The sequence below is a fragment of the Paraliobacillus sediminis genome (assembly GCF_003426055.1).
Genome location: NZ_QJSI01000001.1, coordinates 346,027 through 403,697 on the forward strand (window position 1 = coordinate 346,027; position 57,671 = coordinate 403,697).

Annotated in this window: 49 protein-coding genes, 2 pseudogenes and 1 riboswitch (2 of these 52 only partly in view); of the genes and pseudogenes, 46 read left to right on the top strand and 5 right to left on the bottom strand. The window is 36.2% G+C overall.

Annotation, left to right across the window (positions count from 1 at the left end; genetic code table 11):
- From D2K60_RS01535 to D2K60_RS01555, 5 genes are all read left to right on the top strand, one after another.
- Positions 1–246 carry the 3' end of an Lrp/AsnC family transcriptional regulator gene (locus D2K60_RS01535; RefSeq protein ID WP_117168234.1) on the top strand. Its footprint begins 255 nt before the window's first position, so only the last 246 of its 501 coding nucleotides appear in the window; its start codon lies off the left edge, out of view; it ends in the stop codon at positions 244–246.
- Positions 243–1,421, top strand: coding sequence for an aminotransferase (locus D2K60_RS01540; protein ID WP_117168235.1), 1,179 nt, complete (start codon positions 243–245; stop codon positions 1,419–1,421). Before D2K60_RS01535 ends, D2K60_RS01540 begins: the two co-directional genes overlap by 4 nt.
- Before the next feature lie 150 nt (positions 1,422–1,571).
- Positions 1,572–3,260 (top strand): formate--tetrahydrofolate ligase, encoded by a 1,689-nt coding sequence (locus tag D2K60_RS01545; protein WP_117168236.1) that lies wholly within the window; start codon positions 1,572–1,574, stop codon positions 3,258–3,260.
- 180 nt (positions 3,261–3,440) lie between these two features.
- Complete coding sequence (locus D2K60_RS01550) at positions 3,441–4,598, top strand: family 43 glycosylhydrolase (protein ID WP_117168237.1); 1,158 nt, start codon at positions 3,441–3,443, stop codon at positions 4,596–4,598.
- A gap of 112 nt (positions 4,599–4,710) precedes the next feature.
- Complete coding sequence (locus D2K60_RS01555; RefSeq protein ID WP_117168238.1) at positions 4,711–6,201, top strand: amidase; 1,491 nt, start codon at positions 4,711–4,713, stop codon at positions 6,199–6,201.
- A gap of 44 nt (positions 6,202–6,245) precedes the next feature.
- Here the strand turns inward: D2K60_RS01555 and D2K60_RS01560 are convergent, their stop codons facing one another.
- Together D2K60_RS01560 and D2K60_RS01565 are read right to left on the bottom strand one after the other, a co-directional pair.
- Positions 6,246–6,536: a HesB/YadR/YfhF family protein gene (locus D2K60_RS01560; protein ID WP_117168239.1), complete on the bottom strand. Its 291-nt coding sequence runs from the start codon at positions 6,534–6,536 to the stop codon at positions 6,246–6,248.
- A gap of 68 nt (positions 6,537–6,604) precedes the next feature.
- Complete coding sequence (locus D2K60_RS01565; RefSeq protein WP_117168240.1) at positions 6,605–7,324, bottom strand: DUF421 domain-containing protein; 720 nt, start codon at positions 7,322–7,324, stop codon at positions 6,605–6,607.
- Between the two features lie 192 nt (positions 7,325–7,516).
- Here D2K60_RS01565 and D2K60_RS01570 point away from each other — a divergent pair, with 192 nt between their 5' ends.
- Positions 7,517–7,840: a MerR family transcriptional regulator gene (locus D2K60_RS01570; protein WP_117168241.1), complete on the top strand. Its 324-nt coding sequence runs from the start codon at positions 7,517–7,519 to the stop codon at positions 7,838–7,840.
- 147 nt (positions 7,841–7,987) lie between these two features.
- Complete coding sequence (locus D2K60_RS01575) at positions 7,988–9,670, top strand: PucR family transcriptional regulator (RefSeq protein ID WP_117168242.1); 1,683 nt, start codon at positions 7,988–7,990, stop codon at positions 9,668–9,670.
- 19 nt (positions 9,671–9,689) lie between these two features.
- Here the strand turns inward: D2K60_RS01575 and D2K60_RS21070 are convergent, their stop codons facing one another.
- A complete protein-coding gene (locus D2K60_RS21070; RefSeq protein ID WP_275896229.1) occupies positions 9,690–9,812 on the bottom strand; it encodes a hypothetical protein in 123 nt (40 codons plus the stop codon).
- A gap of 934 nt (positions 9,813–10,746) precedes the next feature.
- Here D2K60_RS21070 and D2K60_RS01580 point away from each other — a divergent pair.
- From D2K60_RS01580 to D2K60_RS01595, 4 genes and pseudogenes are all read left to right on the top strand, one after another.
- Positions 10,747–11,955 (top strand): M24 family metallopeptidase, encoded by a 1,209-nt coding sequence (locus D2K60_RS01580; protein ID WP_117168243.1) that lies wholly within the window; start codon positions 10,747–10,749, stop codon positions 11,953–11,955.
- A 25-nt stretch (positions 11,956–11,980) separates the two neighbouring features.
- Complete coding sequence (locus D2K60_RS01585) at positions 11,981–13,180, top strand: cystathionine gamma-synthase family protein (RefSeq protein ID WP_205418567.1); 1,200 nt, start codon at positions 11,981–11,983, stop codon at positions 13,178–13,180.
- Positions 13,181–13,195: 15 nt separating this feature from the next.
- Positions 13,196–14,416, top strand: coding sequence for a M20 metallopeptidase family protein (locus D2K60_RS01590; protein WP_240335211.1), 1,221 nt, complete (start codon positions 13,196–13,198; stop codon positions 14,414–14,416).
- A gap of 49 nt (positions 14,417–14,465) precedes the next feature.
- Positions 14,466–15,029 (top strand): annotated as a pseudogene (locus tag D2K60_RS01595) (MATE family efflux transporter); the annotation flags it as partial.
- A gap of 316 nt (positions 15,030–15,345) precedes the next feature.
- Here D2K60_RS01595 and D2K60_RS01600 read toward each other — a convergent pair.
- Positions 15,346–16,104, bottom strand: a complete 759-nt coding sequence (locus D2K60_RS01600; protein WP_117168246.1) for a helix-turn-helix domain-containing protein — start codon at positions 16,102–16,104, stop codon at positions 15,346–15,348.
- Positions 16,105–16,542: 438 nt separating this feature from the next.
- On the opposite strand from D2K60_RS01600, the gene D2K60_RS01605 reads away from it, so the two are divergent.
- On the top strand, positions 16,543–17,175 hold the full coding sequence (locus D2K60_RS01605; RefSeq protein WP_117168247.1) for a response regulator transcription factor: 633 nt from the start codon (positions 16,543–16,545) through the stop codon (positions 17,173–17,175).
- 32 nt (positions 17,176–17,207) lie between these two features.
- Here D2K60_RS01605 and D2K60_RS01610 read toward each other — a convergent pair whose 3' ends face one another.
- Positions 17,208–17,807 carry a hypothetical protein gene (locus D2K60_RS01610; RefSeq protein WP_117168248.1) on the bottom strand — a complete coding sequence of 200 codons (600 nt, stop codon included), beginning with the start codon at positions 17,805–17,807 and terminating at the stop codon, positions 17,208–17,210.
- A 446-nt stretch (positions 17,808–18,253) separates the two neighbouring features.
- Between D2K60_RS01610 and D2K60_RS01615 the strand changes: the two genes are divergently transcribed.
- The 34 genes and pseudogenes from D2K60_RS01615 to D2K60_RS01790 all read left to right on the top strand — a co-directional run.
- Entirely contained in the window at positions 18,254–19,003 is a 750-nt protein-coding gene (locus D2K60_RS01615) for a ZIP family metal transporter (RefSeq protein ID WP_117168249.1), read from the top strand.
- 61 nt (positions 19,004–19,064) lie between these two features.
- Positions 19,065–19,772 carry a CAP domain-containing protein gene (locus D2K60_RS01620; RefSeq protein ID WP_240335212.1) on the top strand — a complete coding sequence of 236 codons (708 nt, stop codon included), beginning with the start codon at positions 19,065–19,067 and terminating at the stop codon, positions 19,770–19,772.
- A gap of 207 nt (positions 19,773–19,979) precedes the next feature.
- Positions 19,980–21,131 carry an MFS transporter gene (locus D2K60_RS01625; RefSeq protein ID WP_117168251.1) on the top strand — a complete coding sequence of 384 codons (1,152 nt, stop codon included), beginning with the start codon at positions 19,980–19,982 and terminating at the stop codon, positions 21,129–21,131.
- A gap of 6 nt (positions 21,132–21,137) precedes the next feature.
- The gene (locus D2K60_RS01630; protein WP_240335213.1) at positions 21,138–21,905 is read left to right on the top strand and encodes a threonine/serine exporter family protein; all 768 of its coding nucleotides are present in this window, start codon (positions 21,138–21,140) and stop codon (positions 21,903–21,905) included.
- Positions 21,906–21,930: 25 nt separating this feature from the next.
- Positions 21,931–22,371: a threonine/serine exporter family protein gene (locus tag D2K60_RS01635; RefSeq protein ID WP_117168253.1), complete on the top strand. Its 441-nt coding sequence runs from the start codon at positions 21,931–21,933 to the stop codon at positions 22,369–22,371.
- A 15-nt stretch (positions 22,372–22,386) separates the two neighbouring features.
- On the top strand, positions 22,387–23,286 hold the full coding sequence (locus D2K60_RS01640; RefSeq protein WP_117168254.1) for an AEC family transporter: 900 nt from the start codon (positions 22,387–22,389) through the stop codon (positions 23,284–23,286).
- A 485-nt stretch (positions 23,287–23,771) separates the two neighbouring features.
- Positions 23,772–24,080, top strand: a complete 309-nt coding sequence (locus D2K60_RS01645; RefSeq protein ID WP_112182359.1) for a PTS sugar transporter subunit IIB — start codon at positions 23,772–23,774, stop codon at positions 24,078–24,080.
- Between the two features lie 89 nt (positions 24,081–24,169).
- A complete protein-coding gene (gene celB / locus D2K60_RS01650; protein WP_117168255.1) occupies positions 24,170–25,450 on the top strand; it encodes a PTS cellobiose transporter subunit IIC in 1,281 nt (426 codons plus the stop codon).
- A 105-nt stretch (positions 25,451–25,555) separates the two neighbouring features.
- Positions 25,556–25,870: a PTS sugar transporter subunit IIA gene (locus tag D2K60_RS01655; RefSeq protein WP_117168256.1), complete on the top strand. Its 315-nt coding sequence runs from the start codon at positions 25,556–25,558 to the stop codon at positions 25,868–25,870.
- Between the two features lie 17 nt (positions 25,871–25,887).
- Positions 25,888–27,276: a glycoside hydrolase family 1 protein gene (locus D2K60_RS01660; RefSeq protein ID WP_117168257.1), complete on the top strand. Its 1,389-nt coding sequence runs from the start codon at positions 25,888–25,890 to the stop codon at positions 27,274–27,276.
- Between the two features lie 104 nt (positions 27,277–27,380).
- Complete coding sequence (locus tag D2K60_RS01665) at positions 27,381–29,315, top strand: BglG family transcription antiterminator (protein ID WP_117168258.1); 1,935 nt, start codon at positions 27,381–27,383, stop codon at positions 29,313–29,315.
- A gap of 122 nt (positions 29,316–29,437) precedes the next feature.
- The gene (locus D2K60_RS01670) at positions 29,438–30,427 is read left to right on the top strand and encodes a LacI family DNA-binding transcriptional regulator (RefSeq protein ID WP_117168259.1); all 990 of its coding nucleotides are present in this window, start codon (positions 29,438–29,440) and stop codon (positions 30,425–30,427) included.
- A 134-nt stretch (positions 30,428–30,561) separates the two neighbouring features.
- Positions 30,562–31,959: a sucrose-specific PTS transporter subunit IIBC gene (locus D2K60_RS01675; protein WP_117168260.1), complete on the top strand. Its 1,398-nt coding sequence runs from the start codon at positions 30,562–30,564 to the stop codon at positions 31,957–31,959.
- A 38-nt stretch (positions 31,960–31,997) separates the two neighbouring features.
- Positions 31,998–33,467 (top strand): glycoside hydrolase family 32 protein, encoded by a 1,470-nt coding sequence (locus D2K60_RS01680; RefSeq protein WP_117168261.1) that lies wholly within the window; start codon positions 31,998–32,000, stop codon positions 33,465–33,467.
- A gap of 25 nt (positions 33,468–33,492) precedes the next feature.
- A complete protein-coding gene (locus tag D2K60_RS01685; protein ID WP_117168262.1) occupies positions 33,493–34,428 on the top strand; it encodes a fumarylacetoacetate hydrolase family protein in 936 nt (311 codons plus the stop codon).
- Positions 34,429–35,259: 831 nt separating this feature from the next.
- Positions 35,260–36,297: an N-acetyl-gamma-glutamyl-phosphate reductase gene (argC, locus tag D2K60_RS01700; protein WP_117168265.1), complete on the top strand. Its 1,038-nt coding sequence runs from the start codon at positions 35,260–35,262 to the stop codon at positions 36,295–36,297.
- A gap of 15 nt (positions 36,298–36,312) precedes the next feature.
- On the top strand, positions 36,313–37,542 hold the full coding sequence (gene argJ, locus D2K60_RS01705; RefSeq protein WP_117168266.1) for a bifunctional ornithine acetyltransferase/N-acetylglutamate synthase: 1,230 nt from the start codon (positions 36,313–36,315) through the stop codon (positions 37,540–37,542).
- Positions 37,543–37,554: 12 nt separating this feature from the next.
- Complete coding sequence (argB, locus tag D2K60_RS01710; RefSeq protein ID WP_117168267.1) at positions 37,555–38,355, top strand: acetylglutamate kinase; 801 nt, start codon at positions 37,555–37,557, stop codon at positions 38,353–38,355.
- On the top strand, positions 38,348–39,541 hold the full coding sequence (locus tag D2K60_RS01715; RefSeq protein WP_117168268.1) for an acetylornithine transaminase: 1,194 nt from the start codon (positions 38,348–38,350) through the stop codon (positions 39,539–39,541). The genes argB and D2K60_RS01715 overlap by 8 nt, the downstream gene beginning before the upstream one ends.
- Positions 39,542–39,997: 456 nt before the next feature.
- Positions 39,998–40,045, top strand: a riboswitch (PreQ1 riboswitch).
- A gap of 70 nt (positions 40,046–40,115) precedes the next feature.
- Entirely contained in the window at positions 40,116–40,613 is a 498-nt protein-coding gene (queF, locus tag D2K60_RS01720) for a preQ(1) synthase (protein WP_117168269.1), read from the top strand.
- A 48-nt stretch (positions 40,614–40,661) separates the two neighbouring features.
- Positions 40,662–41,300: a queuosine precursor transporter gene (locus tag D2K60_RS01725; protein ID WP_117168270.1), complete on the top strand. Its 639-nt coding sequence runs from the start codon at positions 40,662–40,664 to the stop codon at positions 41,298–41,300.
- A 178-nt stretch (positions 41,301–41,478) separates the two neighbouring features.
- A complete protein-coding gene (locus tag D2K60_RS01730; protein ID WP_117168271.1) occupies positions 41,479–42,111 on the top strand; it encodes a hypothetical protein in 633 nt (210 codons plus the stop codon).
- A 24-nt stretch (positions 42,112–42,135) separates the two neighbouring features.
- Positions 42,136–43,143, top strand: a complete 1,008-nt coding sequence (locus tag D2K60_RS01735) for an acrylyl-CoA reductase family protein (RefSeq protein ID WP_117168272.1) — start codon at positions 42,136–42,138, stop codon at positions 43,141–43,143.
- 100 nt (positions 43,144–43,243) lie between these two features.
- On the top strand, positions 43,244–43,570 hold the full coding sequence (locus D2K60_RS01740; protein WP_240335254.1) for a DUF2680 domain-containing protein: 327 nt from the start codon (positions 43,244–43,246) through the stop codon (positions 43,568–43,570).
- A 334-nt stretch (positions 43,571–43,904) separates the two neighbouring features.
- Entirely contained in the window at positions 43,905–44,591 is a 687-nt protein-coding gene (gene araD / locus D2K60_RS01745) for an L-ribulose-5-phosphate 4-epimerase (protein ID WP_117168274.1), read from the top strand.
- A gap of 22 nt (positions 44,592–44,613) precedes the next feature.
- Positions 44,614–45,413: pseudogene (locus tag D2K60_RS01750) on the top strand (FGGY family carbohydrate kinase); the annotation flags it as partial.
- A 126-nt stretch (positions 45,414–45,539) separates the two neighbouring features.
- Positions 45,540–47,027, top strand: coding sequence for an L-arabinose isomerase (gene araA, locus D2K60_RS01755; RefSeq protein WP_117168275.1), 1,488 nt, complete (start codon positions 45,540–45,542; stop codon positions 47,025–47,027).
- Positions 47,028–47,247: 220 nt separating this feature from the next.
- Positions 47,248–48,363 carry a GntR family transcriptional regulator gene (locus D2K60_RS01760; protein ID WP_117168276.1) on the top strand — a complete coding sequence of 372 codons (1,116 nt, stop codon included), beginning with the start codon at positions 47,248–47,250 and terminating at the stop codon, positions 48,361–48,363.
- A 583-nt stretch (positions 48,364–48,946) separates the two neighbouring features.
- The gene (gene arfA / locus D2K60_RS01765) at positions 48,947–50,461 is read left to right on the top strand and encodes an arabinosylfuranosidase ArfA (RefSeq protein WP_117168277.1); all 1,515 of its coding nucleotides are present in this window, start codon (positions 48,947–48,949) and stop codon (positions 50,459–50,461) included.
- Between the two features lie 15 nt (positions 50,462–50,476).
- Complete coding sequence (locus D2K60_RS01770) at positions 50,477–51,769, top strand: glycoside hydrolase family 27 protein (RefSeq protein WP_117168278.1); 1,293 nt, start codon at positions 50,477–50,479, stop codon at positions 51,767–51,769.
- A 32-nt stretch (positions 51,770–51,801) separates the two neighbouring features.
- On the top strand, positions 51,802–53,277 hold the full coding sequence (locus D2K60_RS01775; RefSeq protein WP_117168279.1) for an alpha-N-arabinofuranosidase: 1,476 nt from the start codon (positions 51,802–51,804) through the stop codon (positions 53,275–53,277).
- 60 nt (positions 53,278–53,337) lie between these two features.
- Complete coding sequence (locus D2K60_RS01780; RefSeq protein WP_240335214.1) at positions 53,338–54,552, top strand: sn-glycerol-1-phosphate dehydrogenase; 1,215 nt, start codon at positions 53,338–53,340, stop codon at positions 54,550–54,552.
- A 313-nt stretch (positions 54,553–54,865) separates the two neighbouring features.
- Entirely contained in the window at positions 54,866–56,614 is a 1,749-nt protein-coding gene (locus D2K60_RS01785) for a methyl-accepting chemotaxis protein (RefSeq protein WP_117168280.1), read from the top strand.
- Between the two features lie 256 nt (positions 56,615–56,870).
- Positions 56,871–57,671 carry the 5' portion of an ABC transporter substrate-binding protein gene (locus D2K60_RS01790; RefSeq protein ID WP_117168281.1) on the top strand. Its footprint extends 561 nt past the window's final position, so 801 of the gene's 1,362 nt are visible here — the first part of the coding sequence; it begins with the start codon at positions 56,871–56,873; its stop codon lies beyond the right edge, outside the window.

The following is a 57,671-nucleotide window of genomic DNA, read 5'->3' on the forward strand; positions in this document are numbered from 1 at the left end:
GCGCGTATTTACCGATTTCCTGAAGTGAAAGCACTCTATTTAATGTCTGGTTCATACGACTTGTCAATTTCAGTCGAAGGAAAAACAATGTTGGAAATTAGTCGCTTTGTATCGGATAAGTTATCAACATTAGATAGCGTTATTTCAACAACTACGCATTTTGTATTGAAAAAGTATAAGCATGATGGCATTATTTTTAAAGAAGAAGATGATGATCAAGATAAAAGGATGATGGTGTCGCCATGAAAACACAAGAAAAGTCATATATTGCGCACCATGTAGATCAACTAAAACCTTCTGGAATCCGTCGCTTTTTTGATTTAGCTTCGAAAATGGAGAATGTTATTTCGTTAGGTGTTGGAGAACCTGATTTTGTGACACCTTGGAATGTAATTGAAGCTAGTTACCACTCACTTGAACGCGGATTTACGTCCTATACAGCAAATGCGGGTCTCTTTGAGTTAAGACAGGAGATTAGCAAATTTTTAAAAACAGAATATGAATTGGAATACAACCCAGAAAATCAAGTCCTTGTTACGGTTGGTGCTAGTCAAGCAATTGATGTAGCACTGCGAACGATATTAAATCCTGGTGATGAAGTTATTGTTGTCGAACCTAGTTTTGTTTCTTATGTACCTGCTGTTCGTTTAGCTGGTGGCGTTCCAATAACAGTAAGTGCGACAGAGGAACATGCATTCAAAATCCAAGCGAACCAAATGGAAGCTGCAATTACGCCACGTACAAAGGCTTTAATGATTTGTAGCCCGAATAACCCAACTGGCGCTGTTTTAAGTAAACAAGAGATGGAAGAAATAGCAAAGCTTGCAAAGAAGCATGATTTTCTTGTTATTTCGGATGAAATTTATGCAGATTTAACATATGATGAAACATTTACAAGTTTTGCTTCAATATCGGAAATGGCAGAGCGAACAATTTTGATATCTGGCTTTTCAAAAGCATTTGCAATGACTGGTTGGCGTTTAGGTTATGCAACAGGACCAAAACAAATTATAGAAGCAATGACAAAGATTCACCAATATACGATTATGTGTGCACCTACTATGGCACAGCACGGTGCATTAGAAGCCTTACGAAATGGTAGAAGTAGTGTATTAGAAATGAAAACAAGTTACAGGCAACGTCGGAATTTCGTGGTAAAAGCTTTAAAAGACATGGGACTATCTTGTCATTTACCTGGTGGAGCTTTTTATGTATTTCCATCTGTGACGTCAACAGGGATGAGTTCAGAGGATTTTGCAGAAGAACTTTTGCAGGAACAACAAGTGGCCGTTGTTCCGGGTGGAGTCTTTGGCGAAAGCGGTGAAGGATATGTGCGCTGTTCATACGCAACATCGATGAAGCAGTTGGATACAGCAATGAAGCGGATGCGTAAATTTGTAGAAGAGAAGCAAATACAATAAAAGCATAGTAAGTCCTCTAATTTACTTTTCAAAGTAGTTAGAGGCTATTTTTTGTTAAAGTATATGCACCTATACTGTCAGATTTGGTATAATTAAAATTACTCGTTCAGCATTTCACATAATAACCACGAAACAATGGGGGTTGAGTTGATGAAGAAGAATGTAGACGTGCCAACAGATATTGAGATAGCTAGCCAAGCAAAAATTAAATCAATTACAGAGATTGCAACAAATCTTGGTTTACAGAGTGAGGAGTGGGAGCCTTATGGTAAATATAAAGCAAAACTTTCGCTGTCCGTCTTGGATCGACTAAAGGATACAAAAGACGGTAAATTGATTTTAGTAACTTCTATTAATCCAACACCGGCTGGTGAAGGGAAGTCAACTGTTACCGTTGGGTTAGGTCAAGCGCTTAACCGGGCAGGACATAAAACTGTAGTTGCTTTACGTGAACCGTCATTAGGGCCGACAATGGGTCTTAAAGGTGGTGCAAGTGGTGGTGGATATTCTCAAGTGATTCCGATGGAGGATATTAACTTGCACTTTACAGGAGATATTCATGCTATTACTGCAACCAATAATGCTTTATCTGCTTTCATTGATAATCATATTTTTCAAGGAAATACATGTGAAATAGACGCACGTCGAATTGTCTGGAAGCGTGTTGTAGATTTAAATGATCGCGCATTACGTAATGTTATCGTTGGTTTAGGTGGACCGAAACAAGGTATACCAAGGGAAGATGGATTTAATATTACAGTAGCATCAGAGATAATGGCGATTTTTTGTCTAGCAAAAGATAGAGCAGATATGCGACGCCGATTAGCTAGAATTGTTGTAGGTTACCGCTCAGATAACACGCCTGTAACCGTTGAGGACTTAGGAATGGAAGGTGCCTTAACGCTGTTATTAAAAGAGGCTATTATGCCGAATCTCGTACAAACACTTGAGAATACGCCTGCGATTATTCATGGTGGTCCTTTTGCTAATATTGCACATGGTTGTAATAGTTTGCTTGCAACAAAGATGGCGAGTAAATTAGGTGACTTTGTTGTAACAGAGGCTGGTTTCGGTGCGGACCTTGGCGCGGAGAAGTTTTTAAATATTAAAACACGGATTGGGGAGCTTAATCCTAATGCTGTGGTAATTGTTGCGACTATTCGGGCACTAAAAATGCATGGTGGCGTTAATAAAGAGGAGTTAAAGAAAGAAAATCTAGCAGGATTACGGGATGGGATGAAGAATCTAAAAAAACATATGGAAACGATCGAAGCGTTTGGTCTACCGTTTGTCGTGGCAATTAATCGTTTTGTTACGGATACAGTGGCGGAAGTTGCCTATGTAAAGGAATGGTGTGAGGAGCAAGGTGTTGCTGTTGCGTTAACCGAGGTTTGGGAACATGGCGGAGCAGGTGGTATAGAACTTGCTGAAAAGGTAGTTGAAATTATTGAACAAAAACAGAGCAACTTTCGTTATCTTTATAAATTAGAAGATTCAATTGAGAGTAAAGTTGAGAAGGTAGCAAAAACAGTTTACGGTGCTGCTGGTGTGCAATTTACTGGACAAGCAAAGCAACAAATTTCAGAAATGATTGCTAATAAATGGGATAATCTACCGATTTGTATGGCGAAAACACAGTATTCTTTATCAGATGATCCAAGCTTACTTGGTCGACCAGAGGGTTTTATGATAACAGTAAGAGAAGTTCGTCCTTCTATCGGAGCGGGTTTTCTTGTTGCGCTAACTGGCGATGTTCTAACAATGCCTGGCTTGCCTAAGGAACCAGCGGCATTAAAAATGGATGTAGATGAAAACGGAAATGCGGTCGGTTTATTCTAAGTCTAAGGTCTCAAAAAGAGGCCTTTTTCAATTTCACGCTACGAAAGTCATTTTAGCATAAGGTTTATAACGCATTTCAATATACATACGTACATGTAAAAAATATTTAGATGATTTTAGTTACTTATAAGTACGTTTTTTGTTATAATAGAATTAGATTATGTGAGAGGATGATAATAAATGCAAATAAAAAAAATACCTACTAGTAAAGAAACGATTGCATTAGGGCAATCACCGACATTACCTGAGCTTGTTGAAGTGGAATTAGAAAATGGAATTAAGGCGGATTTTCCGGTTGAGTGGGAAAATGTAAACGCTGTCGATTTAAAAAGTCCCGGTGTATTTACTGTTGAGGGAAGTCTTAAAGTAAAAACATTTCCTAAACCACTGATTGAAAAACGTGCTGATCCATATTTATATAAACATACGGATGGATATTATTATTTTACAGGATCTTATCCATTATATGATCGAATTGTCTTACGCCGGGCTAAAACAATTGAGGAGTTGCCAGAAGCAGAAGAGGTAACTGTATGGGAACGACATGAAAGTGGAATAATGTCGGAACATATCTGGGCACCAGAGTTACATTTTATTAATGAAAAATGGTATCTTCATTTCGCGGCTGGCGAAAAAGATGACGTTTGGGAAATTCGACCTTATGTCTTAGAAGCAGATGGTGCTAATCCACTAGAGGCTAATTGGGTAGAGAAAGGGCAAGTAAATACAGAATTTCAAAGTTTTTCATTAGATGCAACTACTTTTGAACACAATAATAAACGGTACTTAGTTTGGGCACAAAAAGTTGATAAGGACACAATCTCTAATTTGTACATTGCAGAAATGGAAAACCCTTGGACAATTAAAGAACAAGTATTGTTATCCACTCCAGAATATGACTGGGAACAAGCAGGCTTTTATGTGAATGAGGGACCAGCAATGATTCATCGGAATGGAAGAGTCTTTATTGCGTATTCTGGTGCTGCGACGGATGACCGCTATTCAATGGGGTTATTAACAGCAGATGAGAATAGTAATCTATTAGATCCTGCATCGTGGACGAAAACACCAGAGCCTGTTTTTGTATCAAGTGATAACACAAGTGAGTATGGACCTGGTCATAACAGTTTTAGTGTGGATGAAGATGGATTTGATCTATTAGTTTACCACGCTCGTCCATATAAAGAAGTAGAAGGGAATCCATTGTATGACCATAATCGTCATGGCAGAATTCAACGTCTGTTCTGGAATCAAGACGGCACACCATACTTTGGCATACCAGGCGATACAGTTGAACCGACTGATCAAAAAGCAAAAGCGAAGATAACAGTAAAATGATGAAATGAATCTTTAAAAAAGTACATGTCCCTTCATAAGAGGCATGTGCTTTTTCTTTTAACCGGAATTTGGCTATACTAGAAAAGGATAAGAATTATACGGAGGTGCAGCTGTGGATATAAAAACATATCAAGATAATGATGCCATTGGTTTAGCGGAATTAGTGAAAAGTAAACAAGTCTCTCAAAAAGAATTACTAGATGCGGCATTCCTTCGATTAGAAGAAGTTAATCCGGACATAAATGCCGTAATTCGGACGCGAAAAGAAAAAGTTTATCAAGAGGCGCGTAATGAAAAAGGACAAGACCAGCCGTTTTTCGGTGTACCTATGGTGTTAAAGGATATTTCCCAAGCGATAAAAGGGGAAGTACTGAGCTCTGGTTCAAAATTATTGCAAAACAATATAGCGAAAACTGATTCAAATCTAGTGGCAAAATTACGAGAAGCTGGTTTTTTATTTTTGGGACACACAAATACACCTGAATTCGGTTTAAAAAACATAACGGAGCCTGAAACATATGGTGTGACGCGTAATCCTTGGAAACTTGGCCATTCTTCAGGTGGTTCTAGTGGTGGCTCCGCAGCAGCAGTTGCGTCAGGTATCGTACCTGTGGCTGGTGCAAGTGATGGTGGCGGTTCGATTCGTATCCCAGCTTCGTTTACGGGGCTGTTTGGACTCAAACCTACGAGAGGAAGAACGCCAGTCGGACCAGGCGTAGGAAGACAATGGCAAGGTGCATCGATCGATTTTGCATTAACACGATCTGTTCGTGATAGTGCTGCACTCCTGGATCTCTTGCAAACGATCCAGCCAGAAGCAGCTTTTCAAACACCTTTATATGAAGGGAGTTATTTGGACCTTGTTCATAAATCAACTGATCAAAAGTACCGAATTGCTTTTACGACTGCTTCACCAGTTGGGACCCCGGTTAGTGAAGATGCTAAAAAGGCAGTTCACAAAGTTGTGAAGTGGTTAGAAGAAGAAGGGCATCATGTAGAGGAACTTGAAAGTCCAGTAGATGGCACTGCGCTAATGAAAAATTATTATGTGATGAACAGTGGGGAAATGAATCGTGTCATTACGAATTTAGAAAAAATGTTAGGTAGAGAGATTACGCTAGCGGATACAGAGATTGTTACTTGGGTACTACATAAGGCTGGAGAAAAGGTATCTGCAGCAGCTTATAGCGAAAGCCTTGCAGGTTGGGATATAGCAGCTGCACAAATGGCACGATTTCATCAGAAATATGACTTTTATGTAACGCCAACTAATGCACATCCAGCACCTGAGAATGGAGAATTGACCCATATACAGCCGCAAATAGAAAAGTTGAAACAAGTCGATCAATTAACAAGGGTAGAACAACAAAAACGGGTATATGAGATGTTTTTACCAAGTTTAACCTATACACCGCATACACAATTAGCTAATTTAACAGGTCAACCAGCAATGAGTGTGCCAACCTTTCTAACCAAATCGGGTTTACCGATGGGCGTACAATTTATCGCAGCAAAAGGTAGAGAAGACAAACTTTTAGCTATTGCAAGTCAATTAGAACAATCCGACCTATGGATAAATAAACAAGCATTCCCATTTTCGTGATTATAAATAAGCGGCCGTTTTAATGAAACGAGCCGCCTAACATACTACTCTATTACAAAATCAACTTCATCTAGTTTGCGTGAATATTTAATATGAAAATCCATATCGTCGAAATACCAAGCATCGGATTTTTCAACAAAGAAGGTAATTCCTTGTTCTTTAATTTGCATAACAGGATTATTCGCTTGAGCATTAGTCGATATTCCAAGTGAAAAGCCTTTGTGAATGCCTCCATGACCTCCATAACGAGCGAAAAAACGAATCGTATCCCCTGATTCTAATTCCAGTTCATTTATAAACCATTTTACCGCTGGTTGCGTAATAGACATTTCCATTTGTATGACGCCTCCTTCCTTTATACTATACCAAAATAAGTAAGACAGTACGAGTATTTGTACTGCTATTACTGGTATAGCGGTGGGAGCTTCATATCGTTGTCATTCAGAGTGACATACAGGGAAAGGTTTTCTGTTAAAGAAGCAAAAAACACATCATCTATCGCATTGACGCCTTGTTTTCTTAACATCGCGATTAACCAAGCTTCATCAACTTGTAAACTAGTTAAAACAGATTTATACAGCTTACCATCAATAATTATTGGAAGCGGGATACTATCCGTTTGTTTTAAAATACCAAAATCTTCACGGTTTGGTGTGTCTTTTTCTGCCTTTCTAAAAACACTCAATTTTCCGTTTGCTTCAATAATTCCCAATGCAACATCTTCTATATAGAACACATCGTTTTGCCGTAACATAAGGAGAATGTTATCAATAGAATAGCGTATTTTTTTCATGTTCTTTCTTAAAAATTGTCCATCTTTAATAACGATGGTAGGCTCAAAGGTTAATGCTCGTCCTATCTTTCGGTTGGTTAATTTAATATGTGCCACAAATCTTTCAAGCAAACCGATTCCAATGATGGCTATAGCAGTAGGTAAGTGTTTTACGTTTGGATCTGCGATGTCTGCACCAACGACTGACCCAAGTGTTAGAACAATTAAAAAGTCAAACACAGGTAATTCTCCGATAGCGCGTTTCCCCATGAAAATAGTAACGCCAAGTAATAAAGGTAAAATCGTAATAATCCTTCCTAATACTAAAAGAATATCTTTTAACATTTCCATTATATGAACTCCTTTATTTACATTTATATACTGCGGTCTTTTTAAAAAAATATACAGAACCCTTCCATGGGAAGTTTTTTTACATGTTCTTTGTTAGAAGATCTGACATAACTATATAGCTAACGAATTAAACTGTGTATAATAGAACAAATAAAGTAACACAAACATAAAATAAGTTTGGAAGTGAAAATTATGACTGACAATCCTTCATATAAGGAAAGAAAAGTAATCACGATTGGCGTCGTAAGTGAACTAACCGGCTTAACCGAACGACAAATTCGGTATTACGAAGAAAGGAAATTGATTTTTCCTGATCGTTCACCGAAAGGTAATCGTAAATATTCGTTTGCGGATGTTGAACAACTAATCGAAATTGCTAATAAAAGAGAAGAAGGCGTACAAACCTACGAGATTAGACAAGAGATGCTGAAACAAAAACGTAAAGAGGAACGTAAAGGTAAAAAGGAATTACTAAGAGGGGAAATCAATGCACGCTTCGGTATTCAAAAAGAATAAGATTTAAACATTATTTCCATCAAAATAATCTGAATATTTTGTAAAAAATAACTGAAATGGTATTAGAATAATAGTAACTGGTAAGGTGATTACGATGCGATAGAATGAGCGTCTGATCATCTTATTCTATTTTGTGGGGTGAGGTTGATGGGGTTATTTGCGCACGAAATATTGAAACTACCAATCTTTGAATCTTCAAAAGTAAAAGCAGGAGAAACTAATCTGGTAACAAATAATATTGAATGGGTATCGGTCATCGAGTCGCCAGTTGAAAATTTTGTTCGTAAAAATGAATTTGTATTAACCACAGGTATTGGATGTAAAGATGATCCAGATGCTTTGGAGACATTTGTTAGAGACGTAATCCAATCTGGTGCATCTGTTTTAGCTTTTGCCACGGGGAGGTATGTGTTTGATATACCTAGTAGTCTATTGCAAATAGCAAAGCAATCGAACTTAATTTTAGTTGATATTCCATGGGAAGTCCGATTTGGTGATATTGTAGCTAAGATTATGCAGAAAATCACCGCTGATAAACAAGACGAGAGAGAAGCGGCGGAAAAAGTTCGTCAACAATTGGTCAATTGTGTACTGAACGACAAAGGGTTACAAGATATAGCGCAGGTCTTATATAAACATGTACACTTACCTCTTGCTATAAGTGATAACCAGTTTTCTATGCGAGCAAACAGGAGTTTCTCTAAAGAGTGGTTAGTCCCTTTTCAAAAGGAATTGAAGCATGTTGAAAAGACTAATCGAAATGATTTATCAGTAGGAGAACACCCTTTATATTATTTATTAGAAGCTTACCAGGTTAAAGAGCAGACAATTTATTACCTTCCAGTCATTAATAATCATAAGATACAAGGGTATTTATTGGTTCAAGTAGCAGAATCAAATCAACTTTCGTGGTTTGTAATGAATGTGTTGGAGCATGCATTAACGGCATGTGCTTTATACTTTGTTAAAGAAAATGCGATTGAATTAACAGAGGTAAGGCTTAAAGATAACTTTGTATTACAATTAGCGCAACAGAAAGTGACCAAAGATAACCATTTAATCGCAAAAGCAGATTTACTTGGTTATGATTTAACTTGCTATTATATTTGTTTAGTCGGAGATTTATATTATAGTGACGCTATCAAACAATATGATAATGATCGGTCAGAGAATTCATCTTTGCAAAGTAAAAACTACGCCATTCAAAAGGAGATTACCTACGCGGGTGAATTATTTACTGTTAAAACGATGACAACATTTGATGCAGGAAAAGTGATTATCTTTTTAGAAGCAACACCAGAAGCGTATATAGAAATAGCGAATCAATTTTTAGATAAAGTGGAACGACGTGTAAGTGAGTTGTTGAAGGGCATTGTGATGTCATGGGGCATTGCAGCTCCAGAAATTGATGCTTATTCTTTCTCGGATGCGTATAAAGAGGCGAAAGTCGCGCTTGATATTGGTATGGAGCATAGTGGTTATGGTAATCGAACCATGTATCAGGATACTAAAGTAGAGCGATTGTTGATGGCTTTATCTGATCAGCCGGAAGTTAAAGACATTGTGCAGCAGACTTTAGAGAAATTATTAATCTATGATCAAAAGCGTCAAACAGATCTTGTCCACACTTTTTCAACATATAATCAGTATAAGGGTAATGTTAGTCAAACGGCTCGAGCCTTAAATTTACACCGCCAATCGTTATTACATCGTTTGCGTAATATTGAATCATTAACAAAATTATCTTTAGTTGATTCAGACGATGCATTTTTACTGGAACTAAGTGTTCGTATTTGGAAACTACAACAAGTAAAGAATGATAATCAATAAGAGACAAAATTAAAATAAGTCAATCAAATAACCGAACTCCAGTAGATGTAACTGGAGTTCGGTTATTTGATTTGATCAAAAGAAGTAATTTAACCGTTGGAATATGCGAAACTTCTTGAAAATATAAAGCCGTTTTCTTCACGATGGAAACTCTTTGAGGCATTCCTTATCTGATTTTTAATTGTTGCTGAAGGGGTAAATTAAGCAACTTTTACACAAAAACTAAGTGCTAATCGTTGTCTGTTTTAAGTTTAAAGTATAACTAAACATTCATGGACTCTGACATAACGTTCCTTGCGTCGGAGTTTATCATCAACTACGACTTAACCCCCGCTACGGAAGCAAATGGGCTCCCTTTCTGTGGGCACAGCCTCAGCTAACTTGGAAGCAAAGAACACTTCCAAGTGGATCTTCGGCTTGTGCTGTTCCCACTAGAGTGTCACCCATTTGCTTCCTTCGCTGATTAGAGCAACTAAATCTATATGTTGAATAACAATAACGAGAGAAATTAGTTGCAGGCAGTAGTCACTAACAAAGTTGCGGTGTTTTCAAATCAGTATGCCATAGGATGCACATATTATATTTTTGACAAAACTAGCGGAGCAAATGAAATTGGTGAGACTCCTGTGGGAACAGCGCGGGCTGAAGATCCACTTATTAAAGCGATTTTTGCTTTAATAAGTTAGCTGAAGCCGTGCCCACGGAAAGCGAGCCCATTTCAATTGTGGAGCGGGTATAGAATCTACGTCGCAGTATCTAACAAGTTCGTCAGTTAATGCACCATGATGCTTACGAAACTTACGAAAGGAGTTCGAAGTCAGCTTCAATTTTGTATTGTGAGATTTTCTAGTTATACCAAGACTTATCTACCACTTTCACTCTGCAAAATTGAGTTAAATTTTTTACGCTTGTGCAGGTACCTAGCAAATTTGTAGTAAAAGAAAAATATTACTTCATACAATTTGAACATTACATAAAATGTGATTAAACCTTACAATAGTAAGAAATATATAAATATTCTGATAATAACACTTGAATTAGATAAGATTCTACTAATTCAGGAAGGGGGATTGCACATGCTAGCTTTTGATTTGATTGAGTATCAAAATCGGTTAAGGAAAACAAAACAGAAAATGTCTGAAAGTGGAATTGATGTCCTATTAATTTCTGACCCTGCAAATATGTACTATTTAACGGGGTATGATGCATGGTCCTTTTATGTACACCAAATGTTAATTATTATTAGCGATGAAGATCAGCCGATCTGGATTGGGCGATACATGGACGCAAACGGTGTAAAGAAGACGACATGGCTTTATGATGAAAATGTGATGGCATATCCGGATTATTATGTACATTCAACTAACTATCACCCAATGGAATATATCGCAGAAGTCTTGTCGCAAATTGGGCAAGGGAATCGTAACATTGGTGTAGAGATGGATCATTATTATTTCTCAGCAAAGGCATATGATAGTTTGAAGCGTGGTTTACCCAACGCAACATTTAAAGATGGTGATTTAATTGTAAACTATGTTCGAATGGTTAAATCTGACCAGGAGATTTATTATATGAAAAGAGCAGCAAAGATTGCTGAACAAGCGATGTTTAGAGGCACAGAAATGATTCGCACAGGTGTAAGAGAATGTGATGCTGCAGCGACAATGTATTACAACATGATTAGTGGTACAGAGGAATATGGTGGTGATTATCCGTCGATTGTTCCTTTACTTCCTTCAGGAGAAAATACAGGTAACCCTCATTTAACATGGTCAGATCGTAAATATGTCGAAGGTGAAGCTGTAATTGTTGAACTAGCTGGTTGTTATAAACGATATCACTCCCCGTTAGCACGCACCGTTTCAATTGGGAAACCATCTCGTAGATTACAAAATTTGGAACCTGTTGTCTTAGAAGGAATAGATAAAGTTCTTCATGCTATAAAACCCGGAATGACATGTGGTGAAGTAGAAGAAGTTTGGAGCAAGTCTATTAAGAAATATGGTTTTCATAAAGAAGCTAGAATTGGCTATTCAGTTGGTTTGAATTATCCTCCTGATTGGGGTGAGCATACAGCTAGTCTTCGAAAAGCAGACGAAACCATTTTGCAACCAAATATGACTTTTCACCTTATTCCAGCTTTATGGTTTGATCAACACGGTATTGAAATAAGTGAATCTATACGTATCACGGAAAACGGCTGCGAAACATTAGCAAATTATCCAAGGGAATTAATCGTTCAAGATCCTTTTCCACGAGCGCAGCAGTCAGGAATAATTAGTTAATTAGCATTTATGAGGAGGAATAATAATGAAACAGGCAAAAATAGGAACACGCGCAATATGGGCGGGCGAAAAAGATTCATTAGCATTTGGAGCAACACAAGTACCAGTGGTCCATAGTGTATCTTTTGGTTATGATGACATGGATGAGTGGTATGATGTTGCAATTGGAAAGAAAAAAGGTCATATATATGGACGTAACACGAATCCAACAGTTCAGGCTTTTGAAGCAAAGATAAAAGATCTTGAGGGAGCGAAAGCAGCTACTAGTTTTTCAACTGGAATGGCAGCAATTAGTAACACGTTAGGTACATTGCTATCACCAGGTGATCGGATTGTATCAATTAAGGATACGTATGGTGGAACAAATAAAATATTTACTGAATTTTTACCAAAATTGAATATTGACGTTGTGCTTTGTGATACAGGCGACCATGAAGCTATTGAAAAGGAAGTTGCTAAAGGTTGTAATGTATTATATTTAGAAACACCAACGAACCCTACTGTGAAAATAACAGATATTAAACGAATGGCGAAAGTAGGAAAGGCAGCAGGAGCCGTTGTGATTGTTGACAATACCTTCGCAACACCGATTAATCAAAACCCTCTAGCACTAGGAGCTGACCTGGTAATTCATAGTGCAACAAAATATTTAGGAGGACACGCGGATGCACTAGGAGGTTCTGTTTGTGGATCAGAGGAATTGGTTGAAGCAATTTATCATTACCGTGAAATTAACGGGGCAACATTAGATCCTATGGCTGCATACTTGTTACTTCGAGGAATGAAAACGCTAAAACTTCGTGTCGATAAACAATGTGAAAATGCGTTAGCAGTGGCGAAATATCTGCAAACAGTAGATATTGTTGAAGCGGTACATTACCCAGGATTAGAGAGTCATCCAGGGCATTCAATTGCTACGGAACAAATGAAACAATATGGTGGTATGTTAAGTTTTGCTGTAAAAGGTGGTGTGGATACCGTTCGGCATTTGTTACCTAAGTTAAAATATGCGAATCGAGCTGCTAATTTAGGAGCTGTTGAAACGGTGGTTGGTCCATCAAGAACGACCAGTCATGTTGAATGTACACCAGAGGAAAGAGCCGCAATGGGAATACCGGAAGGATTGATTCGTTATTCTGCTGGTATTGAGGATATTGAAGACCTGCTAGATGACTTAGAGCAAGCTTTTCAGTTACTTCCAGAAAACCTTTTTGCCACTACGTGATAAGGAGTCGTGCGCGTGAAACAACAATTGGATCTCATAAAGAATCAAGCTAAGTCACTACAAGAACAGTTAAGTAAATGGAGACGTCACTTTCATCAATACCCAGAATTGAGTTTTCAGGAAGCAAAAACGAGTGATTATATTGTAGAAGTGTTAGAGTCATTTAACGTATTTACAATTGAAAGAGGGATTGCAAAACATGGCGTTATTGCAACTGTTACGAAAGGAAGTGGACCGGTAATTGGTATTCGAGCCGATATGGATGCACTCCCAATTGCCGAACAAACTGATTTTTCATATGCTTCTTCATATCCAGGTGTTATGCATGCTTGTGGTCATGATGCACATATGGCAATTCTATTAGGCGTAGCGGCCTTAGTAGCAACTGACTATCAAACAGGAGATTTCCGAGGTACGGTAAAGCTGATCTTTCAACCGGCGGAAGAGGATACAGACATAGAGGGTAAAACGGGTGCATCTTATTTTGTAGAAGCTGGTCTTACCAAGCAAGTAGATGCAATTTTAGCTTTACACATGTGTCCTTGGCAATGTACTGGATCAATCCAAGTAAATAAGGGTCTAAGTATGGCGAATGTTGATAATTTTAGTCTCACAATTATGGGAAAGGGAGGTCATGGTGGCTACCCGCATGAGAGCAAGGATCCAATTTGGATGCTAGGATTTGTCCTCCAAGCCTTGTATGGCGTAATAAGTAGAAAAGTCGATCCACTAGAAGTTGGAACAATTAGTATAGGGAAAGTTATTGGAGGCCAAAATCCAAATGTAATTCCAGATACAGTGAAAATTATTGGAACTATGCGATCTTATTCAGCTAAAGTGCGGAAGCAACTTATGAAAGAGTTGGAGCAAGTGGCCCAGTTGGTCTACTCTTTTTCTGGTGATTATCAATTGGAAATAGAAAGTGGTGAACCAGCCTTAGATAATGATGCTAAATTAATAGATTTGATCGAAAATGCAGGATTATCTCTATATCCAAATATGGAAATAAGGCATGCGCCATACGGTATGGGAGGAGAAGACTTCGGACATTTCACGAGAGAAATTCCTGGTGCAATGTTTTTCCTAGGCTGTGCTCAATCCGAAGAAATGAAAAATTCACTTCATGCCTCAGACCTCAGATTGGATGAAGCGGCGTTTCCAATAGGAGTTGGAATAATCAAAGCTACGATAGATAGTTATTTTAGAGAATACAATACTAATGAAAGGCTTCCTTAACGAACGGTGTTAGGAAGCCTTTTAAATGCGCTAATAGAGCACTATTTTATCTCCTCTGAGATTCGTTATAATAGCTGTAATTTTAAATATTATTTTGGATCCCCTGTTCATTTCTAGGTTTGGTTGGGGCGTAACGGGTGCCGCATACGCTACGATTTTATCACAAGGTGTGGCATTTTTGTATGGGATTATTTTTGTATTAAGACGTAACCTTGCCCCATTTGTTTTCCCGTTCTTACCAAAAAAAGCAGAAGTGAAATTGATTTTAAAATTAGGCATACCTTCTGGTTTACAGATGGCGGTTCAAGAGCCAGCAGCTGTCCAATTTGGTTCGGAATTTCTAATGATCGTGGCATTCTTGTATCCTTTCCTTGGCGTTAATTTTGTGTTAAATGGGATTGTGCGAGCTGCGGGTGCAATGTACCAAGTACTTATCTTAAACGTCATATCCTTTTGGTTATTTCGTTATCCGTTAACGTATTTATTATCAGAAACAATAGGTGAAAAAGGTATAGCAATCGGAATGGGGTTAAGTTTTGTATTAAGTAGTATATTTGCGTTTCTTTATTATCGTTTTGGGAAATGGAAAGATAAAGAAATATTTAGAAATTAACAAAAGATAGATAAATCTGTGTAAGGAATTTCTGCATTTGAAAATTCGCGTCAGAAAATCTGACAACAATCTAGGTTAATGATTGGTTCCATGCTATAGTGAGTTTACAAAATAGATACAAAGTGCATGTCATGGGGAAGTCATGGTTATAGGCTTTTGAGGTGCAGATAGTTTGTACCTAAAGGTTTATAATGAATTGACAAGATAATAGCACTAACTATTCAAACGTTGAATAGTTAGTGCTATTGTTTGTTTTTAGAATGAAATTGTAATTATATTATTCCATGTTATGTACATATAAACTAACATCTTATAATTAGACTAACGACATGCCATCTGATTTATATACCCCCGTTACAACACCCAGAATTTGAATGCCTTTTGCACTGGAATTAATGATTTCCTTTGTGTGATGAAGTGCTTTGAATTGAATCACTTGTTGCCTTTTATGGCTAGTATATAGGTTAACGACTCCATCACTAGTTGTAGCTAGTACTATTTCTCCGTTTTGAGCCTGTTGTTGTTTTTTAATAACAATGATATCTCCAACTTGAATGCCTTGTTTATTCACCTTAAGTTCAGGAGCGATGATGACGAAATCACCTTCTTCAGCGAGTGATTTAGGGATCGGAATGTACTTAAGCAAGTTACCATCAGCATATAATAGTGGTGCTGTTAGTTGGTTTTTAAGTAATGGGAGTTCGAGATAATACTCCGTTGCTATATATTGGACACGTTTTTTATAATTACTGTAAAATCCAACAAAGGCTTGGATAAACTGTTGATCTTCTGAAGCTAAACTTGAAAAAGACGAATCTAATTCACGTGATTTAGATAAAAATGACGAAGGTTCAGTAAAATTTGTTTCCTCGTCTAGTTTCCCTTTTAGTAGCCAATCAGCTGTAATTTTAAAATAGTCACTTAATGCAATAATGAATTTTCCGCCGGGTATGCGTTTATCACTCTCCCAATTACTTATATTGGCTGAGTCTGTCCCGATTGCCTTTCCTAATGTAGCCATTGAATCTCCATTTTGAGTTCGTAAATGTTTAATGCGTAACCCTATTGTGTGCATCTTCGTAGAGTCCTCCGTTCAAATTTGTTACTTTAATACTAATACAAAAATAGGAAATATGTATCAATTAAAAACAAATATTAGTAAAAATAGTGACTTTTATCAAAATAAAGTTGACTATATTGATTTTAATCATTACTATTGAATTAGGTAAAATAATACTAAAAAGAATGATGTATGTAGCAAAGGTAATATAAGTACAATTCAAATATTTCTTTTCAAAAAAACGTAAGGTATAGTACATATATACCACTATTTACTGATTTTAATCATAATGTGGAATAAATAGTTTTCTTTAGTAATTAAATAGAGCTAATTTTAATTTAAATAAAGAAAATACGACAGATTAAGCAAGTTTTCTCTCTATTTCATTCTACTTTATACAACAACATTTAAATAAATACATAAGTGAATTAAATTTAAATAAAGGTGATAAAAATGAAAATATTATTTGTGAAAAAGCCCTCATTATTAAGAGAAGGCATTGTTCAATTGCTTAATCAACGATTTCAAGAATCAGAAATATGTGTCAGTGATGGATCGGGTTATCCAGATGATTTAATTGCAAATGAACTCAGTGACATGATCATTATAGATTTAGAAACAGATGTACCTTATAGAGAAATAATCGAGGTATATAAACAGTGTAATAAAAAAGTGATTATTTGGGTTGCTGATAAAGAGTGTATGAAACTAAATGAATTATTCACAAAGAATTTAGATGGTTATTTCTATAATGGAATGGAAGAGAAGGAATTAATGGATGCGATTCAACTCGTTCAAAAGGGGAAAAAGTATGTTCATCCTGCTCTTTCTTGTCTTTTATTGGCGGATTATGTAAAGATTCAACAGAAAGTGTCAAAACGTCCAGTAGGAATACTATCAAATAGAGAATGGGAAGTACTGCAGTTATTATCTAAAGGATATAACAATATAGACATTGCGACACACTTATATCTTTCTGATAAAACTGTAAAAAATTACGTTAGTGCGATCTTGAGAAAACTCGAGGTGCCTGATCGAACGAATGCTGTCTTAAAAGCATTAAAACAAAAGTGGGTATATGTTTAAGGATATGCAAGTAAGAGGGAGAATGTCCCCTCTTATTTGTTCTCTTCTAACATTGCCTTTACTTGTTCTGACCCATTAGCATAAGTAACAACTTCGCCATCTTTAACATGGATTATGATTGGTGTACCTGTAATCTCGATAGCATCGGCTGTCGCGGGTTCACTATTTGCGAAGGGCGTATTGTGTGTGACAATGATTTCATCGTATTCAGTTACTTCTATTTCCCAACGTATATCTGTGTTTTCTGTATATTTCTCAAGCGGAATTTCATCATTAAGCTGTTCTTCTCCATCTACAACTTTCCCGATTTTAATATCATGTTCTTCATGGTGACTTTCCCAATCATACCAGGCGGACTGATTGTTTGGTTCTTGCATATCAACAAGGAAAAAAGGGCTGTCCGTATTTTGGATGAATTCTAGAACATTAGGCTCTACCTCTTCACAATATACACATCCCTCTTGCCAAAAGTACACAAGATAATCATCAGATTCTTGTGTGAAAGTGTCCTGATAATCTATTCGTACTAAATCTTCAATTGTAATGTTAGATGTTCGCATTTGGTTTAGTATAACGATCCCAATAACGAGTATAAATATAATTCCAATGGTGAGTACAATGCTCATTTTCAATCTCGTAAACCATCCTTTCACGAATTTATTCATAGTAAAATCATACCATTTCATTATAGTTAAAAAAGAAAAATAAGTAAATTGCTTTAATGCTTTATTTGGCCTTGTAAGTATCTTAGCGAACGGTTTCTTTGAATTTATTGCATCCTATAATTTATAATAAGAAAAAGGAGGTTTTTGATGTGAATTGGTTAAAACGTATATTCGCACCAAAACAGTGCTATATTTGTGGTCAAAAAGCGTCCCAACCTCAAACATACCTTGATGACCAAGGTAAAAAAGTACAAGTTTGCTATAAATGTGTACCTTATGCTGAAAGAAGGGCACTTCGTAAGCCTTAAATAATAGGGAATAGTTTTTCTCGAATTGTGCAACCTATAGAAAAGAACTAATGAAACTTCGCATTGATTAATGCGAAGTTTTTCTTTATCCATAGAGGTGATGAAATGGGTAGTGCCGTTTTTTGGGGAACATTTGCAGCTTCTGCTACGTTACTGGGTGCTTGTATGTCATTATATTTCTCGATTCCAAGGCGATTGATTGGATTTATTATGGCACTTGGGACGGGGGCACTTATTGGAGCAACAAGCTATGAATTATTAGAAGATGCACTAAAAATAAGTGGTTTTATTGAAATAGCAATTGGTTTCTTGGGTGGTGCGCTTATTTTTACAATACTAGACATTTTGGTCTCACATCGTGGAGGACAAAGGCGTAAAGAAACAAAACCATACCAAAAATCAGAAGCTGTTGGTACAGATCAATCAAGTTCAGGCTTGGGTATGTTTATTGGTACAATTATGGATACATTACCAGAATCAGCAATGATTGGTATGAGTATCGCAAATGGGGATAAGGTTAGTGCGGCGCTAGTAGTTTCGATTTTTATAAGTAATATTCCAGAAGGATTATCAAGTACAGTAAGTCTTCAAAAAAGTGGTTATAGTAAAAAAAGAATTTTCATTCTCTGGCTTTTTGTTGTAGGGTTTTCAGCTATTAGTTCAGGTGCTGGAGTCTTGCTTTTGGCAGCTCCTGATAGTATTAAAGCGATTACGAGTGCTTTCACAGGTGGGGCGATAATTGCAATGGTAGCTTCCACAATGATGCCCGAAGCATATAAAGAGGGAGGGCCAATTGTCGGATTCATTACAACGCTAGGTATGTTTTTGGCGTTGTTTTTACATCATCTTGGATAAAGTTATTTTTACTGAATAAGAAGGCGATATGCAGTAAATAGTATGACCAGGAGGGATGAAAGTGAAAAACAAATTAAACGATATGCTTTGGATTACATTAATTTGCTTTATAGTGTTAGCTGGGTGTGGAAACCAACAAGCAGATCAGATTGAGCGTTCAGATGACCAATTAGAAAATACGGATATGACTACAGATCCTATCAGCTTTGGCGGAGGAGAACAAGAGCCTAGCGAAGGTAATCGTAATGCTACACGATCACGATCACCATTTCCTATTCCAGGAAAAGAGCAAAATATTTTTACAACAGAACCAGAACGGGAAAGTGCACAAGACGAAGGGATACGAACTACTCCAGAAGAAACAGAACGAGATGAAGCGACTAATCAATCCTCTAGTCAATTTCAAACAGAAGTAACTAATTTAACAAATAAAGAACGTGAAAAAAATGGATTAGCAAAATTGGAAATTGATAAGGCAGTTGAAGATGTGGCTCAAAAGAAATCAGAAGATATGGCAACAAATAATTACTTTTCACATACTTCGCCAACATATGGTTCTCCATTTGAGATGTTGCAACAATTTGAAGTAGATTATACAACAGCTGCTGAAAATATAGCCGCAGGTCAGCAATCACCGCAGGAAGTTGTGACAGGTTGGATGAATAGTCCTGGCCATCGTAAGAATATACTAAACGAGAAAGTCACGCATATCGGAGTAGGATACGCAGAAAATGGAGCTTATTGGACACAGCTATTTATAGGGAAATAAACAAATATCTTAACAGGACCAGCAGCATATGCTAATCCTGTTTTTTATTTTATTTTTTTAATATATGTTAAAGAAGAAAGTCATTTATCTGAATGGCTTCTTATTAATGTCCTGATAAGCCTTTCCATCCATAGTATTTACTCGTATAATAGATAATCAAGTGCGATAAATACAAAATGGTAACTAATTCGACAGGGAGTGAGGTTTATGGCTAAAGAGGATTCACTTGTACCATTAAAGATGTTATTGTTTAGTTTTCATGGTGCAAATACAATAATCATTAGTTTTTTACCTTTATTACTTCAATATAAAGGATTAGATGGGAAAGAAATTGGCTGGGTGCTGGCTGTTGGCCCGACTGTTTCTATTTTTTCACAACCATTTTGGGGTTATATGAGTGACAAATATCAAACAGTAAAACGGATATTATTGATTTGCTTAATTGGTTTACTTATAAGTAGTTCTGTTTTTTTTCAAATGACAACACTCCCATTATTACTCACACTAGCGGGGATTTTTTATTTTTTCACAGCTCCGATTGGTGCTTTAGCAGATAGCTTGTCCCAGCGACGAGCAGACGCATTACATATATCATTTGGTACGATTCGAACATGGGGTTCCATTGGATTTGCTACATCATCTTTATTAATAGGAGAGTTATTGGAAGTCATCGGAATTAAATACCTACTTGTTCCATATTTGTTTATGGGTGGATTGGCACTTTTGGTTTGTTTCAAATTAAAAGATGTTACGGTCAAAGTTAAACCAATTCAATTCCGTGATTTGAAAAAGCTGATACAGAATTACCCGTTTATTATTTTTTTAGGGCTTATTCTCTTGATTACAATTACACACCGAGCAAATGATAGTTATATTGGAATATTCATTGCGCAGTTAGGTGGTAGCGAGAGCTTAATTGGTATTTCTTGGTTTGTTGGAGTAGCAAGTGAAGCTCTTGTTTTTGCTTTTGCTGCACGTTGGTTTCGGAAATATCATCCACTTATTTTTATAATTGGTGCAGGATTGCTCTATACACTTCGTTGGTTTTTATTTGGAATAGTTGATAGTCCAATTCTTGTAGTGGTATTGCAATTTATGCATGGTCTATCATTTGGTGTTTTTTACTTAGCTGCTTTTCAGTATGTAACAAGACTGATTCCACAAGCGTTACAATCAACAGGACACTTACTTTTTATGGCCGTATTTTTTGGGATTTCCGGTATTGTTGGTTCACTTGGTGGGGGCGCATTAATCGATTCAGTGGGCGGCAATACGATGTACTTTTACATGGGTTGGATGGCTTTATTAGGAACAATTTTCATTACAATTTATCATATCCTACCGTATGGTAAAGAATAATATTAAATGGATCAAAAGTGGAGCGGAGATAAAATGTGTAATAAGGAAATAACAAAGGTTTGTATATTGGCTGGTAAAATAATGCTGCAAAGTGGTGCTGAAACCTATCGTGTAGAAGATACAATGATACGAATGGCACTTGCCTTTGGAGTTGTTAACGCCCAGAGTCATGTAACACCAACCGCTATCATGTTCTCGATGGGTGAAACAGAAGCAACGAATTTTGTTCGAATCGTTGAAAGATCAACAGATTTAAATAAAGTTACATTAGTTAATAGTATCTCGCGAAATATCACAAATGGTGCACTTTCTTTAGAAAATGCAAGTGAAGAGTTAAAGGTGATTGAGAAGCAGACACATGCCTATCCAATTTACTTGCAAATTCTAGCAGCAGCTCTAGTCAGTGGATGTTTTACGATTATGTTTAAAGGTCAATGGATTGATTTTATACCGGCATTTATCGTGGGGGGGACAGGATATTCGGCAATTATCTTTTTTCATCGTGGTGTTGAGATTCGCTTTTTTGCAGAGTTTTTAGCATCCTTATTAATTGGGTTCTTCTCCTACTTTTTTATTTATATCGATTTCGGATTAGAGTTAGACAAAATTATTATTGGATCGGTTATGCCAATGGTACCTGGCTTATTAATTACAAATGCGGTTCGTGATCTAATGGCAGGTCACTTGGTTTCTGGTTTATCGAAAAGTGCGGAGGCATTTTTAACGGCTTTTGCGATAGGAGCCGGTGTTGCTGTTGTCTTCTTAATCGTCTAAGAATGAAAAGAAAGAAGGGATCGCTATGATTATTGAGCAATTAGTTACTAGTTTTATAGCGGCCGCAGCTTTTTCAGTCATTTTTAATGCACCGAAAAACAGGTTAATACAATGTGGATTAGTAGGTATGTCAGGTTGGTTGGTTTATACAGTTTTTACAGTCAATAGTATTGACGCAGTCGTAGCAACTGTTGCTGCTTCTATCTTAGTTGCTGTGTTAAGTCAATTATGTGCGAAGTTTTATAAGACGCCAATCATTATTTTCACAGTTTCTGGAATAATACCATTGGTACCTGGTGGCTTAGCCTATGATGCGATGCGGAATTTTGTGGTGAATGATTACAATATGGCAATTCAATTGGCAGCTAAAGCTTTATTAATATCCGGTGCAATTGCCATCGGTTTAGTTTTTTCAGAAGTCATTAATCAAATGATTCGAAAAGCAAAGTGGAAAAAAATACAGTAGGTTTGGTGATTTTAGATGGGCACATTTAGCGTTTTACTCCCTATTTTCGGTGTCTTTGCACTTGGATTTATTGGAATGAAATTATTGAAAATGGAAGTAAAGTCAATTTCAACGTTAGCAATTTATATTTTATCTCCCTTTTTAGCATTTCAGACTTTTTATCAAAATCCGATTAATATCGACTATTTATATTTAAGCATTTATTTGCTAGTGCTTTGCATTGCATGTATTTCCATATGTTATCTCATTGGTTATTTTAAAAAATGGGACAAACAAAATACAAGTGGCTTTATTCTAGCTAGTTCGTTTATGAATAATGGTAATTATGGTACACCATTAGTTTTATTGATCTTTGGCCAGGAAGGCTTCCATTATGCTGTTATTCTAATGGTATTGCAACAGTTAATTATGTGTACGATTGGTATTTATGTTGCCGCACAAGGCAGTCAAGGAGATCAGGAATTATCTCCTATAAAAGAAGTAGCTAAAGTACCGATCGTTTATGGGTCATTATTAGGTATGGCTTTAAATGCAATGCATCTAACAATCCCAACTCAAATTGAAACGGTAGTTGATATGGTTGCTGCTGCAGCGATTCCGATTATTATGATTGTCTTAGGAATGCAACTTGCTACTATATCTTTAAAAAAATTAGAGGTAGGAAAGTTGTCAGTTGCGTTGCTCATTCGATTAGCAATTGCGCCACTTATCGCATATGTTATTACACTATTTATGCCTGTAGATGAGGTTGTGAAGCAAATCATGATATTGATGGCGGCAATGCCAACTGCAGCGAATACGACGATGTACGCGGTGCAATTCAATGCAAAACCAGATTTCGTTTCGAGTGCCACATTAGTTAGTACCATACTTAGTATCATTACCTTACCAATTATATTAGCTATTATATTATGAAAAGCACGCTCAGTAGAGGTGCTTTTTTGTAGTTTACGCAACTTTCATAGAGTTAAACTGGCAAAAAAACTAAGAAGTCTCACAATCTAAAAGTGAAGTTGACTTCATGCTCCTATCGTTTCAACATACGAACTTGATAGAAACTGCGACGTAGATTCCCTACCCGCTCCACAATTGAAATGGGATCGCTTTCCGTGGGCACGGCTTCAGCTAACTCGGATAAGCATAATTCGCTTTCCGAGTGGATCTTCAGCCCGCGCTGTTCCCACAGAAAGGGAGCCCATTTGCTTCCATAGCGGGTAAGTTACGTCGCAGTTGATGATAATTACGTCGCAAGGAAATGTTGCGTTATGTAGGATACGAAAAACAGTAATATTAACCATTTCCGCTTTGATGCGGAAAAACAATGCGTGGTGATGAAAGCGCTTGTAAAATATAATGAGTTTAAGAACAAAATAACTTACCTTTTAAAGGAGGACATAAAGATGAAAAGAATATTACTAGCATGTTCAGCAGGTATGTCTACTAGCCTTTTAGTTACAAAGATGGAAGAAGAGGCAAAAACACGTGGAATTGAAACTGAAATTTGGGCAGTAGCACAAGATAAAGCACCAAGTGAAATGAAACGTGCTGATGTCCTTTTGATTGGACCGCAAATGCGTTTTATGAAGAAGAAATTTGCAGTTACAGCAGAAGAAGTAGGAATACCGCTTGATGTTATCGATCCAATGGCATATGGCCGCGTTGATGGCAAAGCAGTTTTAGATAAAGCATTAGAGTTAATAGGCGAATAGGAATCAAAAATCTGTTTAAAGGTCATAAAATGAAAGCGAAACATAAGTTGATCTTTGAACAGAAAATTAAATAAAGGAGGAAAATAATTATGAACAGATTTATGGAGGTATTAGAAAATGTTCTTATGCCAGTTGCGGATAAACTAAATAACAACCGTTATTTAACCGCATTACGTAATGGTTTTATGGTAGCCTTACCGTTAATCATTTTTGGTTCAATCTTTGTTGTAATCGCTAACTTTCCGTTTTTAGACAAATTGATAAGTGAAGATGCTTATGCCGCATATCAAAATGCGTTAGGTCCTGCATCAGCTGCAACATTAAGTATTATGGGTCTCTTTGTTATCATCGGTATAGGATATAAGATGGTAGAGCAAAGAGGTGGAGAGGCGATTTATGGTGGAGTAGTTGCCTTAGCTGCATTCTTAATTTTGACACCACAAGTGTTAGATGAGGTTTCTGGTGTAATTCCAACCTCAGTATTAGGAGCACAAGGTATGTTCTTAGGAATTTTTACTGCATTTATTGCAGCGGAAATCTATCAAGCTATTGTTAAAAAAGATTGGACAATCAAAATGCCAGCTGGTGTTCCTGGTGCTGTAGCTCGATCGTTTAGTGCCCTTATTCCAATTGCGCTGACACTAACTGTATTTTTAGCTGTCCGTGTTATTTTTAGCTATACACCATTTTTAACAGTACAAGACTTTATCTACACACTAATTCAAGAACCATTAACTGTATTAGGTAGTGGCTTACCAGCAACAATTATTGCAGTCTTGTTGATTCAAGTATTCTGGTTCTTTGGTTTACATGGTCAAATTATCGTAAACTCAGTATTTGATCCAATCTGGTATGCATTGAATGACCAAAATTTACAAGCATTTCAAGCAGGTGAGGAACTTCCGAACATTGTAACAAAGCAGTTTATTGATACCTTTATTGTAGGTATTGGTGGTTCTGGTATGACGCTTGCAGTAATTATTGGAATCTTTGTTATAGGAAAAAGCCGTCAAATGAAAGAATTAGGCAAGTTAGGTGCTCCATCAGGTATCTTTAACGTGAACGAACCAATTATCTTTGGTTTACCAATTATTATGAATCCACTAGTTATCATCCCGTGGTTAGTAGCGCCAGTAATTGTCGCATTAGTAACATACTTTTCAATGGCAACGGGTATTGTACCAAAACCTGCAGGGATTATTGTTCCATGGACAACACCAGCTGTATTAAGTGGATTCCTGGCAACTGGTAATCATATCATGGGTGCGGTATTACAACTAGTTAACATTGCAATTGTATTTGTAATTTGGTTCCCATTCCTTAAAATCATGGATAAACAGTATTATGCAAATGAGAAAAACGCTGAATAGAGAATATTACTAGATTTTAAAAGGATACGTATTTCTCATGAATAGTAGTAGGAGAAATACGTATTTCCTTTTCATTAGAAAATTATAATAGGGGTGACAGTTACAATGACAACGGAAAATACGATAACTGAAATTGCTTTCCAAATAATTCTTTATGCAGGAAATGGTAAGTCAAGTGCTATGGAAGGTATTCATGAAGCAAAGGATGGGAATTTCGAGGCTGCTGATAAAAAAATAGAAGAAGCAGGCGAAGAATTAGGTAAAGCACATGGCTTTCAAACGAAATTATTACAAGCAGAAGCTAGTGGAGAAGGACAATCTGTCAATGTTATCTTAGTTCATTCACAAGACCATTTAATGACAGCTATGACAGTAAGAGATCTTGCTATTGAAATTATTGAAATATATCGAAGTAAATAAGAAAGGGGCAAGCAACCATGACAGTAGAATATAAGTTTCCAGAAGGTTTTTGGTGGGGGAGTGCCGCATCCGCGACCCAAACAGAAGGTGCTGACAAAGAAGGCGGAAAAGGAAAAAACATTTGGGATCATTGGTACGAAACAGAACCAAATCGTTTTTTTGAAGGTGTAGGACCAGAAACAACATCTGATTTTTATCATCGATATAAAGAAGACATTAAAAATATGAAAGAGATTGGTCATAACACTTTCCGTATGTCTATCTCATGGGCACGCTTAATCCCAGGTGGTGAAGGTCAAGTCAATCAAGAAGCGGTAACTTTTTATAATAACGTCATTGATGAGTTTCTTGCGAATGATATCGAACCATTTGTTAATTTATTTCACTTTGACATGCCCCTTGAATTACAAGAAAAAGGTGGATGGGAAAACCGTGAAGTTGTTGATGCATTTGTAGAATATGCACGCCAAAGTTTTGCTCTGTTTGGAGATCGCGTGAAAAAGTGGTTTACATTTAATGAACCAATTGTTCCGGTTGAGGGTGGATATTTATATGACTTTCACTATCCAAATATTGTCGATGCGAAAAAAGCGGTACAAGTTGCTTATAATACGATGATTGCACATGCAAAAGCAGTAAAGGTTTACCATGCGTCACATGATGGAAAAATTGGAATTATTCTAAATTTAACACCATCATACCCACGTAGTCAGAACCCTGCAGATTTAAAAGCTTCGCACATTTGTGATTTATTCTTTAACCGTAGTTTTTTGGATCCAGCAGTTAAAGGAGAATTTCCAGCAGATTTAATCGCATTATTAGAAGAGCATGGACAATTACCAACTACAGATGAGGGGGATAAAGCTTTATTAAAAGAAAATATTGTTGATATTCTCGGTGTGAATTATTACCAACCTCGTCGGGTGAAAGCGAAGGAAACTTTGCCAAATCCATATAGTCCATTTATGCCTGATTGGTTCTTTGATAATTATGAAATGCCTGGTCGTAAAATGAATCCATATCGTGGATGGGAAATTTACGAAAAAGGTGTCTATGATATCATGATTAACCTAAAAGATAATTACGGAAATATTGAGTCATTTATATCTGAAAATGGTATGGGTGTTCAAAATGAAGAACGATTCTTAAAAGACGGCAGAATTGAAGATGATTATCGGATCGATTTTATTAAAGAGCATCTTAAATGGGTGCATAAAGCAATTGAAGAAGGCTGTAATACAAAGGGATACCATTTGTGGACATTCATGGATAACTGGTCTTGGATGAATGCATATAAGAATCGTTATGGTTTTTTCTCAGTTGATATAGAAACAAAAGAGCGAACAGCGAAAAAGAGTGCTTCGTGGTTTGCTGAAGCTTCCAAAAATAACGGTTTTGACGCATAATATAGAAGCGTAGCAGGTATTATTTGCTACGCTTTTCTAACTATATATTATAATGGATACATATAGTTAGATAATGGGATAGGAAGTATAAAGGGGATGATTGATTGAACTCCCGGATTATTCAAATTTTGCGTGAATTAATGGCCTCAGAAGAAGCAGTTACAAGTGAGTATCTTGCTAATATTATTAATGTTACATCTCGTACAGTACGTGATGATATAAAAGCGCTTGGTCGCTTATTAGATTCTAATGGAGCGAAAATTAATTCGATTCGTGGATCGGGGTATGTGCTGCATATCGAAGACGATCAACGTTTTAGGTCATACTTGCAACAATTTTTAGATGAAGAAAAAGGTGAGGATACTGTAATTCCAGATTCACCAGATGAAAGAATTAAGTATCTAATTAGACGCTTTTTATTAGCAGAGGGCTATTTAAAACTAGATGAACTTTGTGAGGAAATGCATATTAGTAAATCAACGATTCAAAATGATGTGCGTCAAGTCAAAAAGGTACTTGAGAATTATGCGATACATTTAGATAAAAGACCTAGTTATGGTATGAAGGTGATAGGCAGCGAGGTGAAGTTGCGTTTTGCGATGTCAGAATATGTATTTGACAGAAGTGCAAATGTTGCAAAGTCTATCTGGCAAGATCAGTTATCATCCATCACAGATCAGAAAAATCTTGATGCTATTTGGTCTGTAATTATGAATCAAATTAAAGAAAACGGCATTACATTATCTGATATTGCGATCAACAATTTATTTATTCACATTGCAATAGCCTATAAGCGTATTAAGAGTGGGCACCATGTTTCTCTATTTAAGAAAGAATTAAATGAAATTATTGATCAAAAAGAGTACGAGGTTGCTAAAAAGATTGTGGTTAAAACGGAAGAACTTTTAGGTGTTACTTTCCCGCAAGAAGAGATTGCGTATATCGCCATTCACTTATTAGGAACTAAGATGATTAGTCAAACAAACATGAGTGAACAAGAGATTGGTCTAGTGATGGAGGATAATATTTATCGAATGACGATGCTTGTATTAAATTCGATTGAATCTAAACTACATCTGGGGATCCGCCATGATCGTGAATTAATTATTGGACTTGGCTTGCATTTGAAACCTGCAATTAATCGCTATAAGTATGGAATGAACGTACGAAATCCAATGATTGACGATATTAAGACAAACTATCCGTTGGCATTTGAAGCAGGAATTGTTGCAGGGATGGTTTTAGAAGAAGAAATGGAAGTTTCCATTGATGAGAATGAAATAGGTTATATCGCTTTGCATATCGGGGCAGCAATTGAGCGTAGTAAATTACAAACTGGACCGAAGCGTTGCATAATCGTCTGTGCTTCTGGTTTAGGAAGTGCACAGTTACTGAAATATAAATTAAAATCAAAATTCGGTTCTAAGTTAGATGTTATTGGTACAACAGAGTTTTACAAATTACAACAGATACCATTTGAAGAAATTGATTTTATTGTAAGTTCCGTGCCGATCACGGAGAAAGTCTCGGTGCCAGTAATTGAAGTGAATACAATTTTAGGTGATAAAGATTTAGATAAAATTGAAGCTTTTGTAATTGATAATACGAGTAGTGTGTTTGAATATATTAAACAAGATTTGTTATTCTTACACCAATCGTTTCAAACAAAAGATGAAGTGCTTCACTTTTTGGTAGATGTATTGGAAGATAAAAAATTAATACCGGACAACTATCTAAACCTTATCTATGAACGTGAAAAAGTCGCACCGACAGCTTATGGGAATTTAGTAGCGATTCCACATCCGATAACGGCTCAAACGAACAGTACCTTTCTTACAATCTGCACATTAGAAAAGCCAATTGATTGGGCCGATAAACGAGTGCAATTCATTTGTTTGCTAAATGTTGAAAAGGATAGCCAAAAGGATTTGCAGAACATGTATGAGATGCTTGGAAAAATTGTTGATAATGCACATTTAATTCAACAGCTAAATAAGTGCGAAAACTATCAAGAATTTATAAGAGCACTAATTAAATAAGTTAAATTTAGATAGACAGTCCTAAAACTGTCTATCTTTTTAACTTTTCTTTTCGTATGGTTGGAATAGGTGTAGAATGATGAGAGAAGAGAGAAATAATTTAATGAAAAGGAAGAGGATATGTGGCAACGATTAACGAAATTGCAGAAATGGCTGAGGTGTCACGATCAACAGTTTCAAGGGTGTTGAATGATTCCGGATATGTAAGTAATGAAGCAAGAGAGCGTGTTGAAAAGGTAATTAGTGACACAGGTTATAGACCGAGTGAGCATGCTAAATCTTTGCGGACAAAAAAGACGAAGGTTATTGGTGTTATTGTACCAACTATTCGAACAGAGACAACAAGTAGACTTGTTGCGGGAATGGACCACGAACTTTCCTCCATCGGATATCAAATCTTATTGGCAAATACGAACTTAGACAAATTGAAGGAAATAGAATATGTGCAATTATTAAAAGTAAGACAAGTAGATGGTATTATCTTAGTTGCAACAAATGTGAATGAAGAATTAGTGAAGCAGTTAAATAAATTAGAAGTTCCTATCGTAGTAATCGGACAAGAAATAGATAGTTTTTGTAATGTATTGTATGATGATTATCAAGCAGCACGTGATATTACAGAATATTTAATAGAAAAGGGTCATAAGAGGATTAGTTTTATAGGAGTTGATGAATCAGATCACGCTGTGGGTTATTTGAGAAAAAAAGCATTTCTTAATGTGATGAAAGAGCAGAAATTACCAATTGAACAAGCTTGGGTCACTAAGGGGATATTTGATATACATTCTGGCTATTCAGCCATGGAACAAATTTTAACAAGGTCTAAACAGTTACCAACAGCATTATTTGCAGTAACTGATCGGCTAGCGCTTGGTGCGATGCAATATTTAAAAGAAAAGCATTATCGTGTACCAGAGGATATGGCGATTATTGGAATTGGTGCATCTGAAGTATCTGAACATGTAACACCACCACTAACAACAATGGATTACCAAAATGAAGTTGCGGGACAAGAAGCAGCTAAGTTAATGTTAGATCAACTTTCAAAAAAAGAACACGCTTGCAAAAAAAAGTTACTTTCGTATAGACTTTTAAAAAGAGGTAGTGTATGATGGGATTGTAATCGATTCCATCATTGTTAAACACAATGTGGAATCGATACCACAAATATATAGTTTATGGTTTAGTGCTTTTTATTTAATTAATATGGAATCGATCTCATACAACGAAAGGGAGCGTGAGGATTATGTCAGAAAACAGAAAAATTGCTCAAGAAATTATTGTGGCCGTTGGTGGTGAAGAAAACATTTCATCTATTGCGCATTGTGCTACTAGACTAAGAATAATGGTGAATGACAAAGAGAAAATTGATCAAGAAAAAGTAGAATCAACTGATAAAGTTAAAGGAGCATTCTTCAACTCAGGTCAGTATCAGATTATTTTAGGAACTGGAACAGTAAATAAAATTTTTGAAGAAGTTGAAAAGTTGGGAATAGGAAGTTCAAGTAAGTCAGGACAGTCAAAACAAGCTTCAAAGAGCGGTAATATCTTGCAAAGATCAATTCGGTCATTAGGTGACGTGTTTGTTCCGATAATTCCAGTTTTAGTTGCAACAGGTCTATTTATGGGTCTTAGAGGGCTTTTGATACAGGAACAAATTTTAGCGTTTTTTGGTTTAACACCAGCAGATATTTCAGGTGATTTCTTATTATTTACTGAGATCTTAACGGATACTGCATTTATATTTTTACCTGCACTAATAGCATGGTCAGCTTTTCGAGTCTTTGGTGGTTCGCCTATTATAGGTTTAATACTTGGTTTAATGTTAGTCAGTCCATCGTTACCTAATGCTTGGGGTGTGGCTGAGGGTGCAGTCGATCCAATTTACTTTTTTGATTTCATTCCGGTTGTCGGTTATCAAGGTTCAGTTTTGCCAGCCTTTTTTGCAGGAATTATTGGTGCGAAATTAGAACGATTTATCCGGAAGCGTGTTCCAGAAGCTTTAGATTTAATTTTAACGCCATTCTTAACACTATTAATTATGATAACGTTTGCTATGTTTGTACTTGGTCCAATTTTTCATGTAGTAGAAAATTATATTCTTAGTGGAACGCTTGCAGTATTAGGTCTTCCAATTGGAATAGGTGGATTACTTGTTGGATTGTTACATCAAATTATTGTTGTAACAGGTGTACACCATATCTTCAATCTGTTAGAAATTCAGTTGTTAGAAAGTATGAAAAGCAATCCATTTAATGCAATTATTACAGCTTCAATAGCTGCGCAAGGTGGAGCTGCGTTAGCTGTTGGTTTGAAAACAAAATCTAAAAAATTGAAAGCGTTGGCGTTACCTTCTTCCTTCTCAGCATTTTTAGGCATTACTGAACCAGCTATTTTTGGTGTGACACTACGATTAGGAAAACCATTTTTGATGGGCTTGATAGGTGGAGGTCTTGGTGGATTTGTAGCTTCCCTCATGCAATTAGAAGCAACTGGAATGTCCATTACGGTTATACCAGGGACATTGTTATATCTTAATGGTCAAATTCTAACGTATCTTTTAGTTAATGTGATTGCAATTGCAACAGCCTTTACACTTACGTGGTTATTCGGGTATAAAGATAAAGAGATACCAGTAGATTAGTAAACAGCAATAATAGAGCAAAAGGGGACTCGCTAGTTATGAAAGAAAATAGCAACTTAGATATAGTGAAAGATAATCAATTGAAAGAACAAGCCAATGCACAAGTAAATGAATTTTCTAGCGTTTCAAAAGAAGATCCATTTCGATTGCATTATCACGTTATGCCACCAGTTGGCTTATTAAATGATCCAAATGGTTTCATCTACTTCCAAGGGAAATATCATTTGTTTTTTCAATGGAATCCATTTGCAACAGATCATAGTCTAAAGTATTGGGCACATGTTACATCCACCGATCTATTCAACTGGGAATGGCAGCCGATTGCGTTAGCTCCTAGTGATTGGTTTGACAAAGACGGCTGTTATTCAGGTAGTGCAATTGAGCATGAAGATAAAATGTATCTCTTTTATACTGGAAATGTACGTGCGCAAAATGGTGAGAGAGAATCATATCAATGTCTTGCCATTTCAGAAGATGGGATAGACTTCAAAAAAAGGGGTCCACTATTTACTGTGCCAGATGGTTATACAGCGCATTTTCGAGATCCGAAAGTATGGCGTGAATGTGATGGATGGTATTTGGTAATAGGTGCACAAACAGTAGAAGGAAGCGGTTGTGTCTTACTCTATCGCTCAATGGATTTAATCAATTGGGATCAAGTCGGTGAAATAAGTACGCAAGATGGTGATGAATTCGGCTATATGTGGGAATGTCCGGATTTCTTTTATCTTGGTGATAAGGATGTCTTAATGTTCTCTCCGCAAGGGATTCCAGCTGAGGGATTTCACTATCAAAATATTTATCAGACCGGTTATTTAGTTGGTGGACTTGATCGTGATACTGGTGGCTTTTGTCACCAACCTTTTGTAGAATTGGATGCAGGTTTTGATTTTTATGCCCCACAAACAACGAAGGACATCAAAGGAAGAAGATTACTCTTTGGTTGGATGGGTCTTCCTGAAGAAGATGAAGCATATCATCCAACAAAAGAATATGGCTGGGTGCATGCAATGACTTTGCCTAGAGAGTTGAGCGTGAAAGATGGACGTCTTTATCAACAACCAGTTGAAGAACTTATTGCATTAAGAGAGAATGAAGTAACGCGTGAACACATTACTATCGTAAATGAAAGAGTACAAGTTGATAGCGGCAATGGAAAAGCATTTGAACTGATGTTGGACGTTCAATCATTTGTAGGTTCATCTTTCATACTCAATTTAGACGGTAATACAAGTTTAGCCTTTGACAAGATTGAAAACACGTTAACTTTATTCAGAAAAAGTATAAAGACAAATCAACAGGAATCACGGACGATTAGTTTAACAAATGTAGTAGATTTGCAACTTTTTGTTGATACATCATCTCTTGAACTTTTTGTTAATCAAGGTGCTTTTGTTTTTACGTCACGACTATTTGATGTTTTAAGCAAAAGAGATTGTTATCTTGAAGTAGATGGACAGATGAACTGTTCCATAAGAAGTTGGAATTTGAGACAAGTAACAAAGTAAAAATGTATTGGGAGGGAATTGAACAATGAAGTTTGTAACATATCAAGTGAAAAATACACTAGCACCTTTTAGAACTGGATTTGTCGAAGGAGATAAGGTTATCGATTTGCAGCAGGCTTACCTGAGTATGTTGGTACATACGGAACAAATAGACAAAGCATATACAAGTGAAACGTTATTGCCTTCTGATCCAGCTGATTTTTTTAAACTAGGAAAAGTCGGATTTGATCGAGCAAAAGAAGCGGTAGCTTTTACTACAAATCAAGAGGTTTTAGTTGAAAGTTTTTCAAAAGAACAAGTTGTAATAGGTTCCCCTGTTCAAAATCCGTCTAAAATCATTTGTATTGGAACAAATTATAAAGATCATGTGAAAGAAATGAAAAGTGCAATTCCAGATTACCCGGTTTTATTTGCTAAGTTTGCTAATGCATTAATTGGACCTGAAGATGCAATTGAAAAATCACCTGCGACAGAGAAACTTGATTATGAAGTAGAGTTAGCAGTGGTGATAGGGAAAGAAGCTAAAGAAGTAACAGAAAGTAATGCGCTAGATTATGTGGCGGGTTATACGATTGGTAATGATATTTCTGCGCGCGACTTGCAAAAGCGCACACCTCAATGGTTGCAAGGGAAATCACTAGACCGTAGCACGCCAATTGGACCGTGGCTTGTGACAACGGATGAATTGAAAGATCCGTCTTCCCTTGCCATCACGTCCCGAGTTAATGGAGAAATCCGTCAAGCTTCCAACACATCGGAGCTTATCTTTAGTATTCCATACCTCATTTCGTTTATTTCAGAATTAATTACGTTGTCACCAGGAGATATCATTCTAACTGGCACACCAGATGGAGTTGGTTTTGCCCAAAATCCACCACGATTTCTACAACCTAATGATGTGGTTACATTAGAAATTGAAGGAATAGGTGTACTCGAAAACAAAGTCATTAATAAAAGATAGGATAATGTGCTAGGCAATGAACACCCAAAATAAAACGACATATACTATAAGTGGTATGAACCGTACAACACCCCAAAAGTTAAAGTGAAAATCTTACTTTTGGGGTGTTTTTTTATGACTAAATATAAGGAAAAAATCAAGTTTATACTGATGAAAGAATATAAACAAAGAAAGAGAAGTCACCCTAACTTATACCGTAATTTAAGTCTACTGCGACATAACATTACCACCGACCGCTACGTCAGCAAATGGTCTCGCTTTCCGTGGGCACAACCTAAGCTATCTAAAGAAGCAAATAACGCTTCTTTAGAGGAACTTCGGTTCGTGCTGTTCCCACAGAAGTCTTAACGATTTGCTTCCTTCGCTGATTAGAGGAACTAATTCTGTTTGTTGAAAAACAATAACGAGAGAAATTAGTGGAAGGCATTAGTCACTAACAAAGCTGCCGGTGTTTTCAAATCAGTATGCCATAGGATGCGTGTGTTATATTTTTGACAAAACTAGCGGAGCAATTGAAATTGGTGAGACTCCAGTGGGAACAGCACAAGTTGAAGATCCACTCGGAAAGCGAGCCGATTTCACTTGTAGAGCGGGTATGGAATCTACATCGCAGTTTCTCTCTATTGCGACGTTTAAATTTTTACAAAAAGAGCCCTCCAATAGAATCCTCTTCTTTCTGACAGGCACACAATTCAAAACATGCATAAAAACGTATATTTATTCAAAAAGGTATGTATATTTCAAAAATATCGAAATAACTATTGTATAAACATACATTTTAAAGTATAATAATTAATCACAATCAAGTTCGGATTAGGAGTGAAAAATGACGTGAAAGTAGCAATTATAGGAGGGACTGGATATGGTGCAATCGAGCTAGCTCGTTTTCTTAAAATGCATCCATATGCAGAATTAACAACCATTATCTCGCATTCTAAAAGTGGCACACTTTTTTCAGAAGTGTACCCGCATATGACAGACATTCTTGAACTTCCAATGACAGCTCTAGACGTTCAAGATTTAAGCAAAACGATTGATCTTGTATTCTTTGCAACACCATCAAATATTAGTAAAGATCTGGTCCCGGAATTTATGCGATATAACGTAACATGTATTGATCTATCTGGAGATTTCCGCTTGAAGTCATCAGAAGATTATGAAAAGTGGTATGAAGCACCAGCAGCTAACGCTAAATACTTAGCACAAGCAACTTATGGCCTTAGTGAGATATATAAAGAAGATATTAAACAAGCAAAACTTATTGCAAACCCTGGTTGTTACCCAACAGCAACACTTTTAGGTTTAATACCAATCATTCAAAAAGGTTGGATAGAGCCCAACAGTATTATAATTGACGGTAAAACAGGTGTTTCGGGTGCTGGTAGAGGTCTAGCATTAAATGTACATTTTTCAGAAATGAACGAAAATATTAAAGCATATAAATTAGGAGCACATAAGCATATTCCAGAAATGGAGCAAGTGTTAGGACACGAAGCAAATGATACGGTGCAAGTTACATTCACACCGCATATCGTACCAATGACGCGAGGGATCATGACAACGATTTATGCAAATCTAACAGGATTAATCGATCAAGAAAAAGTGCAACAATTATATGAAACGTTTTATAAAGATCATCCATTTGTGCGAATACGAGCTGAAGGTGTTCTTCCAACAACAAAAGAAGTATATGGAAGTAATTATTGCGATATTGGCTTACACGTAGATAAACGGACAGGAAAATTAACTATTATTTCAGTTATTGACAATTTAGTCAAAGGTGCGGCCGGGCAAGCAATTCAAAACATGAACATCATCAATGGCTGGGAAGAAATATCGGGATTAGATTATCCCCCTATTTATCCATAAGGAGGGAACTTAAAAATGCATCATATAAGCACAATAGAAAAGTTTACTATACTTGAGAACGGAAATATTGCATCATCGAAAGGCTTTACTGCAGGTGGCTTACACTGTGGTATTCGAAAGAAGAAACTGGATCTTGGTTGGGTTTACTCAGAGAAAGCTGCACAAACAGCAGGCGTATATACTACGAATCTCTTTCAAGCTGCGCCATTAAAGGTTACCCAAGAAAGTATAGCTACGGACCACTTATTGCAAGGGATTATTGTTAACTCAGGTATTGCAAATGCTTGTACAGGAGAGCAAGGCTTAGCTGATGCATATGAGATGAGAAAACTATTCGCTGAAAAAATAAATATTCCTATCCAACATGCTGCTGTTGCGTCAACAGGTCTTATTGGAGATTTTCTACCAATGGATGCAATTCGGAATGGAATTAAACAAATAGATGAAGAAAAAAATCTTGGTAGTAATCGTTTCGAAAATGCTATTTTAACTACAGATACAAAAGAAAAGGGAATTGCAATTCAATTTGAAATAGACGGTAAAAAGGTGACAATTGGTGGTGCTGCTAAAGGGTCAGGGATGATTCATCCAAATATGGCGACGATGCTAAGTTTTATTACAACAGATGCCGCTGTTGAATATGAAGCCTTACAAAATGGATTGAGACAGTTAACGAATCAATCGTTTAATATGATTACGGTAGATGGAGATACGAGTACGAATGATATGGTACTTGTTTTAGCTAATGGGATGGCTGGAAATCAAACATTGAATCCAGAACATCCAGAGTGGAATGTTTTTCTTGAAGGACTTCAATTTGTTTGTCAGTCATTGGCTAAAGAGATTGCTAGGGACGGAGAAGGGGCTAGTAAACTGTTAGAAGTACAAGTTAAAGGTGCTAAAACGGAAAAGGCAGCACAAGCGATTAGTAAGGCGATTATTTCTTCAAACCTAGTCAAAACGGCTATACATGGTGCTGATGCCAATTGGGGACGTGTGATTACGGCAATTGGATATAGTGGAGAGATGTTAGAACCAAATGATGTTGCCGTTGCACTCGGTGAGATTGAAGTGGTTAAAAATGGTATGCCTTTACCGTTTGATGAAATCGAAGCAAAGCAGTATTTAATGCAGGACACTGTAACGATTCATGCTAGTGTTGGTAATGGAGAAGGAGAGGCCACTGCTTGGGGTTGTGACCTTTCTTATGAATATGTCAGAATTAATGCTTCCTATCGCACATAAGGGGATGGAAAAATGGAATATATCATAATTAAATGTGGTGGAAGTATTGTTGATCAGCTTCCACAAGCTTTTTATCAAAATATAGCTAGCATTCAGGCAGATAAAAAGGTGCAGCCGATTATTGTTCATGGTGGTGGTGCACTCATTTCCTCTCGTCTGAAGCAAATGAACGTTGCTACAACGTTTGTGAATGGTTTGCGTGTTACAACTACCGAAGTGCTAGATGTTGTTGAGATGGTCTTAAGTGGCTCTGTTAATAAACAAATTGTCCGTAATCTTATACAAGAGGATGCGGCGGCACTCGGGATGAGTGGTGTGGATGGTAATTTATTACACGCTGTAGAGGCGAAACAAGATAAAGGTCTTGGCTATGTTGGTGAAGTTGATGATGTTAATGTTGATTTATTACAGAATGTTATTGCGCAAGGCTATATTCCGGTTGTTTCACCAATTGCGATTGGTGAAGAGGGCCAACGTTATAATATTAATGCAGACACAGCCGCTGCCGCAATAGCACAAGCATTAAAAGCTAAACTATGTTTTATTAGTGATATTCCTGGAATTTATATCGAAGAGAACGATAAGAAAGTTACATTGCATCATACGGATAAGGCCCAAATTGAATCGTTAATAGCTACCAATGTCATTCAAGGTGGAATGATTCCTAAAGTGAGAGCAGCTTTAGCAGCACTTGCAGAAAATGTACCAGAAGTGGCTATTGTTAATGGAATGGATGCACAAGCTTTACTTGATTTTATCGATGGTAAAGCAGTAGGTACAAGAATTCGACTTGAGGAGGTTAGTCATGTCTGAAACAAGTTCTACAACTCAAATGTCAGCAGTAATGCAAACGTACAATCGTTTTCCCATCACATTAATGAAAGGGAAAGGAAGCTATGTTTGGGATGATACGAATAAAAAGTATTTAGATTATACAGCAGGAATTGCAACATGTAACTTAGGTCATGTTCCTGATGTTGTCAAAGAGGCAATTGACAATCAGTTAGAGAATTTATGGCACTGCTCCAATTTATATCAGATTCCGTCACAAGAAGCGTTAGCGAAGAAGTTGGTTGACAATAGTGCTGGTGATCAAGTTTTCTTTTGCAATAGTGGAGCTGAAGCGAATGAAGCGGCAATAAAAATCGCTAGAAGATATGCACAAAAAGTAAAGCAAAACAACGCCTATGAGGTTGTTACATTTAATCAGTCCTTTCATGGTCGTACATTAGCGACACTATCCGCAACTGGACAAGAAAAAATTCAAGAAGGCTTTCAGCCATTAATGCCAGGTTTTCGTTATTTACCTTATAACGATATAGCTGCTTTAGAAGATTTAATCCATCCCGAGACATGTGCGGTTATGCTGGAACTTATTCAAGGTGAGGGTGGTGTAATTCCAGCTAATCCTGTATGGGTTGAAAAACTTGTTCAACTATGTAAAGAAAATGACGTCCTTATCATGGTTGATGAAATTCAAACTGGCATGGGACGAACAGGAACGCTGTTTGCCTATCAACAATATGGATTTGAACCAGATGTAATTAGTGTGGCAAAAGGATTGGGTTCAGGTTTCCCAATTGGTGCTTTAATTGCTAAAGAGTATGTGGCAAAAGCATTTGAACCGGGATCACATGGCAGCACATTTGGAGGGAATCCACTTGCATCAACTGCTGGTTTAGCAACGATTACAGCGATGACAGATACGGATTTCCAACAAAAGTCTAATGTGCAAATGGAATATCTATGGACGAAATTAGAAGAACTAAATACCAAGTATGATCAGATAAGCAACATAAGAGGAAAAGGATTCTTAATTGGTATTGAAGTTACTGGTAAAGCTATTGATTATGTTACAAAGGCTCGAGAAGAGCATCAATTGCTTATTCTAATAGCTGGAGAAAAGGTGATTCGAATCCTTCCACCAATCACGACAACAAAAGCAGAAATTGATCAAGCGCTGGATATTTTAAATAAACTGTTTGCAGAAATGGGTTAGTCACTAAACTTTCTTACTATAAGAACAAGTGCGAAACGTTGACTACTTTAGGTTTAAAGTACATCTTATGTTACTTGACAGTTTCTAAATAAACATGCTTTCTAAAAAAATGTTGTATATTATGAAACAACCATAAATTCCGACGTAAACTTTATCATCACGCTACGTCAGCAAATGGTCTCGCTTTCCGTGCCCACGGAAAACGAAGTATATTTCCAAAGCGGTATGTCGCGTTATCATTATATATCACGTTCGAAGAATTCATCGCAATGTTACTTACGAAATGAGCACGAAGTCACCTTCATCTTTTGATTGCGAGACTTCCTAGTAACGTTAAGACTTAAATACCTGTTTCAGTCTGCGAAAGTTGAGTCACTAAATGAAAGTAAATTCGTTGACATCTTACTTGGGCCTCTATATAATAGTCCGAGTATATGGATACGATTCCGTTATAAAATGGGAGAGGTTCTTAGCAACAAACCCTCTATAAAAAACTAAGGACATATGACTGCAAAAGCCATATCCTTATAGGGATGGGCTTTTTTAATGTGTATGCAAAAGGGAGGTTAGCCAGATGGCTGGAAGAAGAGATGAAGACTTACAAGATCTATCGTTACTAGGGAATCAAGAGACGAAATACGCATTTGACTATACACCTGAAGTATTAGAAACGTTTGATAATAAACATCCAAATCGTGATTACTTTGTTAAGTTCAATTGTCCTGAATTTACAACATTGTGTCCAAAAACACATCAACCCGATTTTGGTGCTGTATATATTAGTTATATTCCAAGTGAGAAGATGGTCGAAAGTAAATCATTGAAATTATATTTATTTAGTTTTCGTAACCATGGTGATTTTCATGAAGATTGCATGAACATTATTATGAATGACTTAATTGAATTAATGGATCCAAGATATATAGAAGTTTGGGGTAAATTTACGCCAAGAGGTGGTATTTCTATTGATCCCTATTGTAATTATGGCAAAACAGGAACAAAGTATGAAAAAATAGCAGAGCATCGTTTAATGAACCACGATATGTACCCAGAAAAGATTGATAATCGCTAATGAGGGTTAGCTAAAGAACCTCCTTATATAGGTTAGGGGAGAAATGAAATGTTTGTCTATTTAAACGCATTATTTGTTGGATTATTAATATTATCAAATATTATTTCGGTTAAATTATTTAGCATTGGTGAATTTATCTTACCGGCAGCTGCAATTGTATATGTTGTCACTTATCTTATCACCGATGTTATTGGGGAAGTTTATGGTAAAGAGGCAGCAATGAAAACAGTTCGTGCTGGTTTTTTCACACAGGTAGTTGCACTTGTTTTCGTATTTATAGCGATTCACTTACCAGCAGCTTCTGCTTTTGGAATGCAAGCTGAATTTGAAGCGATATTAGGCGGAAGCTTCCGCGTTATGATTGCTAGCCTTTTAGGATATGTCGTTAGTCAACATATTGATGTGTCGATTTTTCATCGTCTTAAAAAACAACATGGTGAGAAAAAATTATGGCTACGTAATAACTTATCAACGATTTCAAGTCAATTGTTAGATACCATTATTTTTATCGTTGTTGCGTTTGTAGGAACAGTACCGTTTAATGTCTTAATTGGGATGATTCTTACACAATATGTTTTTAAATTTATCGTAGCAATTGCAGACACGCCGATCGCATATTTACTTGTTCGTTTAGCGAAAAAAGAGCAAGCAAAACAAGAACCAGCACCGGAAATGAAAGTTAGTTAATAGAGAAACCAGTACCCTTTACTAGGCGTACTGGTTTTTTGTTGGCAATTAAGAACATTGCTATCATTTCACACAATGTTTTTAATTTAGTAAGATGGTATAAAGAAGTAAATGCAATTACTCTGATTCTGGATCTTTTTTTGATAGAGTAGAAGATAGAAGGGAAGCTAGAATATACATGACGTTCTCTAAAAAAATAATATATGAAGGTTTTATGGTATTCTTGGCAACGTTATCCATTGCAACTTTATGGACTGACCTGCCATATACCAGTTATATTGTCTGGATCACGTGGGCTATATTCTTTGCTGACTTCGTATACCGTTTATATAAGAGTGAAAGTAAGTTTGACTTTTTGAAAAGTAATCCATTTTTACTAGTAGCAGCGATCCCTTTAGATGCTGTATTTCAAGTAGCTCGTTTTGCACGTATTCTACATCTGCTCCGGCTAAAAACGATTACAAAATATTATACGATGCCTTTTGTATCGTTTCTAAAGAAACAACATTACGGCTTAACTTCAGCTGTTATTTCGGTATTTTTAATTTGTATGATGGTAATTCTGGTGGTGATAGAACCGGGAATTATGAGTATGACAGATGCGGGTATTAGTGTAGTGACTGCAGTTACCTTTTTTGGTGAAGCGGCATTTTCTCCAAAAACAATGGTTGGGCATACTATTGTTGTTTTGATTACGATTATCGGTGTCATGATACATGGCTTTGTGATTAGTTTAGCTTTCGATTACGTAGCAAATACCAGATGGTTTAAGAAGGTAAAAGAAAAAACGTTCCAAAAAACGAATGCATGATAAAAAAAGGAGTGTAAAAAGCAAATGACAAAAACATTTAAAGCATATCAACTAACAAAAGAAAATGAGACAGTTACAGGAGCAGTAACAACACTAACAACAAACGATTTACCAGAAGGCGAGGTACTTATTAAAGTACATTATTCTAGCATCAATTATAAAGATGCAATGGCTAACACGAATAATAGTGTGATTGTAAAAAACTATCCTCAGATCCCTGGTATTGATTTAGTTGGTGAAGTTGTAGAGTCTGCTGATGATCAATTTGAAGAAGGTGATCATGTTATTGCAACGAGTTATGGGATAGGTGTCACACATGATGGCGGGTATAGTGAATATGCGCGTGTAGGCTCAGAATGGGTACTTCCCTTACCAAACGGACTTTCAATGAAAGATGCAATGTTATTTGGAACAGCAGGATTTACGGCAGCACTATCAATTGATCGTCTAGAGAAGAATGGATTAACACCTGAAAAAGGTCAAGTACTCGTGACAGGTGCTACTGGTGGAGTAGGAAGTATAGCAGTTGCTATGTTAGCTCACAAACGTTATAACGTTGTTGCAAGTACTGGTAAATCCGAGGCAACAGACTTTTTAAAGAAACTTGGCGCGAAGGAAGTGATTAGTCGTGAAGCGGTTTTCGATGGAGAAGTTAAGGCTGTAGCGAAACCACAGTGGGCAGCAGCAGTTGATCCTGTTGGTGGAAAAACATTAGCTTCTATTTTAGGTAAACTGCACTATGATGGTGGCGTAGCTGTTAGTGGATTAACGGGTGGCGTAGAAGTTCCAACATTTGTTTATCCGTTTATCTTACGAGGTATTAGCTTAATTGGAATTGACTCTGTTAATTTTCCAATGAATAGAAGAAAAGAGATTTGGGATCGGGTTGCGACTGACTTAAAACCAAGCAAGGATATATTGGAGATTATCTTGAATAAAGAAATAGGTTTGGAACAATTAGCGGATGAATTACCTAATTTGATTGCTGGAAAAGCTTTGGGAAGAACGATAGTTAAAGTCGTGACGAAATAATTAGATCGAACTAACAATAACAAGAATAAAAGTATACTTTCTTATTTATTGAAAACACTATGTTTGATAGTAAATAAGAAAGGAATGACTAATTGTGAAAATGCGCAAGAGATTGTTATTGTTAGTTCTTTCAATGGTTATGCTTGGTTTTGGAGCAACGATGGTTGGGGCAGAGAAAGACCATCCGAAACCAAAATTTCAAGAAGTTGAATTAAGTGAAAAGCAAACCAAAGAATTGAAAACAATGTATGAGGACTTGGTTAATCAAAGAAAAGGAATTGTTGAGAAGTACAAAGAGTTTGGTGTCTTATCAGAAGAAGATGCTACAAAAATGGAAGAACATTTAGATATGTTTATGGAAAAGATGCAGGAAGATGGATTTGTTCCGAAATGGCAGGAACATAAAAAGAAAGATAGCCAGGATTAATTATACGAAAACCCAATTCTAATAGAGTTGGGTTTTTTGTGTAACAATCTTGAAAGTTGTTTACATGAATAATAAATTTTATTGCATAACTTGTATGGCTTTTAAGTATATTTAGTATAAGAGATATATAATAGATTTAAAAAATCACAAAAATTAAAACTAGTATTCCCTTTTAATACGCGGTTTTTCTAATTTAAAAGACCCTTTTTAAAATTAATTTATAAAAATATCATAATATATATTGATTGTACGTACAAATTATATTACTATAAGATTAAATGATATAAAAATTACGTATGAAATCAGGTTCATATTGAAAGGCGTTGACTAAATTATGTTAGAAGTATTAAAAGAACAAGTGCTTGAAGCAAACTTAGCTTTACCGAAACATCAATTAGTCACTTTTACCTGGGGTAATGTAAGCGGTTACGATAAAGAATCAAACTTAGTCGTGATTAAGCCTAGTGGTGTACCATACGAAGAATTGACTACAGATGATATGGTTGTTGTTGATTTAGATGGGAATATCGTAGAAGGAAATAAAAAGCCATCTTCCGATACAGCCACTCATCTTGTATTATACAAGAATTTCCCTGGAATTGGTGGGGTTGTTCATACGCATTCACCTTGGGCAACAAGTTGGGCACAGGCAGGTACGGGGATTCCTGCTTTAGGAACGACCCAGGCAGATTACTTTTATGGATCTGTTCCATGTACAAGGCGTATGACGGAAGATGAAATCAAAGGCGAGTATGAATTAGAAACTGGAAATGTAATTATTGAGACATTTAGGCATGTGGATCCACTCGCAGTGCCCAGTGTACTAGTTCATAGTCATGCACCTTTTAACTGGGGTAAGGACCCAGCTGAAGCTGTGCACAATGCAGTTGTATTAGAGGAAGTAGCTAAAATGGCGTTACGCACCTATCAAATTAATCCAAATACGCCAAATATGCAACAAGTTTTATTGGATAGACATTATCTAAGAAAACATGGTAAAGACGCTTATTATGGGCAATAAAAGGAGGTAGTCCAACTTCCACATGAAAGAGAAATATGCAATAGGTGTTGACTATGGCACGGAATCAGGGCGAGCGGTACTAGTATCACTTGCTACAGGTAGGGAAGTTATTGATCACATAACACCTTATCGACATGGAGTTATTGATGAGACATTACCAAGCTCAGGGGAAAAACTAGGCTATCAATGGGCGTTACAATATCCACAAGATTATTTGGAAGTATTAGAAACATCTATTCCAGTAATAGTAAAAGAATCACGTGTAGATCCAGAAGATATTATAGGCATTGGTATTGATTTCATTGCATGTACAATGTTACCGGTGGATGCTAACGCTTGCCCCTTATCTTTTGATCAAAAATGGGAAGACAATCCACATAGTTGGGTGAAACTATGGAAACACCATGCAGCTCAAGAAGAAGCAAATAAATTAAATGAAATAGCAAAGCAAAGAGGAGAAACATTCTTGTCACGTCATGGTGGCAAAACGTCATCTGAGTGGATGATTGCGAAGATATGGCAAATCCTTAATGAAGCACCAGAAATATATGAAGAAGCAGATAAATTTATTGAAGCTACGGATTGGGTTGTCTCACAATTATCAGGCAATTTAATTCGGAATAGTTGTGCTGCAGGTTATAAATCTATCTGGCACAAAAAAGATGGTTACCCTAGCAATGACTCTTCAAAGCATTGGATCCACGTTTAGAAAATCTTACAGAAACGAAATTACGTGGCGATGTAGTTCCATTAGGTACAAAAGCTGGTGGGTTAACTCGTGAAATGGCTAAGAAAACTGGTTTAAAAGAAGGTATGGCAATTTATGATAAGTTATACCAAGAATACGTAACGCTTCATGACTATCTTGGGCGTGGAGAAAATAATGTAATGAAACGATTAAAAGCTATTCGTTAAAGTTTATAAAAGATTAATTGGAGGAGAGAGAATATGTTAAAAACAAAACCGTACGAATTTTGGTTTGTTACAGGAAGTCAACCGTTATATGGGGAAGAAACACTTAAAGAAGTGGAAGACAATTCAAATAAAGTTGTAGAAGGCTTAAATAGCGCAGGCAAATTGCCTTTTAATATTGCATTTAAAGAAGTATTGACGACATCAGATAATATTCATAAACTTGTTATGCAAGCAAATGCAGATGAAAATTGTGCAGGGATTATCACATGGATGCATACTTTCTCACCTGCAAAATCATGGATTGCAGGATTAAAGGCTTTACAAACACCATTATTGCATCTTCATACGCAATACAATCGTGATATTCCATGGGAAACGATCGACATGGACTTTATGAACACAAACCAAGCAGCACATGGTGATCGTGAATATGGTTATATTGGAACAAGACTTGATATTGCACGCAAAGTGGTTGTAGGACATTGGGAAAATGCACAAGTAGTCGAGAAAATTGCAGGCTGGATGAAAACAGCAATTGCTGTTGCGGACGGTTCTAATATTCGCGTAGCGCGTTTTGGCGATAACATGCGTAATGTTGCGGTAACAGATGGAGATAAGATCGAAGCTCAGATTAAATTCGGTTGGGTAGTAGACTATTTTGGTATTGGTGATCTAGTCGAAGAAATGGATAAGGTTACAGATGCTGATCTTGATAAATTGTATAAAGAATATCAAGAACTTTATGATTTACCAAATGAAGCAGCAGAGCCTGGTGCTGTTCGTGATTCAATATTATATCAAGGGCGCATTGAATTAGGTTTGAAATCATTCCTAGCAAAAGGAAATTATAATGCCTTTACAACAAACTTTGAAGACCTTCATGGCATGAAACAATTGCCAGGACTTGCGGCACAACGTTTGATGGCTGAAGGATATGGATTTGCTGGAGAAGGTGATTGGAGAACAGCAGCATTATTACGTTTTATGAAGATTATAGCTAATAACAAAGATACGTCCTTTATGGAGGATTATACCTATCATCTAGAACCTGGTAATGAAATGATTCTTGGTTCACACATGTTAGAAGTTTGTCCGACTATTGCTGCAACAAAACCGAAAATGGTTGTTAGTCCGTTAGGTATTGGTGGTAAAGAAGATCCAGCTCGTCTTGTATTCGACGGAAAAGGCGGAGATGCTGTTAATGCATCATTAGTAGAATTAGGTGGACGTTACCGCTTAGTAATTAACGAAGTGAAAGCAGAGCAACCTGAGAAGGAAACACCAAATTTACCAGTTGCAAAAGTACTATGGAAACCACAACCGTCATTAAGTGAAGCGACAGAAGCCTGGATTTACGCAGGGGGAGCACACCATACGGTTCTATCATTTGAAGTTACAACAGAACAACTTTGTGATTTTGCAGATATGGCAAAAATTGAATGTGTTGTTATTGATAAGGATACAAAACTACGTCAATTTAAAAATGAATTAAAGTGGAATGAAGTAGCATTCCGTAGATAAATGCATGAATAGGCAGAGATTTACTTAGGTGAATCTCTGCTACATTTTTATTTAAATAAATAAGAATTTATCTCATGGAATAGAATAGAATTTTTCTGTATTATGCCATGAGATCAAAAAAAATTAAAATATCTCAATAATTAGTCTTAATCTGTTGATCAATGTTATAATTGTTAAGAGGCATATACGAATAAGTTCATTAGATTTATGAGGTGTAATTATGCAAACAAAGTACAATACAGTCAAACAAGCAATTAAGTCAAAAATACTGGATGGAACATTTCAGCCCCATCAAAAGATTAATTCAGAAAGTGAATTGATGAAACAGTTTAACGTGAGCCGTCACACTGTTCGATTAGCTATTGGAGAATTAGTCAGTCAAGGTTGGCTCTATCGCGAGCAAGGCGCAGGTACTTTTTGTGCTGACCGTTCGAAAGAAGAAACGGTTAGTCAGGTGAAAAACCAAAAAAATATCGCAATCATTACGACGTATATTTCTGACTACATATTCCCGTCAATAATACGTGGAGCAGAATCCTACTTAAGTGAACATGGTTATCATGTAAGTCTCTTTAGTACGAATAATGATCATGAGAACGAAAGACGCTTTTTGGAAAAGATATTAACGCAGCATTTTGAAGGTGTGATAATTGAGCCGACAAGAAGTGCAATCTCAAATCCTAATATTAATTATTATTTGAATTTAGAACGTCAAAATATACCTTATATTATGATTAATGCCTATTATGATGAATTAGAGCCACTTAGCATTACCTTAGATGATGAAAAGGGTGGACAAATTCAAGCAGAACACCTAATTGATTTAGGACATAAAAATATTGTAGGTTTTTTTAAAAATGATGATATTCAAGGAACAAAAAGGATGAAAGGTTACTTAAAAGCACATCGTGCAAACCAGTTGCCAATAAATCCGAATAATATTGTAACTTATAAAACGGAAGAAAAGGCTACTAAACCATTTGAAGAGTTAGAAAAACTTTTATCCTTGTCAAATGGGGACCGACCAACAGCAATTGTTTGTTACAATGATCAACTAGCGGTCGCTTTATTGGATGTGTTACGTCAAAAAAACCTACGTGTACCAGAAGATATATCCATTGTAGGCTTTGATGATTCGTTCCTAGCAGAGGTTTCTGAAGTGAAATTGACTACGATAAGCCATCCGTTAACTAAAATGGGTGAAAAAGCAGCGGAAGTCATCTTAGAACTTGTTAAAGATGTTAACGGCAATCCAAATAAGTCAAAAGATGCAATAGAATCGATTGTTTTTGAACCTGAGTTGGTTATTCGAAATTCAACAAGAAAACTTGAATAAACGAGTTATAATTTAAAGAAGCGATAATGCAAAACATGCATACATCGCTTCTTTTTTTCTAGTTTTTTTTAAAACAAGCTTTAAAAAACAGCTAAAAGTTAAGATGAAGTTGTAATAATGTTGCTAACATATAGAGATAAAAAAGGATTACATGCTCAAAAAGTCTGTGTGTGTTATGTGACAAACAAATATATGTGTACGTACAAGATAGTGTGATATTTGAATGCATAGATTAAGCTTGTGTGGAATAGCCTATTAGATATAGATAAATCAACTAATAAATCCTTTAAACCAACCAAATATGTTAATCGATCTCTACATATTTTGATTAAAATTTCACTAGTTTTCATCAAAACTGTTGAAATAATAAAAAAAACGCTATATAATTAACGCAATACTACTTATACGTACGATTTCATGAAGAGATAGTATGAAAGAACAAAAGATGTGATTTCAAAATGTACTAGAGGGTTCTTTTGTTAAAAAAATAATCAGTATCTTTTGTAAGCGTATACAGAAACAGCGTAATAAAATAAATACGATATAAATTATAAAGTAAGTAATATAAAGGAGTTGGGATGTTATGAGTAATGAGAAGGCAAAAATGATACTAGATAAGAATTATCAAATTGCGAAAGTGGATGAAAGAATTTATGGTTCTTTTATTGAACATTTAGGTCGTGCGGTTTATGGAGGTATTTATGAACCGGGGCATCCAGAAGCAGATGAACAAGGGTTTCGTAAAGATGTAATAGAACTAGTGAAAGAGCTACAAGTTCCGATTGTGCGTTATCCAGGAGGGAATATGGTTTCAGCATATAACTGGGAGGATGGCGTAGGTCCTAAAAAGGATCGTCCGCGACGTTTAGAGCTTGCATGGCGAACAACAGAAACAAATGAAATGGGAACAAACGAATTTGTAGATTGGGCTAAAAAAGCAAACTCTGATGTAATGATGGCAGTCAACCTTGGTACAAGAGGCATTGATGCTGCGCGTAACTTATTAGAATATACAAATCATGCGAGTGGAACATATTATAGTGACCTAAGAAGATCGCACGGTTATGAGCAACCGCATAATATTAAAACATGGTGTTTAGGAAATGAAATGGATGGGCCTTGGCAGGTTGGTCATAAAACCGCCTATGAATATGGTCGTATTGCTCAAGAAACAGGAAAGGCAATGAAACTAGTAGATCCATCAATTGAACTTGTTGCTTGTGGTAGCTCGAATACGGGAATGCCAACATTCCCAGAATATGAAGCAACCACATTAGATATTGCTTATAATGAAATTGATTATATTTCATTGCATCAGTACTACGGAAATCGCTCGAATGATACAGCAAATTATTTAGCTAAAAACATGGATATGGATCATTTCATTAAAACGGTTACTTCAACATGTGATTATATTAAAGCAAAACATCGTAGCAAAAAGACTATTAATTTAAGTTTTGATGAGTGGAATGTTTGGTACCATTCAAATGAAGCTGATAAAAAAATTGGACCCTGGGCAATTGCTCCACCACAATTAGAAGATCATTATAACTTTGAAGATGCTTTACTAGTGGGAAGTATGTTAATTACATTTTTACAACATGCTGATCGTGTGAAAATGGCATGTTTAGCGCAATTGGTTAATGTAATCGCTCCAATTATGACGGAGAACAATGGTCGATCTTGGAAGCAAACCATTTTTTATCCATATATGCATACTTCTATCTACGGAAGAGGTTTTTCACTAAAACCAATCTTAACGTCGCCTAAATATGATAGTAAGGACTTTACAGACGTACCGTACATTGATAGTGCAGCTGTTTACAATGAAGAGAAAGAAGAAGTAACGATTTTCATAGTTAATAAACATTTAGAATCATCTATTCCAATCGATATAGATGTAAGAAGTTTTGAAGATTACCAATTGGTTGAGCATATTGTCTTGGAAAATGATGATATGAAAGCTGTTAATACGGCATCAAATCAATCTGTCTCACCAAATTTTAATAAGGAATCGAAACTGAGTGATGGTTCATTAGTTGCTTTATTAGGTAAGGCATCATGGAATGTTATTCGTTTGAAAAAAAATAAAAAATAAAAAGGTGATATATCTATGAAACATCATCAATATGCATTAACCCCACCAATGGGTTGGAACAGTTGGGATTGTTATGGTGCAACGGTTACGGAAGAGGAAGTAAAAGGTAATGCGGCTTATATGGCTGAACATTTAAAAGGACTTGGTTGGGAATATGTTGTTGTAGATATACAATGGTCAGAATCTGGTGCAGTATCCTCTGCGTATCGTCCGTTTATTCCGCTTGAAATGGATGCGTATTCTCGATTAATTCCAGCGGAAAATCGCTTTCCATCTGCAGTTAATGGGCAAGGATTCAAACCACTTGCAGACTATATACACGGCCTTGATTTGAAGTTTGGTATTCATATTATGCGTGGTATTCCGCGTCAAGCTGTTCATCAAGATACGAAAATTTTAGGTACTAATGTAACGGCAAGAGAAATTGCAAAGCCGAATTCTATTTGTCCGTGGAATACGGATATGTATGGGGTAGATCATACGAAAGAAGGTGCACAAGCCTATTACGATTCGCTGTTCCAGTTATATGCGGAATGGGATGTGGATTTCGTTAAGGTAGATGATATTTCTGATTCAAAAATATATGGTGCACACGTCGATGAGATTAAAATGATTCGAAAAGCTATTGAACGATGTGGTCGTCCGATGGTATTAAGTCTATCGCCAGGTCCCGCATCATTAGAAAATGCTAGTTTATTAGAAGAAAATGCAAATATGTGGCGTATGACGGACGATTTTTGGGATATGTGGCCACCACTTTATGACATGTTTGATCGTTGCTATAAATGGAGTAAGAATACAGGACCAGGTCATTGGCCTGATGCGGATATGCTACCGTTAGGCCATATTGGAATTCGATCTGTAGATGGCGGTGCGAGCGATCGTTATACTAGATTCACAAAAGATGAACAAATTACGATGATGACATTGTGGACGATTTTTCGTTCGCCACTAATGTTTGGTGGAGAGTTAAGGGATAATGATACATTTACTAATTCGTTGCTGACAAATAAAGAAGTGTTACACATGTATCAAACAAGTGATAATGCACGCCAAGTCTATAGAGAAGATGAGAAGGTAGTTTGGACTACCAGAGGAATAAACGGTTTGATTTATGTGGCATTATTTAATATAGGTGAAGTTAAATCAGAAGTATCTATTACATGGAATGAATTAGAAATAGACGGTAAAGATGTTGTGCAGGTAGAAGACTTATGGGAACAAAATAAAGTACGTACGGTTAATGATAAAATAACTTTTGAACTCCGCCCGCATGCAGCAATATTACTTAAAGTAACGCTAGTTTAAAAAATATTAATAAATAACAATGAGGTGCTTAAATGGAAACGAAAGTAGTTGTCAATGCAGATGTATCAAGAGGAATTATAAATAAAAATATCTATGGTCAATTTTCTGAACACTTAGGTAGATGTATTTATGAAGGACTATGGGTAGGTGAAGACTCGCCGATTCCAAACACGAAGGGCATTCGTAATGATGTACTTCACGCATTAAAAGAATTAAATATTCCAATACTTCGTTGGCCTGGAGGTTGTTTTGCTGATGAATATCACTGGAAAGATGGAATAGGCCCACGTGAAGGTAGAAAACGCATGGTTAATACACATTGGGGTGGTCTTGTAGAAAATAACCACTTTGGTACACATGAATTTATGATGTTATGTGATCTACTTGAAACAGAACCATATATTAACGGAAATGTGGGAAGTGGAACAGTTCAAGAAATGTCAGAGTGGGTTGAATATATGACATTTGATGGAGAATCGCCAATGGCTAATTGGCGTAAAGAAAATGGAAAAGAAGAAGCATGGAAGCTAACGTACTTTGGTGTAGGGAATGAAAACTGGGGTTGTGGCGGTAACATGCGTCCACAATACTATGCTGATTTGTATCGACGTTTTCAAACGTACGTCCGTAATTATGGCGATAATAAAATCTTTAAAATTGCTGGTGGACCGAACGTTGATGACTATAATTGGACAGAAGTGTTAATGCGTGATGCTACACACTTAATGGACGGTTTAAGCTTGCATTATTATGTACACCCAGGCGGATTTGAAAATAAAGGTTCAGCTACAAACTTCTCTGAAACCGAATGGGAAGTTTCGATGCAGAAGACGATGTATATGGAAGAATTAATTGAAAAACATAGTACAATTATGGATAAGTATGATCCTGAAAAACGCGTTCATTTAATTGTCGATGAGTGGGGTGGTTGGTATGATGTAGAACCAGGCACAAATCCTGGTTTCTTATACCAACAAAACACAGTCCGTGATGCTTTGATTGCTGGTGTAACATTAAATATATTTAATAATCATAATGAGCGTGTTCAAATGGCTAACATTGCACAGATGGTAAACGTTATTCAAGCAATGGTTTTAACAGAAGAAGATAAAATGCTGTTAACACCAACTTATCATATATTTAATATGTATAAAGTTCACCAAGATGCTGAGCGAATCGCATTGGATATTGACACGAAAATGCTTGAGATTGATGGAAAAGAATATCCACAAGTAAGTGCCTCTGCTTCGAAGGCAAATGGTGTTGTTAATATTAGTTTGTGTAATTTAGATAAAGATGAAAAGGTAACGTTAGATTTAGACTTACGCGGCGTAGACTTTTCGGATGTAACAGGCGAAGTGGTTACTTCGGAAAAAATGAATGATTATAATTCGTTTGAAAACCCAGATAAAATTAAACCTGTTGACTTCAAGGCTATAAAAGTTAACGAAGATAAAGTGACAATTGAATTACCAGCAATGTCTGTTGTTGTCTTGCATGTAAAATAGAAAGTTAAGTCGATAGGGATCTTCCTTATCGACTTCTTGTCTTATAGAGGAGGAATAAATATGGAAATCCCAATACAGATGCATCAGTTAATGAAGGAAGTCGGCGTGGAAGATATTGTGCTTCCCGAACTTACGGTTGAAAAGAATGCTTTATTAAAAATTGCGCCGTTTCTAAAAGAAAAAAACTTATTACAAGTCGTTATGGTTGTTGATCAACCAACTTACAAGGCAGCGGGTCAACAATTGGAGAAACTTTTAGAAAAAGAAAAAATTAGCTATAAAATAGTTTTGTTAAAAGAAAATCAACATGGGCAAGTACTCGCTAACGAGCAAGCACTTGTACAACTATTAGTTGAAACACCATCTGATACACAAGCACTTTTAGCTGTTGGATCAGGAACGATACATGACACGGTGCGTTTTGTAGGTCACAAAATGGAAAAACCTTTTATCTCAATTCCAACTGCTGCTTCAGTTGATGGTTTTACTTCTAAAGGAGCACCACTAATATTACGTGGTGTAAAAACAACCATTCAAACCGCATCACCACTAGCAGTATTTGCTGATTTAGATGTGTTAGTTGCCGCACCAAAAGAACTAACCGCTGCAGGTTTCGGTGATATTCTAGGAAAGTATACATCCCTAATAGATTGGAAAATATCAGATGTAGTTGGTCAGGAGCCTTATTATCCAATAGCGGCAGAGATGACAAGACAATCATTAGAAACATGTGTGCAACAGATAGATAAAATAGCAGCACATGATGAAGAAGGAATCAAGGTATTAATACAGGCACTAATTGAATCAGGCCTCGTCATGCTAATATTAGATTTTTCAAGACCAGCATCTGGTGGAGAACATCATTTATCACATTATTGGGAAATGGATTTAATCCAAAAGGACGCCAAACAGCTTTTGCATGGTGCAAAGGTCGGCGTAGCGACAGCGATTATTTCAGACTTATATAAACAAATGGCAAATCAGTTAGAATTAAAAGATTTGAATCCGAATAAAAAGTATACAACAGAATTAATACAGTATTGGCCTGAAATTAAGGTAATGATTAATGAGTTACCATCAGCAAAAGAGTTAAGAAGCATGTTAGATATCATTGGAGGTCCTTCAACCACTGATGCGTTAGGTTTGTCAGAGCAGTTGATAAAATCAAGTTTAAATGAAGCGCAGTACATTCGTGAACGTTGTACGGGGTTACTTTTAGTAAACGAACTAAAACAAGTAGCGATTAAATATCCGATCGAGAAACTATCCATTTAATACTTTAATTAATGTATAAAGAGAGAATCTTATTACCCTTACAATTAGAAGGATCAGTTTTTTAAAACAGATAGTTTTAATAGCTTAAATCGCTCGCATAATTTAGTATGCCGAGCGATTTTTCGTTTTAAATTCAATTTCGCTGGAACAAACATTGATAAGTGTAATATATTTTTTTAAAATATGTCCGTACAAATTGTCGAATTTAGTTGTGTTTTACTATTGGTATAGACTATAATAAATCCATAGGTAATAAGTTTCATTTTGTTAGCGCTATCAAAATTGAAATAACATAACATCAGGGGGGATTATATTGAAATTTTCATTTAAGAAACGTAAGAAGAAATCGAGGAAAAAAGGTAGTTCACTAATAAACAATATGAGTATTGGGAAAAAGCTAGGTGTTAGTTTAGGAATTGTCTTTCTACTATTTATTCTTTCAGCTGCGAACGTAATACAATTAATAAATAATATAGGAGAAGATGTTAGCACGTTAGAAAGTCGATCAGAAAGAGCGTTAGAAATTTCTGAAGTGAATACATTAACACAAACAATGGGGCTACGAATAGCTAATTATGTGCATTATTCAACGGCTTCTTTTGTGACCGAATATAATGATCGACTTCAACAATATAACGTGTTAATTGAAAAGTTAGAACCAGAAATGGATACGGTAGAAAAATCTGATTTATTAAATCAGGTGATTCTAAATAACCAGACAATTGACGAAACGTTTACACAAGCTATTATTCCAGCAGTAGAGAGTGGAGATTTTGTAACGGCAAAAAGAACTGCACAAGAGGTCAACGGACTTCAATTAGAGACAGTTGTTATATTGGATATTCTTCGTGATATTGTAAATGACGAAAGTCAGGGTGCAGTAAATCAAGTGAAAGAAGGGCAAGAGCTAACGTCTATTACGTTGACAGCCTCAATAATTATTTCCATTTTAATAGGAAGCACGCTTGTCTTTTATATTAGTAGAAATATATCTAGAAATTTAAAGAATGTTGTAAAGGTAAGTAATAAAATAGCTGATGGTGATCTTACGGTGAATACATTAACCTATCAAGGTAAAGATGAAATTGGTCGCATATCCCTTGCTATGAATAAGATGAGCGCAAACTTACGAGAAATGATTCAAAATATATCTAATGTATCTGAAGTAGTAAACAACCAAAGTGAAAAATTAACAGATTCAGCAAACGAGGTTAAATTAGGTTCAGAACAAGTTGCGTCAACAATGCAAGAGTTGGCAGTAGGAGCAGACACACAAGCAAATCACTTAAGTAATTTTTCTGTAGCAATGGGGACATTTACAGAGAAAATAAGTGAAGCGAATGAAAATGGAGGACTTATACAAACCTCCTCAGATAGTGTTTTAAATATGACTAAAGATGGTACAGATTTAATGCATCTATCGATGAGTCAAATGGAGAAGATTGATCAAATTGTAAGAGGAGCTGTCAATAAAGTTCAAGGTTTAGACACAAAATCGCAAGAAATTACTAAACTAGTACATGTGATCAAAAACATATCAGATCAGACAAATCTATTAGCCTTAAATGCTGCGATCGAAGCTGCACGTGCCGGTGAACATGGAAGAGGATTCGCTGTGGTTGCAGATGAAGTTCGTAAATTAGCTGAACAAGTTGGCGTATCTGTAAAAGATATTACAACTATTGTACATGATATTCAATCCGAATCTAGTAACGTAGCAGAATCATTACAGATCGGTTATAAAGAAGTTAAAGAAGGGACAAATCAGATTAACGCAACAGGAGAAACGATTATACTTATTGACAAATCAATAAATCAGATGGTTGAAACGATTGAAAAAGTGACAGAGAACTTAATATATATAAATTCTAAAAGTCATGACATGAATGGATCTTTGCAAGAAGTTGCCGCTATATCAGAAGAGTCTGCAGCTAGTGTAGAAGAAGCTTCTGCTACAACAGAACAAACAAGCGCGTCCATGGAAGAGGTAGCGAGTAATTCGAATGAGTTAAATAAATTAGCAACAAAATTAGATAAAATAGTAAGTGAATTTAGATTATAATACACGTTAAACAGTATCTTATTGAAGTCTAGTAAATGTATTGAAAAATACTGTTAATAAGTTTCAATATTTGACAAAATTATCATTGACATGTACGAATAAGTGTATTATATTAATAACATGAAGTATGCGCTTTCACTTCTGGTACAAGTACGCTGAATTGAAAAGCACTTATTTTATTGTAAGTAATGTAAAGGTTTTCATTTATTGCTAGTTTTATAGTTTTTATTAAACTAAAGATACGGGGGAAAAAGAAATGAACAAGAAGTCTTATCGTGTACTCACTGCATTATTACTAATCTCAATCTTATTATTAAGTGCTTGTGCTGGTGGTGGAAGTGATTCGTCATCTGGGAGTGAAGATGATGGCGGAGATAAAGAATTAACATTCATGTTTAGAGGTGGCGAAGCAGAAGAAGAAGCTTACTCTAAAGTAATAGACCAATTTGAAGAAAAAAATCCTGGTGTAACTGTAAAAATGATCGTAACTGCTGCAGATCAATATGCAACGAAGTTAAAAGCATCTATTACGGGTAAGCAAGTACCAGACGTATTTTATATAGATCCAGGTAGTGTAAGATCTTATGTTCATAGTAATGTATTATTAGATTTAACAGAATTTGTTGAAAGTAATGATGACATTAATTTAGATAATATCTGGCAATATGGTGTTGATAGCTATCGCTTTGATGGTGAGACACAAGGTCAAGGTAGCATTTATGCAATGCCTAAAGATGTTGGGCCATTTTCATTAGGTTATAACAAAACAATGCTAGAAGAAGCTGGTATTGACGCTATAGATAAAGATGTACCATTAACTTGGGATGAATTCATTGAAATTAACCAAGCTGTGACACAGGATACTGATGGTGATGGTACTATTGATAATTATGGTACAGGTTTCAACATTAACTGGGTATTACAATCATTTGTTTGGAGTAACGGTGGAGACTTCCTTGATGAAACACAAACAAAAGTAACTGTAGATACGCCAGAATTTGCTGAAGCATTACAATGGTTTGCTGATCATGACCTTAAATATGGTATAACTCCTTCA

Excerpts from the sequence above, each read along its gene's own strand:
- D2K60_RS01540 (WP_117168235.1), top strand. The coding sequence starts at position 243 with ATGAAAACACAAGAAAAGTCATATATTGCGCACCATGTAGATCAACTA.
- D2K60_RS01545 (WP_117168236.1), top strand. The coding sequence starts at position 1,572 with ATGAAGAAGAATGTAGACGTGCCAACAGATATTGAGATAGCTAGCCAA.
- D2K60_RS01550 (WP_117168237.1), top strand. The coding sequence starts at position 3,441 with ATGCAAATAAAAAAAATACCTACTAGTAAAGAAACGATTGCATTAGGG.
- D2K60_RS01560 (WP_117168239.1), bottom strand. The coding sequence starts at position 6,536 with ATGGAAATGTCTATTACGCAACCAGCGGTAAAATGGTTTATAAATGAA.
- D2K60_RS01565 (WP_117168240.1), bottom strand. The coding sequence starts at position 7,324 with ATGGAAATGTTAAAAGATATTCTTTTAGTATTAGGAAGGATTATTACG.
- D2K60_RS01570 (WP_117168241.1), top strand. The coding sequence starts at position 7,517 with ATGACTGACAATCCTTCATATAAGGAAAGAAAAGTAATCACGATTGGC.
- D2K60_RS01575 (WP_117168242.1), top strand. The coding sequence starts at position 7,988 with ATGGGGTTATTTGCGCACGAAATATTGAAACTACCAATCTTTGAATCT.
- D2K60_RS01580 (WP_117168243.1), top strand. The coding sequence starts at position 10,747 with ATGCTAGCTTTTGATTTGATTGAGTATCAAAATCGGTTAAGGAAAACA.
- D2K60_RS01585 (WP_205418567.1), top strand. The coding sequence starts at position 11,981 with ATGAAACAGGCAAAAATAGGAACACGCGCAATATGGGCGGGCGAAAAA.
- D2K60_RS01600 (WP_117168246.1), bottom strand. The coding sequence starts at position 16,104 with ATGCACACAATAGGGTTACGCATTAAACATTTACGAACTCAAAATGGA.
- D2K60_RS01605 (WP_117168247.1), top strand. The coding sequence starts at position 16,543 with ATGAAAATATTATTTGTGAAAAAGCCCTCATTATTAAGAGAAGGCATT.
- D2K60_RS01615 (WP_117168249.1), top strand. The coding sequence starts at position 18,254 with ATGGGTAGTGCCGTTTTTTGGGGAACATTTGCAGCTTCTGCTACGTTA.
- D2K60_RS01625 (WP_117168251.1), top strand. The coding sequence starts at position 19,980 with ATGGCTAAAGAGGATTCACTTGTACCATTAAAGATGTTATTGTTTAGT.
- D2K60_RS01630 (WP_240335213.1), top strand. The coding sequence starts at position 21,138 with ATGGATCAAAAGTGGAGCGGAGATAAAATGTGTAATAAGGAAATAACA.
- D2K60_RS01635 (WP_117168253.1), top strand. The coding sequence starts at position 21,931 with ATGATTATTGAGCAATTAGTTACTAGTTTTATAGCGGCCGCAGCTTTT.
- D2K60_RS01640 (WP_117168254.1), top strand. The coding sequence starts at position 22,387 with ATGGGCACATTTAGCGTTTTACTCCCTATTTTCGGTGTCTTTGCACTT.
- D2K60_RS01645 (WP_112182359.1), top strand. The coding sequence starts at position 23,772 with ATGAAAAGAATATTACTAGCATGTTCAGCAGGTATGTCTACTAGCCTT.
- celB (WP_117168255.1), top strand. The coding sequence starts at position 24,170 with ATGAACAGATTTATGGAGGTATTAGAAAATGTTCTTATGCCAGTTGCG.
- D2K60_RS01655 (WP_117168256.1), top strand. The coding sequence starts at position 25,556 with ATGACAACGGAAAATACGATAACTGAAATTGCTTTCCAAATAATTCTT.
- D2K60_RS01660 (WP_117168257.1), top strand. The coding sequence starts at position 25,888 with ATGACAGTAGAATATAAGTTTCCAGAAGGTTTTTGGTGGGGGAGTGCC.
- D2K60_RS01675 (WP_117168260.1), top strand. The coding sequence starts at position 30,562 with ATGTCAGAAAACAGAAAAATTGCTCAAGAAATTATTGTGGCCGTTGGT.
- D2K60_RS01680 (WP_117168261.1), top strand. The coding sequence starts at position 31,998 with ATGAAAGAAAATAGCAACTTAGATATAGTGAAAGATAATCAATTGAAA.
- D2K60_RS01685 (WP_117168262.1), top strand. The coding sequence starts at position 33,493 with ATGAAGTTTGTAACATATCAAGTGAAAAATACACTAGCACCTTTTAGA.
- argJ (WP_117168266.1), top strand. The coding sequence starts at position 36,313 with ATGCATCATATAAGCACAATAGAAAAGTTTACTATACTTGAGAACGGA.
- argB (WP_117168267.1), top strand. The coding sequence starts at position 37,555 with ATGGAATATATCATAATTAAATGTGGTGGAAGTATTGTTGATCAGCTT.
- D2K60_RS01715 (WP_117168268.1), top strand. The coding sequence starts at position 38,348 with ATGTCTGAAACAAGTTCTACAACTCAAATGTCAGCAGTAATGCAAACG.
- queF (WP_117168269.1), top strand. The coding sequence starts at position 40,116 with ATGGCTGGAAGAAGAGATGAAGACTTACAAGATCTATCGTTACTAGGG.
- D2K60_RS01725 (WP_117168270.1), top strand. The coding sequence starts at position 40,662 with ATGTTTGTCTATTTAAACGCATTATTTGTTGGATTATTAATATTATCA.
- D2K60_RS01730 (WP_117168271.1), top strand. The coding sequence starts at position 41,479 with ATGACGTTCTCTAAAAAAATAATATATGAAGGTTTTATGGTATTCTTG.
- D2K60_RS01735 (WP_117168272.1), top strand. The coding sequence starts at position 42,136 with ATGACAAAAACATTTAAAGCATATCAACTAACAAAAGAAAATGAGACA.
- D2K60_RS01740 (WP_240335254.1), top strand. The coding sequence starts at position 43,244 with ATGCGCAAGAGATTGTTATTGTTAGTTCTTTCAATGGTTATGCTTGGT.
- araD (WP_117168274.1), top strand. The coding sequence starts at position 43,905 with ATGTTAGAAGTATTAAAAGAACAAGTGCTTGAAGCAAACTTAGCTTTA.
- araA (WP_117168275.1), top strand. The coding sequence starts at position 45,540 with ATGTTAAAAACAAAACCGTACGAATTTTGGTTTGTTACAGGAAGTCAA.
- D2K60_RS01760 (WP_117168276.1), top strand. The coding sequence starts at position 47,248 with ATGCAAACAAAGTACAATACAGTCAAACAAGCAATTAAGTCAAAAATA.
- arfA (WP_117168277.1), top strand. The coding sequence starts at position 48,947 with ATGAGTAATGAGAAGGCAAAAATGATACTAGATAAGAATTATCAAATT.
- D2K60_RS01770 (WP_117168278.1), top strand. The coding sequence starts at position 50,477 with ATGAAACATCATCAATATGCATTAACCCCACCAATGGGTTGGAACAGT.
- D2K60_RS01775 (WP_117168279.1), top strand. The coding sequence starts at position 51,802 with ATGGAAACGAAAGTAGTTGTCAATGCAGATGTATCAAGAGGAATTATA.
- D2K60_RS01780 (WP_240335214.1), top strand. The coding sequence starts at position 53,338 with ATGGAAATCCCAATACAGATGCATCAGTTAATGAAGGAAGTCGGCGTG.